We start from the raw sequence: 44,607 nt of genomic DNA on the forward strand, positions 1-44,607 counted from the left end.
AAGAAAGCAATCATGCGCGGAACTGGAGAGATGGAGGGTGTCAGCTACGAGGAGACCACGTACGAAGGTTATGGTCCCAATGGCACCGCATTCATCATCCAGGCCTCGACTGACAACAAGAACCGCACGACTTCGGAAATCAGAAGAATCCTCTCGCAGCACGGTGGCGCTATGGGAGAGAACGGATCTGTCAGCTGGGGCTTCGAGCGGAAGGGTTCGCTGGAAATCGATCCGGCTGACAAGGGATACGACGATCTGTTCATGATTGCAGTGGACAGTGGCGCAGAGGACCTCAAGCAGGACGAGGAGACGACGACTGTCGTCACTGGACCTGAGGATGTCTATAAGGTGCGCCAGGCTCTCGAGGCTGCCGGGATTGTCGTAAAGTCAGCATCTCTCACCATGATTCCCAAGACCCTTGTTGCAGTCGCCATTGATGATGCGCGAAAAATCGCGCGGCTGGAGGAAGCGCTTGACGAGCACGATGACGTCAGCGACTATTTCTCCAACTATGAAATGAGCGACGAGATCATTAAACTGCTGGAGCAGGAAAGCTAGAGACTGTATGCTTACTCTGGGAATCGATCCCGGACTGGCACGCATCGGCTACGGTGTCGTCTCATCAGACGGCGACACCGTAGCCCTTCTTGACTATGGGTGTCTGGAGACCCATCCTGGCACGCCATATCCGGACAGGCTCAAGTACATCTACGACGGCGTCCGCCGACTCGTCCGCAGGTACAAGCCGGATGCAGTGGCGCTCGAGTCTCTGTTTTTCTTTCGAAACGCCCGTACGGTCATGAAGGTCAGTGAGGCGCGTGGAGTCATTGTCCTTGCCATCGGTACATGTCACGTTCCTGCGTTCGAGTACACCCCTCAGCAGGTGAAGCAGGCCGTCTCATCATATGGCATGGAGAGCAAGAAGAACGTGGAGATTGCTGTGCGCCAGATTCTTGGTGTCGAGGAGCATATTACGCCTGACGATACAGCGGACGCAATTGCCATCGCCCTCTGCCATACGTTCACGGGGGCCTATCGCGAGGCAGTTCTGGCGGAGGAGACCGATGATTGCTCTGATTAGGGGGACCGTATATCGCAGATTGGATTCCGCCGTCATCGTTCTTGTCGGCGACATCGGGTATGAGGTAAGAGTAGTGGATCCCACCATGTTCGAGGTGGGGGAAGAAGTCGAACTGCGGACATACCATGTCGTCAAGGAAGACCGGCAGGAGCTCTACGGTTTCGTCGAACAGTTGGACTATGAAGTTTTCGCCGACCTGGTCGAGCATGTTCCAGGCGTTGGCGCTAAGACCGCCCTGAGTCTTCTACGTGCTGTACCTGCGTCTCGTCTCATCGAGGCAGTGCGGGAACAGAGTGTTGGGTTACTCACTTCCGCGCCTGGCATAGGGAAGAAAAATGCCGAGCGCATCCTCATCGAACTGCGCCCAATCGTCAACCGCAAGTACGCTGAACTTCTATCCGCAGAGGGCATGACGGGGACGGAACCCACCGTCCTGGCAGAGGTGGAGATGGCGCTCCGGTCTCTCGGATATTCACAGCGAGAGATCAGTGGCTCTCTCCGGGAGCTTGGTGCTACGAAGGACCGTTCGGCCGAGGAACTCGTGAGTGATGCCTTGCAGCATCTTTCGAGGAAATAGGATATGGCTGCCGGCGAAGAGAAGCGTGTACGTCGGAAAGTACCTGTTGCTCAAGCTCCACTCTTGTCGGGGAAACCTGAGGGTGATGCGGTGGGCTCGACGTTGCGGCCGCGACGCCTTGAGGATTTCATCGGACAGGAGCAGCTGCGGCGCAACTTGGCCATTTTCATCAGGGCCGCGCTCAGCCGCAAGGAGCCTTTGGACCACTGCTTGCTCTACGGGCCTCCTGGTCTGGGCAAGACAACGCTCGCACAAATCATTGCCGTGGAACTTGGTGTGCGGTTCAAGTACACGAGCGGACCGGCACTCACACGGGCAGGTGATCTTGCCAGCATTCTGGCATCGCTCAGGGAGCGGGACGTGCTGTTCATCGACGAGATTCATCGTCTGCCTCCCGCGGTGGAAGAAGGGCTCTATGCTGCAATGGAGGATTTTCAACTGCCCATCATTCTCGGGAAGGGGCCGAGCGCCAAGACACTTACGATACGCCTCAAGCCGTTCACTCTCATAGGAGCGACCACCCGGTTTGGCATGTTGTCCGCCCCTCTTCGCGACAGATTCGGTATCGTCATGCGCATGGATCCATACAATGAGGAGGAACTGGCCCAGATTATCTCCAATGCCGCGTGCCGGCTTGATACGGTTGTGGAGCCGACTGCTGCCAGACGCATTGCTGGTCGCTCACGTGGCATTCCTCGCATAGCGCTTCGGAACCTGAAACGCATCAGAGACTACCTGGCATACGCGGGGGGACCCGTCGTCGATGTCAAGCTGGTCGACGAGGCTTTCTCACGGCTCAACATCGATAAATATGGCTTGCTGGACATCGATCGGCGGCTCCTGGGGGCTATCGATGAAAAGTTCAGAGGCGGTCCTGTGGGTCTCGACAGCCTGGCTTCTGCAATCAGTGAAGACCCCGAGACGGTGTCCGTCGTCATCGAGCCGTATCTGGTGCAGTTGAATTTCATCGCGCGGACATCGCAGGGACGCGTAATAACGGACCTGGGCCGGCGATATCTGAAGGGTCATGATAGCATTTCCGGCGGCGGGGAAGATGTGCTATTCTGACGTCTGCGAAGGCTCTGACCCTTGATAATGTGCGGGAAGCCAGTATAATTAGCCAGAGCCCGTGCAATAATGCGGGTTTGTCAGTTTCCAAAGCACGGAGAGATGGCCGAGTGGCTGAAGGCACTCGCCTGCTAAGCGAGTGGGTGGCTAATACCGCCTCCCGGGTCCAAATCCCGGTCTCTCCGCCATTCTGGTTTTGAAGGCGCGCCACCATGCTTCTTGCCATTGATGTCGGGAACACCAACATAGTCTGTGGCCTCTTTGACGGTACTGTCCTGCGCGATAGTTGGCGTCTGACGACCGACAGGGGCAAGACTGCCGATGAATACAGCGTGTTCATCCGCAGTCTGTTTCAGTTTTCCGATGTCCAGCTGAGGGACGTAGAGTCTGTCGTTCTGGCTTCTGTTGTCCCGCCACTTACGCCAATCATGCGCCGCCTCGTCGATCGCATGTTTCATCTCCAACCGCTCGTGATCTCGACAGCACTCAACACTGGCATCACATGGGAGGTCGAGTCTCCATCAGAGATGGGGGCCGACCGTATTGCTGATTGTGTCGGCGGGTATATGAAATACGGGGGACCTTGTATTATCATCGACCTTGGGACTGCGACGACGTTCAACTTTGTGAGTGGTGATGGAAGATACCTTGGGGGGTCCATAGCACCCGGCCTTCTCAACTCGAGCGAATCCCTGTTTACCAAGACGGCCAAGTTGCCTCGTATCGAGCTTGAACGCCCTGCAACGAGCCTCGGAATCGACACGATCACGCAGATGCAGGTTGGCGTTGTCTGGGGTGAGATCTACATGGTCGATGGCATGATCCAGCGTATCCGCCAGGACACGAGTTGTCCAGATGCCAGAGTGATTCTGACGGGTGGGCTGTCAGGTGTGGTGGTTCCTGGCTTGCAGGCAAAGTGTGTGCATGACCCCAATCTCACGCTCGATGGCTTGCGCATCCTCTTTGAGTTGAACAGGGGCGGGACCGAGTGAACATAGGGCCGTTGAAGCTGGAGGGGCGTGCCTTCCTTGCGCCTCTTGCGGGGTATGGCGATTCCCCCTTTCGCATTCTGTGCAGGCACTATGGTGCAGCCATGGTATACACAGAGATGGTTTCGTCCCTTGGCATCAAATTCAGTAACACCAAGACATTCGGGATGCTGGTGTTCGATCCTGTTGAGCACCCAGTTGACTTCCAGATGTTTGGAGCTCGACCTGATGCAATGGCACAAGCTGCAGAGGTTCTGGCGAAGGCAGGGGTCGATGCCATCGACATCAATATGGGATGTCCCGAGCCAAAAATCGTGAAAACCGGTGCCGGATCGGCGCTGCTGAGGGATCTTCCTCTTATCGATGCAATTACGTCCGCCGTTGTGCAAGCGACGCGGCTGCCGGTGACAGTGAAAATACGCAAGGGATTTTTGTTCGACGATAATGTCGCCGAGGAAATCCTGGGCATTTGCGAGAAGAACGGTGTGGCAGCCCTTACGATTCATGGCAGTACAGCCGTGCAGGGCCGCTCGGGCTCGAAGGACTGGGATGTCATCGCTGCAATAAAAGCGAAGGCAACCATACCAATCATCGCGAACGGAGGCGTCAAAAAGGCGGAGGACGCGAAGAAATTCCTCGACTACACTGGCGCCGACTATGTGATGGTAGGACGGGCAGCTCTCGGGAATCCGTGGGTCTTCGAGCAGATAAACGACGTTCTGGGTGGCAGGAGCCCTCGGGAGCCCGGAGTTGACGAGCGGTTCAGGGTTATGCAGGAACATGTCGACCGCGAGGTCGCTCTCAAGGGTGAGGTCATTGGAGTCAAGGAGATGCGCAAGCACCTTGCTTTCTATTTCAGGGGCCTCCCTGAGGCAACGACGTATCGAGGACGCATTAACCAGGTGAAGAAAGCAGACCAGCTGAAGAAGCTGCTGAATGAGTACCGTGCACTGTGCACAGGTGCCAGCGAGGAGGTTCGCCATGATACATGATGAAGAAGAGCATTCCGACGAAGGGATTGAAATGACTAATGTGCGTGAAGATGAGGAGGAGAAACTATATATCAGCCCCTCTCAGCACAGGAAGATGCTTGAAGAGCTCGACAGGCTGAAGACCAAGGAGCGCCTTCGCATCGCAGAGCGCATCAAGGAAGCCAAAGGATTCGGTGATCTCTCGGAGAATGCCGAGTACGAAGAGGCCAAGAAGGAGCAAGCGTTCATCGAGGGAACCATCATGGACGTCGAGCGCCAACTCGAGCACTCCGTGGTCGTCGAACCAGGCGATACGGGCACAGGCGAAGTTCACATGGGTTGCAAGGTCCAGGTACTCGATGTGGAGACTACCAAGACTCGCTGGTTCACTATTGTCGGCAATCTCGAAGCCGATCCAATGGAAGGTCACATTTCCATTGATAGTCCGGTGGGCAAGGCTCTCGTGGGGAAACGCGAGAAGGAGACCGTTGCTGTGCGTATTCCTAAGGGTCGAGTCTCATACAAGATTCTCTCTATCGAGAAGGTATAGTCGTGCTGGAACTCAACGAGGTTGAGCAGAGCCGCAAAGACAAGATCGGGGAGCTTCGCGAACAGGGAATCGACCCGTTCGGACACAGTTTTGGGGACGCACTTGCGGCAGCCTACATCGCGGAGCACTTTGATGAGCTGGGAGACGGGACGGTTCGTGCCAGAGGGCGCGTCATGGCTGTTCGTGGCCACGGGAAGGCGTGTTTCCTGGTGTTGGCAGACATGTCCGGGAGGATCCAGCTGTATGTGCGCTCTGACGACCTCAAAGAGCCTGCCTATGACTGGTTCAAGAAGTATGTCGATTCTGGTGACATCATTGGTGTCGAGGGAACACTGTTCATAACGAAGACCGGAGAGAAGACCATCGCTGTCGCACGACTGTGGGTTCTGTCGAAGGCGATCCGTACGTTGCCCGAGAAGTTTCATGGTCTCACGGATGTTGAAATCCGCTATCGCCAGCGCTACGTCGATCTCATCGTCAACCCCGAGGTTCGAGACGCTTTTGAGAAGAGGTCTCGTATGGTTTCGCATATCCGGACATATCTGACGGAGCGAGGGTATCTTGAGGTCGAGACGCCGATGCTTCAACCAATTGCAGGCGGTGCAACTGCGCGTCCGTTTGTGACTCATCACAATGCACTTGATCAGGATCTGTTCTTGCGCATTGCCCCGGAATTGTACCTGAAGAGGCTTCTGGTCGGCGGTTTCGAGAAAGTCTTCGAGATCAACCGGAGTTTCAGGAACGAGGGCATTGACACGATTCACAATCCAGAATTCACGATGATGGAACTGTACGAAGCCTATTCAGACCTTGATGGCATGATGAGCCTGACCGAGAACCTCATCCTTGATCTGGTCGACAAGGTCACGGGTATGCCGCAGGTGCATATGGGCGAGCGACTGATCAACTTCACCCGTCCATTTGCACGGACTACGTTCGACGAGGCCATGCAGAAGTACGCGGGCGTTGGTCTGGAAGAGTTGCGTGATGAGGGGCTGGCGCGTCGTAAGATCGCAGAATTCGGTATTCATATGGACAAGTCATTCGAATATGCCAACGTCGTGAATGAAGTGTTCGACAAGATGGTTGAGCCCAACTTCATCGACCCGACGTTTGTGCATGACTATCCCGTGGAAATATCTCCGCTTGCCAAGCGCATGGCGGAACAGCCGCAGAGAGTCCAGCGCTTTGAGCTTTTTGCCGGCGGGATGGAGCTTGCCAATGCCTTCACCGAACTCAATGACCCCATGGACCAGGAAGAAAGGTTTACGCAGCAGGTTGCCGCGAAAGCCAGGGGCGATGACGAAAGCCAATCCATGGATTTCGACTACGTGCGTGCTCTGCAGTACGGCATGCCGCCTGCGGGTGGACTAGGTATTGGTATCGACAGGCTGGTCATGCTTCTGCTCGGTGTGGAGTCTATCCGTGAGGTTATTCTGTTCCCTCAGCTGAAGCGAAGGGAGCCACAGGACTGACGTTCTTGTCTCAACATAGGAGGGCATGATGGCGAAGCCCCAAGTTCAGTACAGGTGCAGCGAGTGTGGACATATCAGTGTCTCGAAACTCGGAAAGTGCTCCGAGTGCGGGGCTTGGGGCTCCTTTGTTGAGGATGTCCCCGAAATCGAGGTCACGGCACGACCGGCATCGAGAGTGCCGATTTCCGGGATACTGCCCGCTGAGGCGGAGCTGGAAGTCGCAGTGGAGAATGTTCAGCCTGAGCAGCGAATGGTGACTGACATTGAACCGTGGGACGAAGTACTGGGAGGAGGTCTGGTGGTCGGTTCTGCCGTCCTTGTGGGAGGGGAGCCTGGCATCGGGAAGTCGACTCTTGTCCTTCAGGCGGCAACGGCTCTAGGGCGACATGGAAAGGTACTATACGTGAGCGGTGAGGAGTCTCGCTCCCAAATCCTCGGGCGCGTTCGGCGACTGGGACTGGACCCAAAGAACCTTCTCCTGGCTACCACCAATTCGCTTGCTGATGCGCTGGCCATGGCTGATCGAGCTAGGCCGGTTGCGCTGGTCATGGACTCGCTGCAGTCGTTCTCGACGGAGGAGGATTTCTTCGGATCCGGTACACCGGCTCAACTGAAGATCACCGCTGCCGCTATTGCCGGGTTCTCCAAGAAGTCTGGAGTGGCAGCGCTGATCATTGGGCACGTGACCAAGGACGGGACGATTGCGGGTCCCAAGTACGTCGAGCATCTGGTCGACGCCGTCCTCTACATGGAGGGAGACCGATTTGGTGCTTACAGACTGCTAAGGTCAGGGAAGAATCGCTATGGGAAGAGTGGGGAGACCGGGTTCTTCGAGATGACCTCGACAGGGCTCGTACCCATTTCCGATCCGTCGAGCGCGTTCGTGACCGACGTGCACAACCTTCAGCCAGGGTCTGTGGTAGTCCCTGCAGCTCAGGGGAGTTTTGCAGTACTCGTGGAGGTGCAGTCTCTGGCCGCTACCAGCTACCTGCCGTCCCCGCGCCGCATTGCGACCGGACTGGACTATGGCAGGCTCATGATCGCGCTGGCGATAATCGAACGCAGAGCGGGCACGAGCGCCGGAGGCAGAGACGTGTACGTCAATATCTCAGGTGATTTTTCGGTTGAGGATCGAGGTATCGACCTCGGCGTCGGCCTGTCGCTGTACAGTGCGATACGTAACGTGGCAATGCGTGACGGGGTCATGCCAATCGCGGAGGTCGGTCTCGCAGGAGACCTGCGCCCCGTGTTCAACTTGCACCGGCGCATCGAGCTGGGGGCACGTATGGGGTTCAGGGAGTTCATCGTGAGTGATAAGGCTCGCGATGACCTTTCGGACCTCCACGGTCTGACGATTCATCGAAAACGCTATGTGAGTGAGGCAATTGCTGCCAGTTTTCCGCGAGTCTCCGATGCCGGAGGCGAGTCGCAGTGAAGGCTGTCAGAGCCCATCGACCGAGTCTTGCCGCCATTGTCGTGGCGGCTGGAAGCAGTACCCGGTTTGGAGGGAACAAGCTTTTCGCTCCGTTCGCGGGGAAACCGCTCATCTGCACTACCTTGGAGTCAGTATGCCAGGCTCCCGTGTGCCGGCTGGTTCTGGTCTGCAGACCGGAGGATCGTGCGAAGATGGAGAAATGCGTCACCCGGGCAGCCCTTTCACGCCGCGTGCAGGTGGTTCTGGCGAGCGGAGGCCCAACGCGAGCCGAAAGCGTTCTCAACGGCCTCAAGACACTCGCAGACAATGGTGCTTCCGATCAGGACTGGGTTCTGGTCCATGACGGGGCTCGTCCCCTGGTCTGCAGAGTGCTTCTCAAGAGACTGGTCGCGGCCAGGGATACGGGAGACATTGTCGTACCCGTGATTCCAGTGGTCGACTCATTGCGGCGAACGTCGGAAGGCAGGACAGAAATACTGGACAGGAGAGGAGTCGTTGCCGTACAGACACCTCAGTTCTGCCGAGTGGCGACTCTGCGGTCTGCGTATCTCAACTGTGCAGATAGTGCATCGTTTGGTGACGAGGCGGCGCTCATCGAGTCAAGTGGTGGGCAGGTCGTGACTGTTGAAGGCGACGTTCAGAACATGAAGGTGACGGTGCCGGGCGATGCTGAGTTTCTTGAAGCGGCATTCAGCGCAAGAGCCAGGACCGTGGTCGGGTTCGGTTACGACGTCCATCGGTTCGTTTCCGGGCGACCGTTGATCCTTGGCGGTATCAGGATCGCCTCGGAACTGGGGCTTGACGGGACATCAGACGCCGACGCTGTCCTGCATGCGGTCATGGACGCTGTCCTCGGGTGCGCTGGGGCGGGAGACATCGGCGGCATGTTTCCATCATCAGACGAGCAGTACGTGGGAATCGACAGCACCGTGCTTCTGGGACGCGTCATGGCGGATAGAAGGATTCGCAGACTGAGGATCGTTTCGGCGGACATCACTATTGTCGCTGAGAGGCCGAGACTGCGGGATTACCAGGTTCCCATGCAGAGGAGGCTCGCGCGCCTCCTTGGACTTAGGTCGACTGATGTCGACGTCAAGGTGACGGGTAACGATGCGATAGGCTGGATCGGCAGGGGTGAGGGCATAGCCGTTCTCTGTGTTATGACTGCTCTCCATCCAAGGTAGGAGGAAGAAAAGGCCGTACGCTGAGCACTTGTTGCGCAGACCTCCGGCGTGGTCGACTGTCTCCGGCTCCAGTTGCATCGGGCCACGGCACATGTTCTACTCAGTACTGTTGCTTCCTTCCGGACCTGGCAGAGTTCAGAGCTTCCCATTGCATGGTTTGCAGCCTTCAACGCCTTCAACAGGGACTGTTTCGGAAACGTGCGCCCCGCATGCTCAGCATGGACCCCGGTGAGCGGATTCCGGGCAACAGGGCACCGCTGTCTCCCCGTCCTGTACGGCTTCAGTAGTATATGCGCTGAGATGTTCCCAGTCAACCTGTCGCTACTGCAACTTTGTGAGGGCGATGGAGAGGCGACTCGTCTGTCCTTTGGACACTGTTGCCTCACCCGACCATGGAAGATACCCCGGCAGTTCCAGGTCAACCTCATGCGTGCCCTCCTTCAGCTTGCTGAAGGTGAAGGGCGTGATCTGACCTGTAGCCTGACCGTCGATTGTAATGGACGCTCCAGCAGGATCAGTGGAGATGGCAAGCTCACCGAGCTCAAGGTCGAACTTGTATTGCTTTGCCAGAAGGACCCCTGCTTTAATCGAGAGCGTGTCGGTGATGTCCGTGCTCCCATCCAGTTTCAGTGTCAGAGCATAGTCACCGACAGGGAGGGAGTCGATCTTCAACGGTGTCACCCCGCGCGACTTGCCGTCCATGATGACTTGAGCTCCGGTGGGGTCTGATACGATGCTTAGCTTGCCAAAGGCCTGTTTTAGAGCGAAATCCTGCGTGCCCTGTGTTGCATCGGAAAGGTCGACAGTGCGCGAGATTGCCGCGTAGCCCTTGAGGGAAATCACTAGCCCATAGTTGCGTGGTTTGAGGCCTATCAACGTCAAAGGCGTGATGCCTTTGTTCGCTCCATCGAGTGTCACTGTTGCACCGGGCGGGGTAGACGTGATGATCAGTGAGTAGGCAGCGTGCGTCATGTTTGCAATGACTTGCGTGGTGGATCCCCTTGCTGCTGTTGTGGTGCCGTTCCAGGTGTCCCAGCCAGACATGCGGATCTGTATTGCATGGGTCCCCGGGGTCACGTGGGGCAGCACTAGTGGCGTCGTCCCGACCTGCAGTTCGTCGAGGAACACGGTCGCTCCTGATGGAAATGATCGGATATTCAGGCTGGCTGCTCTTCCCTGGAGAAGAAAGAAGACCGCCGCAGCCGCGACTGCAGCGATCAGTACAAACATGATCCAGATCCTGCTTCTGCGAGGGCGCCGTGGAGCTGGTGCGGGCACACTGGTTTCAACAGGAGTTTGTACCGTGCGTGACTCATGAAGGCTTCCGAGAAGTTCGTCGATGCGGTCAGGTTCCTGAGAATGCCGTTCGGACATGTTCATACCTCCCTTATTCCAGTCGCTTCAACACTGCCTTGAGCACGTCGCTGAAGACATCATCCACAGGACGAGCCGCGTCGATGGTCACCCATCGTTCCGGCTGGCTTGTGGCCATGTCCAGAAAGGCGCGGCGCACGACGTCGAGGAATGGGCCTCGTTGTTCGATCCGGTCGAGGTCAGTCTTCCGAGCCAGGGCAACACGCGGATCGATATCCAGAAGCAGCGTCAGGTCAGGGACCATGCCCGAGGTGACGATATCCATGAGTCGCTCGACTCGTTCTTTGCCGACGTTTCCTGCAATCCCCTGATAGGCAATAGATGAATCTGAAAATCTTTCGCCAATGACGATTTCACCGCGTTCGAGTGCAGGGATTATGACCTCATCAATGTCCTGTCTGCGGTCGGCCGCGAACAGCAGTACTTCAGAGAACAGGGACAGGTTGAGTTCATCATGCACGAGGATCGTTCGGAGCTTACGTCCGAGCATAGTTCCTCCCGGCTCGAATGTGTGCGTGACAAGAAATCGTCGCTCGGTCAGGGCCCGCTTGAGCCGTTCAGCTTGCGTGCTCTTGCCGCATCCATCGATTCCCTCGAAGGTCAGAAAGAAGGCGCGTCGCATCACACTGCTCCTGGTGGCCCTTGAGTCGGCTTCATCGCCGGAGAGTACACGACCACGCGCCGGAATGGCTCGATGCCTTCGCTCTCACTGAACAACCCAAGTCGTTCTGCCAGTCTGTGTTGCATCCGTCGCTCGAAGGCACCGGAATACGGCAGTTCACGCGAGGTCGAGGAAACGACGGCTTCGCGCATGAGATGAATCCAGGAAGCATACTGGTCTTTGTCCACGGACATCGAGTGGATGCGTCTGAGGAGGTCCTTGATGGCAGCCAGACTGTTCTTGCTGGTTGTATACAACGGCAATCCGAGTGCCTCGGCTCGTTCTACAAGAAATGGCTTCTTGGCTGCGAGTGTGTCACTGAGCAGCACGATGTCTGCATCCTCCATCGTGCGGGCGACCCGTACGTCGGCATGCAGACTGTGAGAAGCTCGCTCGATGTAGCTCTGGCTGACTCCCTGGATGTAGAGTCTGACGCTGGAATCCTGCGTCCATAGCTGCTCGGTGCCAGGTTGTGAAGTGGGAGCCTCTCCCTGATGAGGAGGTTCGATCATAAACTCCTTGCCGGCTGTCCTCCTGCGTATCTCGGGTTGCACGTCGAAGCCGCGCAGAACTCTGTCGACGACGTCTGCCAGGTCACGATATACAGCCAGAACATCGCGTTCACGCAGTTCTACGAGGACGTCAAATGTGGGAGCAGACTTGCGTTCGAGAACGCTCTTCTGTGTCCCGCGGCGCTGTGCTTCTTCATCACCCAGCGTAACCGTCTGGATACCTCCGAGCAAGTCGATGAGGGTCGGGTTGGTGATAAGGTTGCCCAGATCGTTGCCATGTGCCGTTCCAATGAGTTCGACGCCGCGCTCAGCGATTGTCCGGCATGCTTGCGCCTCTTCGATGCGGCCGATTTCATCTATGACGATGACTTCGGGATTGTGGTTTTCCACTGCTTCGATCATAATGTCGTGCTGCTCTTTGTTGAGCGGTACCTGCATGCGACGAGAAGATCCGACACCGGGATGGGGGACGTCACCATCCCCACCGATCTCATTGCTGGTATCCACGATGATGACGCGTTTATTCAGCGTATCGCTCATGTACCGGGAAGCTTCGCGCAACAGCGTTGTCTTGCCTATGCCCGGTCGGCCCAGTATCAGGATGCTCGAGCCTTTCTTGACGAGGTCTTCGATGATTTCGATCTTGCCGTATAGGGCACGCCCGACCCGGCACGTCAGCCCGACCACATCGTTGTGCCTGTTCCGGATGGCGGAAATGCGATGCAGTGTCTGTTCGATTCCGCCCCGGTTGTCACGGTCGAATTCTCCGACTTTCTGGACGATGAAGTCGATGTCCCCCTTCGTGACCGTGCTCTCGCTCAGGGGAACGAAGTCGAATTCGAACCGAGCTTCAGGGACACGTCCGAGGTCCAGCACGACCTCGACGAGCTCGTCGAATCGGTCGAGCCCCTCGAGTGCCTCCTGCAGAGGTTCGGGAAAGATGCTCAGGAATGCCTGGGTATCGTAGTCGTGTGCTGCCATGTCAGTCCTTTTTGCAGAAGCGCTTCAGCAATGCGATCGGTGACCCTCTCATACTCACCGAAGAGACTGAACAGATCAAGATCGTCTGTATCGATGACAATCAGGGGGGCGCGCAAAAACGAGCTTGCCCATCCATCGTAACGTTCGTTGAGTTTTCGAAGGTAGGAAGAGGGCAGGGACTTCTCGAACGAACGTCCCCGCGACTGTATACGTCGTGAGAGTGTTCTTGTGGATGCACGGAGATAGACAACGAGGTCAGGTACCGGGAGGTTCTCCAGCAGGTACTCGTACAGTTGCAGGTAGATCTGGTATTCGACGCGCGGGAGCGCTGTACGGGCGAATATTTCTGCATCTTCATACAGAGTGCGGTCCACGATCTTGGCATGATTCAGGATGCCGGCTTCCTTAAAGAGTCTCACTCGTTGTGTGAGGAAGAAGAGCTGTGACTGTATTCCCCATCGCTTAGGATCATCGTAGTAGAGTTTGAGGAAAGGGTTCTGTTTGACCGGCTCAGGGAGCAAAGTGAGCCCCCACTTGTCGGCAAGATGACGGGTCAGGGTGGACTTTCCTACGCCGATGTTGCCGGCGATGGCAAGGAACAGGGGATGGTCGCCGCCGGCCATCGTGAGCTGAGACTCACCGCTCATGGATTCTTGAGCTGGGCCGGGTCGAACGTACCCTGCTCGAAGATATTTTGGTAGAACGAGGCCCAGGAGACTTTCTTGTTGCTGGTCCGGGAGATTCTGCGCATTTCGCGGAAGTGAGTGCGGAACATAAACCGAGCGAGAGAGACGCCAAAATCGAATGTGGCAATCGATGAGAACGACGATGCAAGATCAGGAGGCAACGGGACGCGTTCCTGAAGGAACGAGCAGGCATCATGATGGGACAGCCTGTTCTGAAGGATCTCGATATCAAGAGCAGCCGCTGCGTCCTCGATGAGGAGTTGGAGCGTCGTAAGCAGACTGTTCTGCGGTGTCAGCATGCCGTCGAGGTTTGCGATGTTCTGTAGTTCGAACAGGGAAAGTGCCGTGATGAATACCTCTCGTTGAACGTGAAATGCCAGACATGGGTCCCAGCTGCTGATTGCGGTCTGGACGTAGGCTTTGCCAGGGAAATACGTCATCATGAGAGCGATCTCGGGCGAAAGCCAGCGACGGGAAGACGTTATCGGGCAGACGGTCTGTCGGTGGTCAAGTGAGGCACCCTTCAGGGCAACCGCTTCTGGATCATCATATGCCGGACGAGCCCCGAGTTCATTCCCTAACACGGGTACGGACTTGAGTCTGTAACCAGGGAAAAACGAGTGGAGTCGGGGGAAATCCTTGTTCATCCAGTCATCGATGGTTGCTTGATCCAGGCGTCGCGCGAGAGAAGCCCGGAGAACGTCATTGACAACCTCGTCGGTGCTTCTGGAGGCATCAAGCTGGGCAGCGGTCTCGCTCAATTGACGCTTCAACGCTTCTGTCTCATGTTCCAGATGCTCCTGTGCTTCCTTCGTGCTGACCTCTTCGAGTGAAGGCAGCAGGACAGAGAGTATTGGGTCCCGGGTGGAATCGCCTGTACTGGTGGAGTGAGCCAGCCGTGGTTCGAGTCTACTCATGTACTGGCGTGCCTTAAGGATGCGCTCAGCAATAGCCTGCTTGTCATCGAAGCGGCTGGCCCTGTCTTCCGCGAAGAGGAGATATTGGTCAATGATGTGCAATTCCTCCAGAGCCAATTCCTGGTGGGAACCTGAACGCAGCTGGATTTGTTCTGCAGGCGCGGTCGGGGGTGTCGACAGTTCTTCGAGCCGGCGAACGAGAGCTTTCCCACGGACGTATGCGGGGATCTCCGTCATATACAGCAACTGGTAGAGGCCCCGCCGGGTATTGCGTAGCTGCCAGAGAGTGTCCCCGAAATACCCGGCTCCAATCAGGACGGACAAACTATCCATGTACGGACGAAGGATGAGCGCTGACCGGCGCTCGCTGTTGCTAAGCTTTTCTTGTTCGAGCTTTGTAAGCGCTTCACGTTTGTCGTCGAGAAACTGCTGCATCTGCGCAGCGTTTGCGGCCGAGAAGTCTCCCAGATGATAGAGGTATCTGTGTGTTCCTGCACTGAGCGCATCCACGGGAAGGAAGTAGCTGGTTTCATCGTGGATGTCTTGAAGCAGTTCGTTGTACTTGGTCAATGCGGGCAGAGTCTGAGGACTGTTCTGGTGGGTGTCCGTTCTGGGGCGTCTGCTGCGAGGCGGACGGTTTGACTTCGGACTAGTGTTCCTGGGGTTCTCCGGGGCGGTCGAACCAGCCGGAGCCTCTCTTCGTGGGCGTGTCACGAGCCTGCGTCGACCTTCAGTGTCTCAAATGAATCCGGGATCTGGATGTCAAACATGATGTCCCACCACCTCATGAACTGCTTGTAGCGTGTATCGCCGTTCACAAGACTGCTCTCCTTCTTGAGTAACTGCGCCCGATTCTCAAGGATCAGCTGAAACTTCTTGTTCGCCAAAGCATCTTTCGCAAGCTTTGCGCTTGTCTGCTCGAAGGTGAGCTGGCGACCGGCCGCGTCCGTATAGTTCCAGCCCCATGTAGCAAAGTACTCGCGCACTTCAGCTGACGACACCGTGGTATCCTTTGTCAGGGTCTCTTCATACGCTTTGGAAGTAGCCCAGAGCTGGATGTACGAGCGCATAGCCGGAGACCGCAGTCTCTCGGTCTCGCTCGTGTCGTCTGATGAGGAGTGGTCCTTCACATAGGCCTCGACAGCGGCGTCGATGGCCGATGGGCTCACGATGATTCCCTGTCGCAGAGCTTCGTCGGATTGAGCGCGCATAACAATGAGTCGTTGAATGGCTTCCGTCTTCAACCCTGCAGCAAGATACTGCGTCTTTGGGTCTGAGGGGTCACCGAGATCCACTCGTGTGTTGTAGTGGTCGCTGGTCTCGTCGAATGGCAGGTCGACAATCATTGCGGAGACATGTTCTTCAATAACTGGCTTGCGATTGACGTAGAAGACGACGTTGCGTGAACGTACTACCGGGACGGCAACGATTGTTGCCACAAGGGCGACCAGGAGAAGCGATGCCACAATGATGAAGGCCGTCGGGTGCGCCTGGACTGTGGTTTTTCTGGATGAATCGATGCCGTCTTTCGCAAGCATCGCTATTGCGCTGATGGAGTGGTTGGCACGTCCGTGGCTGCCGGAGTCGTCGTTGTTCCCTTGCCGGTAGCTTTGACGACCCACCGCCCAATTGCTCCGAACACCTTGCCAATGCCACGGCTATACCATCGGGTGATACGTGACCATTGACCTTCGCGAACGGGAAATTGCACCTTGAGTTTGGTCACCATGGTGGTCTTTGCGTCTGCCTTTCGTTCATCTTCCAGAGCGGTCTTGACTGTGTCATACGTAGCCTTGTCACTTAGGGTCGATTTCACAAACGGTTTTCGGTCCAGAAGCTGGACGATCTCATAAGAAGAGCCATCGACAAAGGGTTTTGAGTACTGGCCGGTTTTCAGACTGCTGAGGGCGCTGAAGCGGGTCTCATCGCCCACGCTCGAGAAATAGTCCAGGATTCCTCCCGTCTTGGCGTCGGCATCGGTAGAATATTTCGTGATCGCGGCCTTGAACGACAAACCCTTCTGGAGCTCTGCATACACTTTGTTTGCAAGGGTCTCCGCAGCCTTTGCTCCAGCTGTCTGATCTCCGGTTCCGAAGCCGAGGACGATGTGCGCGGCTTTCGCCGTCTCGGCCGTGTCATAGATTGCGCTGACAGGTTCCTGAGCGATCTTGTGAATGATATGGAAGCCGAAACTGGTCTGGATGGGTCCTACGATGTCGCCCGTCTTGGCGGCGAAGGCTGCAGTTTCGAATTCTTTGACCATCTGTCCGTTGGTAAAGAAGCCCAGAGCCTCGTAGGTAGCATATCCTGGGGTCTTCTTGTTGAGCTCGGCCGCTTTCTCCTGCGCGTACTTGGCGAAATCGAATGTGGCATTTTCAGCCTTCTGTTTCACGACCTCGTCATAGATGGCCTGAGCGACCTTCTTTTTCGCAGCGATTGTCGAAGAAGAGTCATTGTCAGCGTCTATATTGATGAGGAGATGGTCGGCGTTGACCCGTCCCTGAGAGGCAAAGTAGGTCCTGACATCGGCGTCCGAGACGGTGACGCTGGCATTGATCTCGGCAGTCACTGCGTCAGCAAGTTGCTGCCGTTCGACAAATGGCTGAATCTGAGGGCGCAGCGTGGCTTTGAACTTATCCAGCGAGCCATACTGAGCTATGACGGCGTCATTGAAGCCCTGAGTGTCCGTACCAAACTGCTGCTGTGACTGCGCGACGGCACTCTCGACTTCTGTGTCGAGAGCCGTCTTCAGCTTGGCCGGGTCGATCGTCATATTCTTGGATTTGGCATATTGGATGAACAGCTCCTGCTCGATTGAGCTGTCTATAGCGTCCTGGTGAACGGACTTGAGCGTGCTGGCATTCTCTGCAGCTGTCAGATCCATTCCGTACTGCTTATACATGTCTATATAATTCTGGACTCGCGCCGTGATATCGGACTGGAGGATTTTTCCGGTGCCGACCTGATATGCTATCGTTCCGGTAACGCTCTTGATTGCAAAGAGGGAACCCCATGTGGCGAGCGCTACGATGAGCACGAGCGCAATGACTCGCATGACAACGGGAAACCGATCCTTGTGGTACGTCCCCGGCTTCTCGACGAGTCCCTCCTTGCGTTCCTGTCTGATCCTGCTTTCTTTTCCCATCCTGTCACTCCTCGGTCGAGTCTGCCTCTGTGGACAGACGACTCAGATAATAATCATAGAACTATACCATGATTCCTCTCATCTTAAAGCGTTCCAGTCTTCTCTGCCGTATTTCCGAGCGACAATGCCGGCGGCGTTGACTACCTCTCGCTGAGTAAGAGAATCGGCAAGGAGACGGACACCTTCGGCAGCCGAGAAGGCTGCAACGAGTGCATTTGCCATTTCGCCGAATGAGACAGCTCGGTGAGTCTCGTCGCTGACGCTGGTCATAAGACGAGCGGCCCGCCGTGCGGCATCGTGCACGTTTGGCTGGGATGTTCGGACTATGGCAAAGAGCTTTTCCAGGTCGTTCTTCAGGATGATTGAGCCGTGCTGGAGGAACCCGTCCCGCGTTCGCATCTGTGCCGAACCGACAATTTTCCTTTGAGAAGCAACGATGTCGGTGGTCCCCGGCGCGGTGAAGCACGATGCGGACACAAAGCCAGTGGAGCCATGTGGGGCAAGTGTGGCTGATACTCCAACAGCCAGGAGAGCCGCGACAATCGGCCCGCATATCCACTCGTATGACGCCTCCAGCCCCAGAGCATAGAGAGGATCCGAGTGCGGTATCGATACTGAGTAGGTGACTTCCATGTCGTGGAGCACTGCTCTGCCTCCTGTAGGACGTCGGACCCACGCAACATGTCTCCTGTCCATTTCGGTGAAGTCCAGAGCCTCTGAAGCTCGCTGAGCGAAGCCAAGGGATGCGGTGGCAGGTGTCCACCCATAGAAACGGAGAACTGGAACGCCCGACGTGCAGGCAGTGTCAAACAGTGCCTCGTCTGTGGCCATGTTCTCATATGGAGTGCCGATGCCGGACATGATGCATCGCCAAGTTCTCATGCCAATATGCTAAGGGTATGGACGCCACTGTCAAGGAAGAGCTGAGTGAAGACAAGTCCAAGAGCTGCTTTCGTGTTGCATTTTGGCCGTGATGCCTTAATATTTATGACATATGATGAGCACAGACTGGACACAGGAGTACTTTGACGATACATACAGACGCCTCTTTCTGGACACGGTAGAACCGGCCAGAACAAGGTACCAGGTGCAGCAGCTCCTGAGGCTGTGCGCAGTGCTCCCTGGAGCCGCCGTTCTCGATGTTGGATGCGGTGTTGGACGACATAGCATCGAGCTTGCGAGACTTGGGTTCAGGGTAACGGGCGTGGACATGAATGCAGATTACATCGCTGCGTGTCGCGAGCGTACTGCGCAGCTGGGCTTGAAAGCCGAGTTCTATGCAATGGACAGTCGTGTCATGAAACTTCACGTGAGAGCAGATCTGTCCATCTCTCTCTGGAGCTCATTCGGCTACTATGGTGAGATCGGTGACCTGCAGATACTTCAGAGAGTCTCGGAGCACACGAGACGGGGCGGGCATGTCGTCGTAGACGTCGAGAACCGTGACTACATCGTGAAGCACTTCGTACCCGAAGAATGGCATGAAAATGAGCAGGGGCTTGTCTGTGAGAAGCGTCGATTCGATGCGGTGGGCGGCACTGTTTCCACGAGACGCATTGTCCTGAGCGGGGGAGAGCGTTGCGAGTACCGTCGCGTGCTGCGTATGTATACTGTAGCGGAGATGGCAGCGCTGTTTGAGGCAGCGGGACTGCAGCCCGAACGCTGGTGCGGTGACTATGATGGATCACGGTTTGGACCTGAGTCCAAACGCATGATCGCTATTGCTGAGAGGTGATATGGTTTTCCTGCAGAGGTTTTTTGCTGACCTGTTCGTGAATCTTACGCTAGGACGAGGCATTTCTATCGTCATCGACGTCGCTCTGACATCCCTTCTCTTCTACGCTGTCCTGAGACTCATCTCAAACACGCGTGCACTGCAGTTGGCTCAAGGTCTCGTGATCTACTATCTGCTCGTGTTCGGAGTCGAGTGGCTTAGTCTCAAAGCTGGGCTGCTGGCTCTCAACAGTGTATTCAGTTGGTTGCGCAGTTTCTCGACGTCGTTCCTTCCGCTGCTGCTTGTCATGGTCTTCCAGCCAGAACTGCGACGGATGCTCGGTCGACTTGGCAGCAGCAAGCTGGTGTCATCTGACACGCACACCCAGTTCACGGACGTCCATGACTGGGAAGAGTCTGTTGACGAGATTGTGAAGAGTGTCAAGTACCTGTCGATGAACCGGATCGGGGCACTCATCTGCCTGCAAAGACAAACGGGTCTCGAAGACTATGTCGAAACGGGAGTCCGGCTTGACGCTCTGGTGAGAGCCGAAACACTGTCCACGCTTTTCTACCCCAACAGCGCGCTCCATGATGGTGGTGTCATCATAGCGAGCAATCGTGTCGTTGCTGCGAGGTGTCTATTCCCGTTGACTGCAAGCGCGGACCTGGAACGTGGACTTGGAACAAGGCACCGTGCTGCCATCGGTATTACGGAGGAGACTGACTCCATTGTTGTCGTCGTATCTGAGCAGACGGGAGTCATTTCTCTTGCAGTACGCGGTAAATTGACACGCTATCTGAGCCCACTTGAACTCAGAGGAATGCTGCTGGTCATGACAAAGCCCATAGCCAGCGAGCACAGGTTCAACTTGGCCGGATTCTTCCGTAGACGGAAGTCCAACGAACAACAGGGAGGTGGAGATGGCCAAGCGTAATATCGGCGCTATGTTGTTCAACTCCAAGATCATCTCTGTGCTCCTGGCCGTTCTGCTCTGGGTCTACGTCGTTGGCATCCGGGGTCCCAACACGACGAAATCCGTAGAGGCCCAGTTGATGGCAGTGAATGTACCTCAGGGATACGTACTGGCGGGCACGCTCCCGACGGTTACTGTTACGCTGAGTGGTCCCATGAATACGCTCTGGAACATCACGGGTGGCTATGTGACACCTACGGTCGATTTACGGGGAAGAAGCGAGGGCTCCTTCATTACATCGGTTCAAGCCCAGGTTGTTGGGCTTACTGGCGTGACAGTGGAGACCGTTGCTCCCAACGAAGTCAATGTCCAGCTTGAGCGCCTTGAGACGATCACTGTCCCTGTCCACGCAGAAGTGAGCGGCACCCTACCCCTGAGTCTGGTCCTCGGGACCCTCCGGATTGAGCCTGGGTCCATCGAGGTATCGGGTCCCGGTTCGCTCGTGAGTCAAGTGAAGGATGCAGCGCTGGTCGTTGCATTGGACAAACTAGGAGCGGCCACAGGCGGCAATCTCACGATTGCTGGGGACGTCGTTGCCTATGATGCTAGCGGTAATGTAGTTGAGGGCGTGCTGTTGTCTCCGCGGTCGGCAGTTGCTATTCTGCCGATTCTTGATGCTGCAACCGTGAAGACGGTGCCGGTCATTCCGACTGTCATCGGGCATCCGATGAGTGGATACGCCGTGGCAAGCGGCTCATGCACCCCAGCAATAGTCATGGTCACGGGAACGGCAGCGGTGCTCAGTCGGGTTCAGGCGGTTTCAACGGTTGCGGTTGACGTCTCAGGCGAATCGGTATCTCTCACGAAACAAGTCAACTTGGTCCTTCCGCAGGGAGTCTCGCTTTTGGGTGGAAGCAAGGCCGTGTCAAGTCATGTCGTCATCGAGCAGGTTGTCGTTCTTGCTATCCCGGACGTGCCGATCGAGGTTCGAGGAGCTGGGTCGGGATGGCAGGTGTCCCTTAGTACAACGTCCGCATCAGTCCTCATCAGCGGGACGAATTCCGTCGTCATGGCTCTTCATTCTTCCCAGATCAAGACATATGTCGATGTTAGCCAGCCTGCGCTCGCTGATGGTAGCTACGCAGTCTCAGTGGACGGGCTGACACAGGGAGTTGTTTCTGCTATGGTGACGCCGTCTTCGGTTGATGCTATTGTGCAGAAGGGACCGTAGCGGACGCATGGCTGCCATGATGAGTCCAACCTGGGGCACAACAGGCATCCACGCTTGCGACTTGGCGTCCGACCTGTGAGTACCTCACATCCTGAAGGCTTCTTTGCGCTGTTCAAACCCAGCGGCTTGAGCAGTGCTGGCGCTCTGCGCGTCGTCAAGGGGATTCTGAGCGCGGACAAGGCCGGCTTTCTGGGAACGCTGGATGTGCCCGCAATGGGAGTGCTTCCTGTTGCTGTTGGCTCTGCAACGAAGCTCATCTCCTTTCTTCCGCCGAGCGAAAAGGAGTATGTCGGCGAGCTCGTTCTGGGGATCACCACGATCACCGACGACATGGAGGGGGAAGTTATTGAGCGCAGGGGTGCCACGGGTCTCGAGGATGTGGTCGTGAAGGAAGCTATCGAAAGCGTGACAGCACAGACGGAGCAGGTTCCCCCGCACGTTTCAGCCAAGCACCAGGATGGCGTACGAGGATACAAGGCAATGCGAGGTCAGGGCCGCCTCATCGATTTTGCTCCGGTCCCGGTAACGGTGCGGCGGTTCAGTGTGCTTCAGGAGCGGCAGGACGCTGATCTTCGTCGTATCGTATTTCGCATGACGGTGACCCCGGGCTTTTATGTGCGTGGATTCTGTCGGGATGTGGGAGCTATCCTGGGGTGTGGTGGATGCATGGGGCGACTCCTGCGTACTGGAGCTCACGGGTTTGGCGTTAGTGACACACTGTCACTGGCAACGCTGCGGCGCAGGGTGCAGGCGGGTGACCTGTCATTTCTCACGTGGGGCGAGACAGACGCTGGTCTTCTGTCGACACTGCCACAGATATCTCTTAACGATGTGCAGTGGAGCGCATTTGTGCATGGGCTGGCCGTGGACTGCGACATGGGGGACGGAACCACCGCTATGGTGAAGTGTCCCGATGGTCGACTGGGTGGTGTGGCGGCAGGCAGGACCGGGAAGGCATGGCCGCTGAAAGTGTTCAGCGAGTGAGCAGTATCTATCTGTCGTCTTCGGAGTTTCCTGGGATCGCTTCCGCTATCGCGGTAGGGGCCTTCGACGGTTTTCACGTCGGTCACCAGCGGATTGTCCGGGAGCTTGTCGATTGCGGTCATGAAGCATCTCTTGCCACTGTTATCTATACCTTCCGACGGAACCCGAAACTAACGACTCGGGGTATCCAGGGTCTCCTGACGACGAACAGCGAGCGTGTTGAATTTGCTGAGAAGACCGGGGTCGACTCCATTGTCCTCGAGGATTTCTCGGCTCGTTTCCAGGGATTGCCTGCTGAGGCCTTCGTAAGTGAGATCCTTATCAGCCGCCTGAATGCACGTGTTGTTGTCGTAGGTCGGGACTTCCATTTCGGCAAGGGCCGCGTCGGCGACGCGGAGATGATGTCCCGAATCCTCGACAACGCGGGGCGCAGACTTATCATCGTTGCCCCAGTGATGGTCGACGGGGAACCGTGCTCCAGCTCGATTATCCGCACGTCCATCGCGGAGGGTGACGTGGAACGCGCAGCAAGGCTCCTCGGTCGTTCTTACTCCATTGAGGGAGTTATCGTCACCGGAAACCAGATGGGCGGGCGCCTTGGTTTCCCGACAGCAAATGTCGAGGTGCCCGATCCGGTGAAATTGCTCCCCGGCAATGGTGTATATGCGGTACGAGCTGTGGTAGATGGGGTAATTGTGAATGGCGTCTGCAATATTGGCGTTCGTCCGACGATCGTTGCCGCATCGAGGCGAACCGTCGAAGTACATCTGTTCGACTTTGACCGGCAAGTATATGGGCATCTGGTGTCTGTACAGTTTGCGGCCCACCTTCGCGAGGAGGTGCATTTTGCCTCGCCGGCCGCGCTAGTGAAACAGATTTCGCGCGACGTACTCAGGGCGCGTGCCATCCTTGGGTCTGTCGACGGCCGCCAGGGAATGGCAAAGTGAAGCCTTTTGTTGACCGGTTTTCCTTTACTTGTTCTGCGTTTCTGGTACAATTCTAGTACATTTCTCCCGCACTCGGTCCCTCGTTCCGGCTGGACGTGAGACTGGGTCATGGGACACCTTGGAGGTACAACATGCTTACAGCCGAAGAGAAGTCAAAGATTATCGGTGAGTTCAAACTCAGTGAAGACGATACCGGCTCGTTTGAAGTTCAGGTAGCGATGCTATCGAAGCGCATTCTTGCGCTTACAGAGCATCTTCAGAGCCATCGGAAGGATTTCAGTTCCAAGCGTGGGCTCTACAAGCTGGTCGGAGAGCGCCGGAGACTCCTCAGCAGTCTAAGACGCGTCGACGAGGACCGTTATGCTTCATTGATCAAGCGGCTGGGAATCCGCAAGTAGGAGCCAATGTTGGAGAATAATGAGATAAAGACCGTTCGCGGTAGTATTGCAGGCAAGCCTGTCACGTATGAAACTGGACGTCTGGCTAAGCAGGCCGGCGGAGCTGTTCTGGCGACCATGGGTGGCACTGTCGTGCTCGCCGCAGTTACTGTCAGCAATAGTGCGAAGGAAGGACTCGACTTCTTTCCCCTGACTGTTGACTATTTTGAGAAAATGTATGCAGCCGGGAAGATCCCGGGTGGATTCTACAAGAGAGAAGGACGTCCCAGTGAGCGCGAGATTCTTCGTTCGCGACTCATCGACCGGTCGATTCGTCCTCTGTTTCCCAAACACTTCCGTCGGGAAGTGCAGGTCATCGTCTACGTACTGTCTGCCGATGGAGAGAATTCGCCGGACGTGTTGGCCATCAACGCGGTATCGGCGGCGGCGCTTATCAGCAATGCCCCGTTCGTTGACGCAGTCGCGGCAGTGAGGGTCGGCAAGATCAATGGTGAACTTGTTTTCAACCCTTCCTCTTCTGCGATCGACGAAAGCATACTCGATCTTATCGTGTCTGGAACGGCCAATGGCATTCTCATGGTCGAATCCGGGGCTCGCGAGATTAGTGAAGCAGAGATGGTTGAGGCCTTGGTACTGGCACAGGAACCGATCAAAGAGACATGCCGCATGGAGGAAGAGCTTCGCGTTCAGGCTGGCAAGGAGAAGATCGTCGTCCCCGAGCTGAAGTTTGATGCAGCTATCCAGAACGAAGCTCGTTCCATGGTTATGGAGCGTCTTCCTCTGGTACTTAAAGACAAGGAGAAGCTGAAGAAGGAGAAGATCCTTGATGAGTTCAAGGGCGAACTTGCCACCGAATTGCTGGCGAAGTACCCTGAAAGTGGTCTGGCCATCGGCGAGGTTCTTGACGCGGAGATCAAGCATTTCATCCGTCATCGTGTCGTGACTGAAGGCGTGCGTATCGATGGTCGCGCTCCTGAAGAGATTCGGCCCATTGGGGTCGATGTTGGTGTTCTTCCGATGAGCCATGGCTCGGGGTTGTTTTCCCGAGGTCAGACGCAGGTTCTTTCGATTGTCACCCTCGGAGGAAAGAAAGAGGGTCAGTTGGTCGAGAGCCTCGAGGAAGAGGTTACAAAGCACTACATGCACTATTACAACTTCCCTCCCTTCTCGGTGGGCGAGACCCGTCCCATGCGAGGGCCTGGGCGTCGCGAGATTGGCCACGGTGCACTGGGAGAGAGAGCGCTGTTGCCCGTTATTCCTGATGAGAGCGAGTTCCCATACTCGATTCGCGTTGTCTCTGAGGTGCTTGAGTCGAATGGCTCGACGTCACAGGCTTCCATTTGTGGCAGTACCTTGGCTCTTATGGATGCTGGAGTGCCGATCACGGCGCCGGTTGCCGGCATTGCGATGGGCCTGATGAAAGAGGGCGACAAGAGTGTCATCCTGACCGATATCCAGGGAGCTGAGGATGCCAATGGCGACATGGACTTCAAGGTCGCGGGCACTGCGAAGGGTATCACGGCATTGCAGATGGACATCAAGATTCACAGTGTCGACAGCGATCTGCTGTCTGCAGCGCTGGATCATGCCCGCACTGCGCGCCTCTTCATTCTGGACAAGATGCTGTCGGTTCTTCCTGCTCCTCGTGGTGAAGTCAATCCGCTGGCTCCGCGCATCTTCACGATGCATATTCCCGGAGACAAGATCGGGGCTCTCATCGGCCCTGGTGGCAAGGTCATCAAGAAGATCATTGCCGACACCGGGTGTGACATCGACATTGAGGATGATGGCTCAGTGTTTGTGACTGCACCAGACGGAGCCAAGGGTCAGATTGCAATGGATGCGATCAACGCGATTACCGAGGATATTGTTGTGGGTAAGGTCTACATGGGCAAGGTCACCGAGTTGCGCGACTTTGGCGCTTTCGTAGAAATCGCACCCGGCAAGTCTGGCCTGCTGCACGTCTCACAGATATCGGACTCATATGTCAAGGACATCCATTCCGTGCTCAAGGTCGGCGAACAGATTCTTGTAAAAACCCTGCCTCTCAAGGATGATGGCAAGATTTCTCTGACCCGTAAGGGCCTAGCTGCTGGGAATGCCGACAAGGCTTCCACTGAGTCTGGCGATGACCACCACCATGGTGATCAATAGCGGAGAGCGCAAACCGGAAGTCATAACGCTCAGCAACGGCATTCGCGTCGTTTTTGACGTTGACAAAGGGCACCCGACCGCTGCGGTCGGGGCCCTTGTTGCTAGTGGCTCCCGGTTTGAGGACGAACATACGCGTGGGTTGAGTCACTTCATGGAGCATATCTTGTTCAAAGGCACAGAGCATCGAAGTTCACTTGAGATTTCGTCAGCTATCGAGAATGTGGGCGGTGAGCTGAATGCATTCACCGACACCCAGTACACGATGTTCTATATGCGTGTTCCGGCAATCCACACATCTCTCGCTCTCGATGTGCTGTCCGACATCCTCCTGCATCCTTTGTTCGACCCTGCTGCCATCGAGCTTGAGCGCAGAGTCATCGAACAGGAGATCTACTCATTTGAGGACAGTCCCGACGACGTCGTCACGGATGAACTTCTCAAAGGGGTCTATGGAAGCGACCCTGTTGCGTCGAATCCGCTGGGAACCGTAGAGTCAGTGCGTTCGTTCAGGCGGAGCGACTTTGTCGACTATTTCCACAGGCATTTTGTTGCCCCCGACATCGTTCTTTCCCTTGCGGGAGACGTCGATGTCGAGACATCGGCACGTTTCCTCGAGGATTCCTTTGGGCGGCTTGCGAAGGGACCAGGCAGGGCCGAGTGGGGAATCCCCGTCCGGGCTGCTGTCTGCAGAGAGACAGAGCGCCCCACGGAGCAGGTATATATGGCGATGGCGCTCCCCGGCTTCGCCCAATATTCGAAGCAGGGATCCATTCTGAATCTCGTCTCCAGTATCTTCGGGGGCAACATGTCGAGTCGCCTGTTCCAGAGGGCCCGCGAGAAGGAGGCTCTTGTCTACAGCATTGGTTCTTTTCCCATGAGTTTCAGCAATACTGGATTGCTTGGCGTCTCGGCCGAAAGTTCGCCCGAGAACGCTTCGCGTGTCCAGCAGGTCATCCGCGAGGAGATCGAGAACATGCGGCAGGACAAGATTAGCATGGCTGAGCTTCAGCATGCCAAGGAGACTGTTCTCGGCGGATTTCTGCTGTCGCTGGAATCCTTCTTCCGTCGCATGCACCGAAACGCCTCCGAGCTCTATATGAGAGACCGGATACGGACGGTCGCGGACGTCACCGAACAGGTCAACTCGATCACGCTCGGCGAAGCATTGGGCGTCATCGATGACGTTTTTGACACCTCCCAGCTGGCAGTGTCGATTGTTCATGGACCCGAAAAACTCTGAGTTGCGTGTAGGCGTTAGCAGGCTGGTTCCACGCGCAGGACAGCTGGCGCGCGCAACGCCAGGGTCATCAGGCTATGATCTTGCAAGTGCAGAAGACGGGGAGCTGACTATCCTGCCTGGCGCCGTTGCGCTCGTGCGGACGGGGTTGGCACTTGAGTTGCCTCCTGGCCTCGAAGGACAGGTTCGCAGTCGCTCCGGCCTGGCAGCCAGAAGCGGTGTTTTTGTCCTCAATTCGCCAGGCACCATTGACAGCGACTACCGTGGCGAAGTGAAGGTTGTACTGGCGAACTTTGGCGACGCCCCGTTTTCGGTGTTCCCGGGAGATCGCATCGCGCAGTTGGTGTTCATAGAGGTTCCGAACGTTTGTCTTGTGGCCGTCGACGAAATGACGCCGACCGAGAGGGGGGCCGGTGGCTTTGGGTCCTCAGGTGTCTAACTTGAAAGAGACTCTCCTGGCTTCAATTGCCGAAGAGGTAATGTCCTGTCAGAACTGCAAGCTAGGGGCCACCCGGACGAAGGCTGTCCCAGGCGTCGGATCAGCCCATGCCCACATCTGTTTTGTGGGTGAAGGTCCGGGGCGTGAGGAGGACTTGTCGGGGATTCCATTTGTCGGGCAGGCGGGACGTTTGCTGGACAGGATGTTGATAGCCGAGGGGCTGAGTCGCAGAGACTGCTACATATGCAATATCGTGAAGTGCAGGCCCCCGAACAACCGAGTGCCGGAGCCTTCTGAGGTAGCTGCCTGCTCGCTCTACCTCTATGCCCAGTTGGCCATTGTGGAGCCAGAGATCATCTGCCTCCTTGGCAATACGGCGCTGCGCTTCTTCTTTGGCGAACAATACTCCATCGGGCAGGTGCGCGGCACGATTCTGGTCAAGGATGAACAGCGTTTCATGCCCATATATCACCCAGCCGCGGCCCTAAGGAATCCTCAGTACGTGCAGGTCATCCAGAGCGACCTGCGAAAACTTGCCGCCTTGATTCAGCGGACGGTGGACTAGGTTCAACCAGATCCGGGGGATAGTGGACGCAGTATTACTTGCACGACTCCACGAATTCGGTCAGCATGGCCACAAGGGAGTTGGCTGACCCGGGCTTCATATTCTTCGTTACCTCCTGCACGCTCTGGATACGCTGCCGGATGACTTTCCGGATGATCGAGGCTCCCTGCTTCGTGCACTTCAGGACGACCTGCCTCTTGTCCAGTATGTTCTGTGTCTTGGTGACATAGGCGAGTTCGACGAGGCGATCGACCATCTCTGAGACCGTGGACGCAGCGAGGCCCGTGAGATGTGTGAGGTCTTTGACGTTGACGGCCTCACCAAAGTAGACAAGCTGGAGGACCTGAAACTGGGGCAGCGTGATTTTCACGCTTGACAGTGCATCGCGCCCCTTCTTCTTGATCCAGTATGAGATGTCGCGTAGCAGGGATTCTAGTTCAGTAGCTGTCTCCCTCATGGTTTCCGTACCCCTCTCTGGTTGATTTTTGATTCCAGGCATCTATTCGTGTTCAGTGCCGAGAGTCGCATGAGAGCTCCCAAAGACAAGCACCAACTCTCGTTCTGCATCGCTTGAGGATGCGGACGCATGTACTACATTCTCGGTCAGTTGAGTGGAGAAGTCTGCTCGAATCGTTCCGGGCAGTCGGTCTTCGGGTCGGGTTGCCCCGATCGTTGTTCGAACAAGCGCTATTGCGTTGGGCGACTCGATTTGAAGGGCAACGACGGGGCCGGATGTCATGAACGAAAGCAGGACGGGAAAGAAGTCACGGCCATCGTGTTCAGCATAGAAGGTCCGCGCGAATGCATCGTCCATGCGAAACATCCGCATGTTCGAGATCACAAGGCCTTTCTGCTCGATGCGCGCTATGACCAAACCGATGAGACCGCGGCGTACGCCGTCCGGTTTCACCATCAGGAGTGTTCGCTCGCTAGTCACTTCGATTTCCTCCAGGAAGAGCTATTCGTGCAGGATTGCGGGTAAAAGTGCTTCGCTTCCCGTCCAATTGTAGCCGTTTCTCGCTGCTGCGCAACGTTTTTCTGACATGGCAAACAAACGCCCCACTTGCCAGACGCTGTCGGCCTGATATCATCTAAGGATGTCAGGAAAAGGGACTAAGTGGTTCACTGTACTTATCGCGGCACTGCTGGCGGCCGCATTAGGGCTCGGCTGGATGGGTTTTCGAGACGCCGCGCCTGCTTCTGTTACTCCGGTCGTATCTCTGGGTGCCGAGGCCCTTTGTGTCGTGACACCTAGTGAACAGGTGCGGAGCCTTGTCGTGGATGACATTCTGAACGCACGAAAGTCGGTTCTGGTGGAGTGCTATCTCATCTCTGACCCTTCGATTGTTCAGGCGTTGCAGACTGCCAAGCTGCATGGATGCGATGTACGAGTCCTCATGGAGGAAGCGCCGTTCGGGGGGTTCTCCATGAACCAGACCGTTCGCAACGAGCTGAGAAGCGCCGGCATCGACGCCAACTGGGGTAACAGGGTCTACTCGTTCACGCACGCCAAGTACATCGTCATTGACGAGGCCACTGCCTGGGTCATGACGGCTAATCTCAGTAAGAGCGCCTTTGACAACAACCGCGAAATTCTTATCAGGACTTCCAGTCAGAGCGTGGTGGAAGACCTGGTGCGCATTTTCTCGGCAGATCGACAGCGAAATCCGTGTGCTGCCGGGTCTCTTGTCGTCAGCCCTGTGAATGCTCGACAACGTCTTCTTGGCTTGCTGGGAGGAGCGTTCCACAGCGTGGACATCGCAAGCGAGGTACTCGATGACCCGGAGACGTGCAAGCTCTTGCAGGATCTCGCCGGGCGGGGAGTCATAGTGCACGTTCTGGTTGCAGCACCGGAGAGCATTGCCAGCAACGCTGTGACAAGATCGGAGCTGGAAGGGACAGGTGTCATCATCCGGTATCTCGAGACTCCGTATCTTCACGCGAAGTATGTCGTGGTGGACGGGCACCTGGCGTATGTCGGGTCGCATAATCTCAGCGCCGGCTCACTCGATGAGAACCGTGAAGTTGGAATCGTGACGGACGACAGCATGGTTGTCTCGACTCTCGAGACGACCTTCTCGGGCGATTGGGACTCAGGGATATAGAGACGCGCCCCGCAGTGGTGCGAGGCGCGTGTGAGGTCATTTGTTGCTCAGTCGCGGGCCAATGCTACATGCCGGCGAAATCCCAGTCAGGGTCAGTCAGTCGGTCCTGAAACGCCGTGAGATCTGTATGCGATCTTAGCGCCTGTTGTAGCTGGCGCGCTCCGTTCGTCGTTCCGTAGAGGATAATGCCGACGATGATGCCATTCTCCAGGACGATCTTGCGATAGACCTGTTGCGCCTGCGCCTGGATCACTTGGACGTGTTGTTCCAGGGTCGGATTGATGTTGCCCATGCTGAGGACGTCGATCCCGCAAGTCTTGAGCGAACTCGACATAATGCTTCCCTCGTACGTAGCTGTGCCGGGTGAAACCATGTTCTGAGCTGCAACCCTGGCTTGCTCCAGGCAGGGAGGGATGATACCGTAGACACGTCCGCGGTGCTCAACGACGTCGCCGGCGGCATAGACGTCAGGTGCAGATGTTTGCATCGAATCATCCACCTGAACGCCGCGTCCTGTGGCGATATCTGCTTCTCGAGCGACGGTGACGTTGGGACGGACTCCGGTTGAGAACAAAACGAACTCGCCTTGGGCGAGGCGACCGTCCTTGAGGAGGACGCCTGCCGTGCCGTGTTCCCCGGAGAGAATCTGCTGAGACTCGGCACCGAGCAGAGCAGTGACGCCTAACCCCTGGAGGTGTTCCACGAGCATTTCAGCCGAGCGTTCGTCGAGCTGGTTGGGCAATAGTCGGCTGGCGAACTCGATGACGGATGGTCTCATTCCTCGCTCTGCCAAAGCCCTCGCTGCTTCAAGGCCCAGCAGGCCCCCGCCCACGACAACCACGTTCGCATCTGGAACGATGCGCGCCAGCAAGGCATCTGCATCATCGAGTGTCCTGAGGGTGAAGACACCGACCTGGTCGGCGCCGGGCACGGACGGCACAAAGGGTGATGCTCCGTTTGCCAGCAACAGCTTGTCGTAGGAGATCGCAGTCCCGTCATCGAGCGTCACTTCGTGCTCTATGGCGTGCACGTGCATGATGCGGCGCCCACTGATGAGAGTTATCCTGTTTTCGCCATACCAGCTCGCCCCGTGCACACTAAGCTGGTCTTTGGACTTGCGACCGGCCAGGTACTCGATCAGGTCAGGGCGAGGATAATAGGCTACAGACTCAGCGTCGACGACCGTGATCTCCGAGGACAGATCAAGCTTTCGCAGGTGTTGTGCTGCGGTTGTGCCGGCAGCCCAGCCTCCTGCAATAAGGTACTTCATTGTGACGGTTGGCCGTCAGGCTTTTTCGAAAAGGTCCTTGGCGGCACCGCAGTCCGGGCAGATCCAGCTCGCTGGGAGATCCTCAAACTTGACGCCGGGGTTGATTTCCTGCGTGCTGTCACCGATGGCAGGGTCGTACACGTATCCACACACAGTGCAAATCCACTTCTCCATGACAGTTCCTCCTTGTGTCGAACGGTTGAGAAGAGGAAACCTCTTCTATATTTTTAGTGTATGGTGAAAGGCTCTTTCCTGCAAGTTGACAACCACATACGGGGCAATCGCTCTTTGACAGCTGAAGGGGGTGCGGTATGCTATAAAAAGAGCGTCTCAAAGAGGTCAGGAGGTGACATGAAATATCAAGCGTTAGTTGACGGTAAGACAGGGGATCACGAGCTGCTGCTTGGCAACGAAGCTGCTGTCCGTGGTGTTCTGGAAGCCGGCATCGGTGTAGCGGCCAGCTATCCTGGGACCCCGTCGTCAGAGATCGGGGACGTGTTCAGCATCGTGGCGAAAGCCTCAGGAGTGTACTTCGAGTACTCCGCGAACGAGAAGATAGCCCTTGAGGTCGCAGCAGCCGCTGCAGCAAGTGGTGTCCGATCCTTCACGTTTATGAAGCACGTTGGACTGAATGTTGCATCAGATTCCTTCATGACGACGGCATACGTAGGGACCAGGGCGGGATTCGTCGTCCTTTCCGCGGATGATCCATCGACGCACTCGTCACAGAATGAACAGGACAATAGATACTACGCGCGCCTCGCGAACGTGCCCATGCTGGAGCCCTCGAGTCCTCAGGAAACCAAGGACTACATGGTGGAGGCCTATAACATCTCGGAGAAACTGGAGCTTCCGGTTCTGTTTCGAACAACTACTCGTGTGGCTCATATGCGTGGCGACGTCGTTTTCGGCGATCGGAGGCCCGTCGTGAGGAGAGGGGTCTTTGAGAAGGACCCTGCAAGGTTTGTACCGGTGCCCGCCAACTCCTCGAAGATGCACGTTAAGCTGCTGGGTAAACTCGCCGAGGCTCGGCATCTCAGCGAAACGTCTTCGCTGAACCACGTTGTTGACGTAGGTGTCGGGGGACGGGCGGGGGTCGTTACAGTGGGCAGCGCGTTCAACTATGTCGTTGATGCCCTGAAGGAGCTTGGGCTTTCTGCTCGAGTGTTCAAGATAGGTTTCTCCTATCCGCTGCCGCTCGACAGGATCCGGGAGTTTGCTGCGGGCGTCAAAGAGCTGCTTGTCGTTGAAGAGCTGGAGCCTCTCATGGAAAACGATATCAAGGCCGATTTCCTGTCGCATGGCATCAGGACACCGGTATGTGGCAAGGAGGAACTCCTCGTGCCGCGCGTGCACGAACTCAATGTTGACGTTGTGGCAAAGGCATTGGCCAGTCACTTCGGGGTACCATTGCATGTGCCTGCTTCGGGCAAGGTGCAGCCCTGGTCGTCGCCCCTTCCGTCACGGCCGCCGGTCCTGTGTCCCGGGTGTCCTCATCGCGGATCGTACCTCGCTGTGCGCGGAGCTATACGTGAACGGGGGATTCCGGAACCTGTTTTTGCCTCCGACATCGGCTGCTACACGCTCGGTATGGCGGCTCCATTCAGCGCAGCGGACTATCTCCTGTCCATGGGATCGAGCGTTGGGACTGCTGGTGGCTTCGACGTGGCAACGGACCAGAGGGTCTTCTCGTTTATCGGTGACAGCACCTTTTTCCATGCCGGGCTGTCCGCTCTCGCAAGCGCCATTCACAACAAACATCGGTTTGTCCTGACTGTCTTGGACAACCGGACGACCGCGATGACGGGACATCAGCCCAATCCGTCCATGTTGACAGATGCTGTGGGTGATCCGGCACCAGCTATCAGCATTGAAGCGGTGGCAAAAGCAATGGGCGTTCCATTCGTGAAGGTTATCAACCCGTACAGGGTGGCCGAGGCTACCGAGGCCTACAAGGAAGCCATGCAGGTGGACGGCGTCGCCGTCATCGTGTCCAAGCAGGTTTGCAGCCTCCTCCTCGACCGTGCGAAGCGTGCAAAGGGGATCTGGCAGACGTTTCAGGTCGACTGCGATGTCTGTACGGGCTGTCTGACATGTGTACATGATGTTGCTTGCCCTGCTATCTTTGTGTCTGAAGGAAAAGCTGAGATCAACCAGGAGCTGTGCGACGCATGCGGCGTGTGCTCGCAGGTTTGTCCAGTGCATGCGATCGGGGTGAAGAAATGAGTTCACTGAATGTGTTCTTTGCCGGAGTCGGAGGTCAAGGGATTATCACTGGGGCCAGTATCATCGCACGGGCTGCCATTGCTGCTGGCGTGGATGCTGTCATGAGTGAGGTTCACGGCATGGCACAGCGAGGGGGCTCGGTTGTGTGTGAGCTTCGATTGGGAGACGTACACAGCCCGATGATCCCGGAGGGCGAGGCAGACCTCATCATTGGGTTTGAGCCAGTCGAGACGGTCCGGTCACTCACAAAGGGCAACCACCATACCGTTGTCATTACCGAGGTACGCCCGATCATTCCAGTGAGCGTCTCGCTGGGAGGTATAGCTTACCCTGCGGTGGAGGATCTCCTGGCCTATCTTCGCTCGCAGGTTGCGGCGGTCTACGCTGTACCTGCCGCTGCTATGGCCGAGGAAATCGGGTTGCCGCAGGCCGCGAACGTTGTCTTGCTGGGAGCAGCCATGGGAACCGGCCTGATTCCTCTGGAGCTTGGGACAATCCGGGATACGCTATCTCGTACAGTTCCGACAAAGGCCTTGGAGGCCAACTTCCGAGCACTGCAGGGGGGATTCGAGCTGACCCGGAAGGCTTAGAAAGGTCGCGAGGGAATCGAGCTAGGCGAGGTGGCAGGTCGAGTCGATGACTCTGGCCTGCCACTTGCTGGTCTTGGTCTCGAAGACCGAAATGCAGGCGTTTGGTTGGGTGAAGCTGTTATAGCTGCTGAGGGGAAGGTCCAGCAGAACGGACATGAGGACACGATTGAACCCTCCGTGGGCGACGACGAGCAATAGTTCTCCGGAATTGGATTCGACCATCGAACGCACCTTTTCGGCGCGGTGACCTACATCAGCCAGGGACTCGCCGCCATCTGGCCGGGCTTCCAGCGACTTGAGCTCCCATGCTGCCAGCGTTGTCGGGTACATGGCCCCTATTTCGTTCCACGTATGTCCCTCCCAGCCTCCGAACTCGATCTCCCGAAGCTCGGGCATGACAATGGGTGAGATGCCCAAATTGACACCCACGGGTTCCGCGATGGCGCGGGCCCGAGTCAGTGGACTCGTGAAGATCGTATCGAATTGAAGAGCCGAGAGAAATGCCACAGTCTTCACTGTTTGGGCAAGGCCATCGATGGACAACGGCGTATCGCGACTGCCCTGGACTTTGCCCTCCAGATTCCAGGTTGTTTCGGCGTGACGTACGAGATAGATGGTTTTCATGCTGGACCTCTTGACTTATGGCTGCTTATCGTTGATATTATGTGGACAAAATCTTGATTTGAGAAGGGAGTAACACTGTGAAGTTCATCAAGGTAGTAGCAACAAAGACCATTGACATCGACGATAAGTTTGCGAAGGCGTGTCGTGAGTGCCAGACTCCCTGCAAGTCCGCTTGTAAGACGTCCTCGACGGTGGGTAACCAAGTCTGCGAAACCAGGAAGAAGCCCGAGCGGTTCATCTGGTAGCTTGTGGCGCTCTCACGTATTCTACCCGCCTCGGCCCATCTCTTCGAGAGAGGCGGTTTTTTTGTGCTCCTGGACGTTCCCTCAGGGTCGATCTTCTCGCTTGACGAGCGAGTGTACGATTATCTTCAGGTGGTTCTCGCGGACCCTTCGACGGAAGGAGAGTCGGTCCAACGGTTGACAGGTCTGAACGCGCAGACAATCACCGAAATCGAAGGTGAACTCGAGCAACTTGTCGCTGCAGGATGTCTGTTCACGCAGGCAACACAGCCTACAGAGGACGGATCGGTGTTGACACTGAAGTCGCTGTGCCTTAACGTCGCGCATGAGTGCAATTTTTCATGCGTGTATTGTTTCGCTCATGGGGGTGACTACCATGGCGATACAACGTTAATGACACGGGAAGTTGCCCGCGCAGGAATCGATTTCCTTGTGCACGAGAGCGGTGTCCACCACAACGTCGAGGTCGACTTCTTCGGTGGTGAGCCGCTCATGAATTGGAACGTTGTCGTTGACACCATGGCGTACGCGCGATCTGCATATCCCCTGAAGAAATGGCGGTTCACGCTGACGACCAACGGCTCATTGCTTCGGGACGACATGTTCCCGGTGCTCGAGGCGAATGATGTGTCTGTTGTCCTCAGCCTGGACGGCGGCCGGAGGGCCAACGATGCCAACCGTGTCTTCAAGGACGGGCGTGGCACCTTCGATACCATCGTTGAACGGATACGGCACTTCACGCGAACGCGCGATGAAGGTGGCTACTTCGTGCGGGGAACGTATGCACGCAACACGCTGGCATTTGCCCAGAGCGTTCGAGAACTCCATAGCCTGGGGTTCAAGTACATCTCGATGGAGCCTGTCGTGCTTTCCGCAGACTCGGCTCTTGCCCTTCAGACAAGTGACCTGCCGGCAATTCGTGTCCAGTATGAGGAACTCATCGCGTACTTCCTGAGTGAACTGGGCTCAGGTGCGGGGTTTGATTTCTTTCACTTCAAGCTGGATCTCGAAGCAGGGCCATGCCTCAGCAAGCGCATCTATGGATGTGGCGCTGGTGTCGAATACATGGCTGTTGCTCCGAATGGGGACGTGTTCCCCTGCCATCAGTTTGACGGCGTTCAGGAGTACAGGATGGGCAATGTCCTCGTGAGGCCGGTCCTGAACCGCCCTGAACGGGTGACAGAGTTCGCTCACGCCAACTTTCTCTTTGCCAAAGAGGAGTGCGGCAGCTGCTGGGCGCGTTTCTACTGCAGCGGCGGGTGTCTTGCCAACAACTACGCGACCACTGGTACCCTCCTGAAACCGTATGCGCTCGGCTGCGCTGTCCAGAAGGAGCGGATCGAGGCTGCACTGGCGGTGAAAGCGGCGGAGTCTCCAGAGAACAAACCATAGCTAGTGCGTGGCTTGACAGCTTGAGGAAAGACCTGTTGCCGCCCGGTGCACAGAGCATTGTGGCGGCGATGGCTTTTCCGAACGTGGCAGACTGGGGAATGGTTTCATGGATCGAGACGATCGACCCTGGATATAAAAATGGTGCCGAGAGGCGGAATTGAACCGTCGACACGGGGATTTTCAGTCCCCTGCTCTACCAACTGAGCTATCTCGGCACTCTACTTCAAAGAAACCGCTCATCGCGCATTTCGCCCGATGAGCGGTCCCACCATCAAGCAACAATATCGCACTGCTGGTGGGCGAAACAGGATTCGAACCTGCGACTTCTTGCTTGTAAGGCAAGCGTTCTACCGCTGAACTATCCGCCCCTGGATTGTGGTATACATACTAGTGGTGCCGAGGGTGGGAATTGAACCCACACGGATTGCTCCATGCGCCCCTTAAACGCACGCGTCTGCCAATTCCGCCACCCCGGCACGAGGCTTGGTGCTTCCCTAGAACTTGAAGACTACCAGTGCCAGGGACAATACCACAAATGCGATGGATAGAACAACTGCAAGCCGGTCAAGGACAGCATCCTTGGGCTTGCGTGAGTGGAATATGGTTGCACTGCCTGAAATCGCGCCCAGTCCGCTGCCCTTGGGTTCCATGAACAGGATCGCAAGGATATCGCCGACTGCAACCAAAGCCATGACTATTTCCAAAACGGTTTTTAGCAACGTGAACCTCCGGTAACAAGAGGTATTATACGGAAAGCCGCTTCGATTTCAAGTGCCAAAGCGCACTAGTCCGCTGAATCGATGGCTTCGATGCCGGGAAGCTGCTTCCCTTCAAGGTATTCCAGGAACGCGCCGCCACCGGTGGATACATGCTTGAAATCATTCTGGAGGTTCAATGCGTCAATGACCGAGGCGGTCTCACCTCCGCCAGCAACGGTCAGAGCGTCTGATCTGGCCGCAATGACCCGTGCGAGAGACTTGGTGCCTTCTGCGAATTCGGCGATCTCGATGACTCCCATCGGTCCGTTCCAGATAATGGTATTGGCCTTCGCGATCTCTGCCTCGAATGCCTCGATAGTCTTTGGACCGATGTCCACACCGATCTGATCCGCGGGAATCTCTTCGATATCGACGATGTGGTGCGAACTTCCGGCCTTGATCTCGTTTGTGACAATGACGTCCACCGGGAGGAGGAGACGGGTGCCCTTTGCCTTGGCCGCTTCGATGATCTCGTCGGCGACCTTGAGGTAGTCTTCTTCCACAAGGGAGAACCCAATGGCGTATCCCATAGCCTTCAGGAAGGTGAACGCCATGCCGCCACCAATGAGGATCGCGTCGGTCTTGGTGAGCAGGTTCTTGATGAGGCCGATTTTGTCGGAGACCTTTGCGCCGCCCAGGATGGCAATGAACGGTTTCTTGGCAGATGTTGTGACCGTCTCAAGAACATCAATCTCCTTCTCGAGCAGGAAACCGGCTGCCGATGGAAGAAACTGTGGTACGCCGGCAACCGAGGTATCGGGCCGATGAGCAGTGGCAAACGCATCATCCACGTAGACGTCCGCGAGGGCGGCAAGCTTTTTTGCGAGTTCCTCGGAGCCGTTCTTCTCCTCTTTGAGGAACCGCACGTTTTCGAGCATGATGATGTCGCCTGGCTTGGCATTTGCAACAGCTTCCGTGACGTCGGGGCCGACAACAGAATTGAGCTTGTTGACCGGCTTGCCCAGCAGAGCGGATAGCCTCTGTGCTATCTTGTCCAACCGCAGCGATTCCACGATTTTTCCATCGGGACGACCCATGTGTGTCACGAGGATGATAGTGGCGTTCTTGTCGAGCAGGTACCGAATGGTCGGCAGTGTCTCGAGAATGCGCTTGTCATCGGTAATCGCTCCGTCCTTCGACATAGGGACGTTGTAGTCGACTCTCAGAAGCACTCTCTTGTTCTGAACGTCGAGATCCCTGATACTCCGCTTCGTCATCACGATACCTCCTAGTAGGATGCCTTCGTGACGATGAGCTTCGTAAGGTCAGCGACCCTTGCGCTATAACCCCACTCATTATCATACCAGCTCAGAACTTGCACGAGCGTGCCGCTCGATTTGGTGGAAAGGCCATCGACAATGCCCGAGTAGATCGTGCCACGGTAGTCGGAAGAGACAAGAGGTAGTTCATTGTACCCGAGGAAACCCTTCATCCTCTTCTCAGAAGCCTCTTTGAGGGCCGCGTTGATTTCTTCCCTGGTGGCTGGCTTGGTGAGAATGGCATCGAACACGGTGATGGAGACAGTTGATGTAGGAACGCGCAACGAGATACCATCCAGTTTGCCCTTCATCTCTGGAATGACCAGTGCGACGGCCTTGCTTGCGCCTGTCGTTGTGGGGATGATGTTAGTAGCAGCATTGCGGGCTCGGCGCAGGTCCTTATGCGGAGCATCGAGAATTCGCTGATCCAGCGTATAACTGTGGACGGTGGTCATGTAGCCCTTCTCGACACCCCAGTTGTCATTGAGTACTTTGACCACGGGAGCCAGCGAGTTTGTCGTGCAAGAGGCATTGGAGATGATACTGTGCTTGGATACATCGAGAAGGTCCTCGTTGACGCCCAGGACGATCGTAATATCTTCGCCCTTCGCAGGAGCGGTGATCAGGACTTTCTTGGCGCCAGCGGTTATATGTCCGCGAGCCTTATCAGCATCTGTGAACATTCCAGTCGATTCAATGACGATATCGATACCCAATTTTCCCCACGGCAGAGCAGCAGGATCTTTCTCACGAAAGATCTTGACTTCGCGGCCACCGATGACGATTGCGCCTTCCTTGCCCTCGATATCGATGTCCCAGGTACCGTAGTTCGAGTCATATTTGAGAAGGTGCGCCAGCGTCTGCTCATCCGCGATGTCATTGGCGGCAACAATCTCGAGCTCCGGGTAACGCGTGATGAGATGCTTCAATACTTGGCGGCCCACTCTGCCGAGTCCGTTGATCGCAATCTTTGCCATAGTCTACCTCCATGAGAAATTGGCCGCACCGGTTGAACCGGAACGGTAATGCATACACATGATACGCAAATGCTGCCAAAAGAAAATAGAAGGAAATTAATTGTTCCTGAAGTATCGAGCAGGGATTCCAAGTGAGAGACGATATTTGGCAACCGTTCGTCGACTGATGTGGATATCCTGGCTCGCAAGATGCTCCGCTATCTCCCGGTCGCTCATCGCTTTCGAGTCCGTGCCGGACTGGAGCAGCAGTGCCACTGCCTCTTTGGCCGGGGCCGCTGCGGTCTGCCATCGGTCCATCACCATTGAACGGAGTCTGAAGGTTCCACGCGGAGTCTTCACATACTTGCGACAAAGTGCGCGGACCATAACCGTTCTCGACATCCCGGTTGCCTGCATCAGGTGTTCCACCGGGACACGCGATGGGTGGTTCGACTGGTTGGCGAGGTACGGAGCAAGCAAAGCAATGAGAGTATCCCCCAGTTTCGCAAGTATCGCCGTGCGTTCCGCGATGGCATCGTCGATCCACCGGACTCTGGCGACCTCTGTGAGGACCTGCTTTCTCGCTTCAGGGTCCTTGCGGGCCGATGACACCACTACGGGGTCGACAGCGAGGTTCCAGGCAGGTCCGGGTACTGAGCACACGAGGGCTCCAGTCAGCGAATCCTGCTCGATAATGATGTCAGGCGCAATGATACGTGTTGGTCCAGATGTCATCCGCTTGGCGGGTTCAGGGTCCAGCATGGTGAGGATGCGCTGCAACGTGGCCGGATCACATTCCATCTCAAGTTTCCTGAGGCACGCGCGAATGACGCCTGGAGACACGGAGCGCTGACGCGTGCGCAGGAACTGCGCACAGGCAGCCACCGGAAGATCGGGGAGCACACGCGACATCTGCAGGGCAAAGGCATGGGCGACGTCTGTGGTGCCGAGTCCCGCAGGCTCCAGGGTCCGAATGGCGGCCAAGACCCGTCGAACCTCCGCAGTGGTAACATTGATCGAGAAGGCATAACGCGAAATCTGCTTCGTGAAGAAGCCGTGTTCGTCCAGATCCGAGGCGACGAATCGTGCACACTCCACCTGAGAATCGTCAATGAGATTCCTGTCCAGGAGCTCGTCGACTATCAACTCTGCAGGAGTGGAATCTACGAGGTCTGCAAAGCTGTCGAGGTCGCCATTCCATGTGTCATCGGATGTATTGGCCCGGGCATGCTTCTCGGCAACGATGCTGCCGGCAGCGAACCGATCCATGAGAGTTTCGAAATCGCTCAGGGGCTGCTCGAGAACCAGACCACGCGTGGCCAGATAGGATTTCTGGCGAAGGCTCAATTGCTGTCGCTGTTTCTGGCTACCGCGCATTTTGAAGAACCTTGGCGATGTGATAGTGGATGGTGCTCTTGGAGATACACCCGGGGATCTTGTCGGCGAGCTTTGACAGCGGGAGGTCGGGGTACCTCAGTCGTGCCTGCACGACTTCGATCGTGCGGGGTGAGAGACAGGTACGGTCAGTCCGATCGAAGGCCGCCCGCAATTCGTCGACAGCCCTCGTCTCACGCTGCAGATTGCCCAACTCCGCATTGACCGACCGGTTGACCTGATTGTCCATTTCCCTCTCCAGCTGCAGTTCTTCCAGGGACACCAGTGAGTTTGATGCTCCCCAGGCTGCGAGGAGAGACATGATGTCCTGGCGCGATTTGAGATAGGTGATCTCAGAAGCGCGACGGATCTGTGAGCCATGCGTCATACGGAGAGAAGTCAGCGAGCGTTCGACGAGCCGGCGCCCCACAGGCAGGGAGCAGCTGAATTCCAGATGTGTCCCTTGCACAGCGGCATACCCGGAGATGAGGAAGAAGCCCCTGGTGAATGCCGCCGCCGCGCGTTTCCCCCGAAGACGCCGCTCAAGCTGAGCGGGCTCCAGTGGATTGAGTCCAGAGAACAGTTGCTGTGCCTGAACGGGAGTAAGGTCGACGCTGAAACTGAGTTTATGACCGGCTCTCGAGAGAAGTGCCTGCCTAGGTTGCCAATTGGCCAGTGCACGGGAGGATAGAGAAAGCACGTAGCGCATGATAAAGGGACTCTTCGACGTAAAGGAGATCGACAGCGCTCCCCCATGGCGCAGAACTAGAGAGCTTCCACCATAGAGGGCTCCGGACAGTTCAAGCAGAGGATCGGTCGAAGGCAGCCCTGCCAGTTCCTGTTTGAGGAACTCGATCGTTGCCATTCGCTTCTACAGCCCGAGGAGCGACCTCAGTACGATGCGAAGCTTGTCTGGGTCGTGGCGAACGAGGCCATCGGCGGTTGAGCAGATATCGGCCTCGACGATCCATGGATGCTGACTCCTTGGGAGATCATTCAAGACGGGATTGACTCCGGCGGAAGCGTACCGCTCCAGCGTCTCGGCAGGGATAGGGGTGCTGCTCAGCAGGATCATGTCGATGCAAGACCGTCCAAGGACCTCTTCAACCTTGTGAAGGTGCATCCCCACGGTGTAGCCCTCTGTTTCTCCTCGTTCGGTCATCGCGTTCACGACCAGCACCTTTGTGGCTGAAGAGCGCACGATCGTGTCGGCGGTCGCCTCGATGGACAGCGGTGGTATCAGGCTTGTGAAGAGAGAACCAGGGCCGATGATGATGTAATCCGCCTGAGACAGCGCCTCGAGTGCGGGGACAAAGGGCTTGGCATGAGGTGGCAGTACTTCGATGGTGTCAATTGTCTTGCCTTGGAGGGGGACCTGGTCTTCGCCATCGATCGTCGTACCATCGGTGAAGTGTGCCCGCAATGAGATATTGTCCAGAGACATCGGCAGAACCCGGCCGGGCAACTGCATGAGTTCCGACAGCTCCTGCACTGCATCGCCGAAATTTCCCTTGATGTCGCTCAGAGCAGCGATCATGAGATTCCCGACGTTGTGGCCACCGATTCCTTCGAGCTGCTCTGGAAAACGATAGGCGAGGAGGCGGGCACTGCGTGTCGACTCACCTGCCATGGCGATGAGAGCGTTCCGGAAATCACCCGGAGGCAGCATTCCAGTGGTCTCACGCAGGCGTCCGGTACTTCCCCCACTGTCTGCCATCGTGACAATAGTAGTGAGCTTGACGTTCTCCGTTCGGAGTGACTCGATGATTGGCTTGATGCCGGTTCCCCCACCGATCACGACGACACGGGGAAGAGACTCGGCCTTGCGGTAGCGGTAGATCGTGCGCGCGAAAGATTCCCGGGGAATGGACCCAGTTACTGCAATCAGCAGAGAACGGGCGAGGAGGGTCGCCGCTAGAACCATGAGCCAGGCAGACGCCATCACGGCGATGCCGCACAGGACCGCGAAAACTGGAGAGACCGCGCCGGAAGGGAGGAAACGGCGAAGCACGTGCTGAACGGACGGCCGCAGGTTCAGCAGCCATGACGTGCCCGGCGTCTGAAGCAATCCGTCGATTGCGAGAACAAGAAGCGCTGTTCCCGCAACAAACAGCAAGAGGTACCTCTTGACGCGAATGCCGGGAACGAGCCAGTACCAGAGTGTCTGCCTGTGTCCCTTCACTTTTGGAGGTCCCGATGGAACACGTGTACCACTTTCGCCCGTGGCTTGAGGTGGTGGTAGAGCATGTTTGCGATCACAACAGAGCGATGTCTGCCACCTGTGCAGCCGATGCCGACTGTAAGGTAACTCTTTCCTTCTTCCTGGTAACGTGGAAGCACAAAGTCGACGAAGTCGGCCAGGCGAGTGAAAAACTGCCGGGCGTAGGGCTCGTGAAGGACATAGAGAATGACCCCCTTGTCGAAGCCTGTGCGATGTACGAGGTCTCCATTGTAGTATGGGTTGGGCAGGAAGCGAACGTCGAAGAGTAGATCCAGGTCGATCGGCAGGCCGTTCTTGTAGCCAAAGGAGACAATATTGACGGTGAGAGTCTGCGATTGCCGCGATCCAAGAATCGCCTCGCGAACGCGGTCCTTCAGTTCGCCAACGGTGAGATCGGTGGTGTCAATGATGACGCTCGACAGTCCCCGCACCTCTGCAAGCAGTTCTATCTCGTTCCTGATACTTTCGGAGACAGTGCTTCCAGGAAGTGGATGGCGCCTGCGTGTCTCGGAGAAGCGGTTCACCAGAACTCGGGATGACGCTTCCAGGAAGATGACACGAGGATGAATATCGCGCGCTCCGAGCCGCTGGAGCATAGAATGAAACTGGGTCTTGAACCCTGAGCTGCGTACATCAAGAGCCACCGCTATCTTGCTGATTCTACCATCAGTCTGTGAGGCGAGGTCCAGGAACTGGCTCATGAGAGAAATCGGGAGATTGTCCATGGCGTAGTACCCAAGGTCCTCAAGGTATCCCATGGTCTTCGTCTTGCCGGCACCACTCAGGCCGGTCACAATGACAAGGTCCAGACTAGAGACTAGTCCCACGCACGCCTCCCGTTTGTACTGTCGGTATGCCCGACAGGGCACTTCTGGGTAAATACAATGGCGGAGGGGAGAGGGTTTGAACCTCCGAAGGCGTTAACCTTGCCGCATTTCAAGTGCGGTGCCATCAACCGCTCGGCCACCCCTCCACACTCTGAAACAAGTCTACAGAACAATCCCCGGTTGTCAAAACGAGCCAGAAGGCTCGTATTGACAACCGGGGATTTCGCACTTGGCGGAACCTCGTCAGCGGATAACGTCGGTTCCCATGTATGGAATCAGTACATCTGGCACTCTAACGCTACCGTCTTCCTGCTGGTAGTTCTCCAGAATTGCAGCCATCGTTCTGCCAACAGCGAGTCCTGAGCCGTTAAGGGTGTGGACGAAGGCGATCTTGCCATCTTTGGTACGGTACCGGATGTTTGCCCTTCGTGCCTGAAAGTCTTCGAAGTTGCTGCAGGAGCTTATCTCGACATATCGATCCTGGCCGGGCATCCAGACCTCGGGGTCAAACTTCATTGCCGCCGCGAAGCCAAGGTCACCGGTGCACATCTTGCTGCGATGATACGGAAGGT

General features: G+C 56.5%; 46 protein-coding genes, 5 tRNA genes and 1 other RNA gene (1 of these 52 cut by a window edge). 26 read left to right on the top strand and 26 right to left on the bottom strand.

What is annotated here, in order from left to right:
* From SMC3_RS02910 to ispF, 11 genes are all read left to right on the top strand, one after another.
* On the top strand, positions 1-558 hold the 3' portion of the coding sequence (locus tag SMC3_RS02910; protein WP_119089804.1) for a YebC/PmpR family DNA-binding transcriptional regulator. It extends 198 nt beyond the left edge of the window; 558 of the gene's 756 nt are visible here — the last part of the coding sequence; the start codon falls outside the window, past its left edge; its stop codon occupies positions 556-558.
* Positions 559-565: 7 nt separating this feature from the next.
* Positions 566-1,081 carry a crossover junction endodeoxyribonuclease RuvC gene (ruvC, locus tag SMC3_RS02915; RefSeq protein ID WP_119089805.1) on the top strand — a complete coding sequence of 172 codons (516 nt, stop codon included), beginning with the start codon at positions 566-568 and terminating at the stop codon, positions 1,079-1,081.
* Positions 1,065-1,658, top strand: coding sequence for a Holliday junction branch migration protein RuvA (gene ruvA, locus SMC3_RS02920; RefSeq protein WP_119089806.1), 594 nt, complete (start codon positions 1,065-1,067; stop codon positions 1,656-1,658). The genes ruvC and ruvA overlap by 17 nt, the downstream gene beginning before the upstream one ends.
* 3 nt (positions 1,659-1,661) lie before the next feature.
* The gene (ruvB, locus tag SMC3_RS02925) at positions 1,662-2,726 is read left to right on the top strand and encodes a Holliday junction branch migration DNA helicase RuvB (protein WP_119089807.1); all 1,065 of its coding nucleotides are present in this window, start codon (positions 1,662-1,664) and stop codon (positions 2,724-2,726) included.
* A 96-nt stretch (positions 2,727-2,822) separates the two neighbouring features.
* Positions 2,823-2,914, top strand: a tRNA-Ser gene (locus SMC3_RS02930).
* A gap of 24 nt (positions 2,915-2,938) precedes the next feature.
* The gene (locus tag SMC3_RS02935) at positions 2,939-3,718 is read left to right on the top strand and encodes a type III pantothenate kinase (RefSeq protein ID WP_119089808.1); all 780 of its coding nucleotides are present in this window, start codon (positions 2,939-2,941) and stop codon (positions 3,716-3,718) included.
* Positions 3,715-4,707: a tRNA dihydrouridine synthase DusB gene (gene dusB, locus SMC3_RS02940; RefSeq protein WP_119089809.1), complete on the top strand. Its 993-nt coding sequence runs from the start codon at positions 3,715-3,717 to the stop codon at positions 4,705-4,707. The genes SMC3_RS02935 and dusB overlap by 4 nt, the downstream gene beginning before the upstream one ends.
* Complete coding sequence (greA, locus tag SMC3_RS02945) at positions 4,697-5,236, top strand: transcription elongation factor GreA (RefSeq protein ID WP_165846530.1); 540 nt, start codon at positions 4,697-4,699, stop codon at positions 5,234-5,236. The genes dusB and greA overlap by 11 nt, the downstream gene beginning before the upstream one ends.
* 2 nt (positions 5,237-5,238) lie before the next feature.
* Positions 5,239-6,711, top strand: coding sequence for a lysine--tRNA ligase (gene lysS, locus SMC3_RS02950; RefSeq protein ID WP_207799645.1), 1,473 nt, complete (start codon positions 5,239-5,241; stop codon positions 6,709-6,711).
* Between the two features lie 25 nt (positions 6,712-6,736).
* The gene (locus SMC3_RS02955; protein ID WP_119086876.1) at positions 6,737-8,146 is read left to right on the top strand and encodes an AAA family ATPase; all 1,410 of its coding nucleotides are present in this window, start codon (positions 6,737-6,739) and stop codon (positions 8,144-8,146) included.
* Positions 8,143-9,330 (top strand): 2-C-methyl-D-erythritol 2,4-cyclodiphosphate synthase, encoded by a 1,188-nt coding sequence (gene ispF / locus SMC3_RS02960; RefSeq protein ID WP_119086877.1) that lies wholly within the window; start codon positions 8,143-8,145, stop codon positions 9,328-9,330. Before SMC3_RS02955 ends, ispF begins: the two co-directional genes overlap by 4 nt.
* Positions 9,331-9,343: 13 nt before the next feature.
* On the opposite strand, the gene ffs is transcribed toward ispF, so the two are convergent.
* From ffs to SMC3_RS03005, 9 genes are all read right to left on the bottom strand, one after another.
* An RNA gene (gene ffs, locus SMC3_RS02965) (signal recognition particle sRNA large type) lies at positions 9,344-9,608 on the bottom strand.
* A 43-nt stretch (positions 9,609-9,651) separates the two neighbouring features.
* Entirely contained in the window at positions 9,652-10,704 is a 1,053-nt protein-coding gene (locus SMC3_RS02970; protein ID WP_165846531.1) for a PEGA domain-containing protein, read from the bottom strand.
* Positions 10,705-10,717: 13 nt separating this feature from the next.
* Positions 10,718-11,326 carry a dTMP kinase gene (gene tmk / locus SMC3_RS02975; protein WP_119086879.1) on the bottom strand — a complete coding sequence of 203 codons (609 nt, stop codon included), beginning with the start codon at positions 11,324-11,326 and terminating at the stop codon, positions 10,718-10,720.
* Positions 11,326-12,858: a R3H domain-containing nucleic acid-binding protein gene (locus SMC3_RS02980; RefSeq protein WP_119086880.1), complete on the bottom strand. Its 1,533-nt coding sequence runs from the start codon at positions 12,856-12,858 to the stop codon at positions 11,326-11,328. The genes tmk and SMC3_RS02980 overlap by 1 nt, the downstream gene beginning before the upstream one ends.
* Positions 12,822-13,505, bottom strand: a complete 684-nt coding sequence (locus SMC3_RS02985; protein WP_119089810.1) for a deoxynucleoside kinase — start codon at positions 13,503-13,505, stop codon at positions 12,822-12,824. The genes SMC3_RS02980 and SMC3_RS02985 overlap by 37 nt, the downstream gene beginning before the upstream one ends.
* A complete protein-coding gene (locus SMC3_RS02990; protein WP_119086882.1) occupies positions 13,502-15,031 on the bottom strand; it encodes a hypothetical protein in 1,530 nt (509 codons plus the stop codon). The genes SMC3_RS02985 and SMC3_RS02990 overlap by 4 nt, the downstream gene beginning before the upstream one ends.
* Positions 15,032-15,171: 140 nt before the next feature.
* A complete protein-coding gene (locus SMC3_RS02995; RefSeq protein ID WP_126851534.1) occupies positions 15,172-16,083 on the bottom strand; it encodes a hypothetical protein in 912 nt (303 codons plus the stop codon).
* A complete protein-coding gene (locus tag SMC3_RS03000; RefSeq protein ID WP_119089811.1) occupies positions 16,002-17,606 on the bottom strand; it encodes a peptidylprolyl isomerase in 1,605 nt (534 codons plus the stop codon). Before SMC3_RS03000 ends, SMC3_RS02995 begins: the two co-directional genes overlap by 82 nt.
* Positions 17,607-17,684: 78 nt before the next feature.
* Positions 17,685-18,488: a biotin/lipoate A/B protein ligase family protein gene (locus SMC3_RS03005; protein ID WP_119086885.1), complete on the bottom strand. Its 804-nt coding sequence runs from the start codon at positions 18,486-18,488 to the stop codon at positions 17,685-17,687.
* Between the two features lie 115 nt (positions 18,489-18,603).
* On the opposite strand from SMC3_RS03005, the gene SMC3_RS03010 reads away from it, so the two are divergent.
* The 10 genes from SMC3_RS03010 to SMC3_RS03055 all read left to right on the top strand — a co-directional run bounded on the left by SMC3_RS03010 (position 18,604) and on the right by SMC3_RS03055 (position 28,191).
* Complete coding sequence (locus SMC3_RS03010; RefSeq protein ID WP_207799646.1) at positions 18,604-19,341, top strand: class I SAM-dependent methyltransferase; 738 nt, start codon at positions 18,604-18,606, stop codon at positions 19,339-19,341.
* 1 nt (position 19,342) lies between these two features.
* Positions 19,343-20,257, top strand: coding sequence for a diadenylate cyclase CdaA (gene cdaA / locus SMC3_RS03015; RefSeq protein WP_119086887.1), 915 nt, complete (start codon positions 19,343-19,345; stop codon positions 20,255-20,257).
* The gene (locus tag SMC3_RS03020; protein WP_119086888.1) at positions 20,244-21,467 is read left to right on the top strand and encodes a YbbR-like domain-containing protein; all 1,224 of its coding nucleotides are present in this window, start codon (positions 20,244-20,246) and stop codon (positions 21,465-21,467) included. The genes cdaA and SMC3_RS03020 overlap by 14 nt, the downstream gene beginning before the upstream one ends.
* Positions 21,468-21,542: 75 nt before the next feature.
* Positions 21,543-22,451, top strand: a complete 909-nt coding sequence (locus SMC3_RS03025; RefSeq protein ID WP_126850779.1) for a tRNA pseudouridine synthase B — start codon at positions 21,543-21,545, stop codon at positions 22,449-22,451.
* Positions 22,424-23,398 (top strand): bifunctional riboflavin kinase/FAD synthetase, encoded by a 975-nt coding sequence (locus tag SMC3_RS03030; protein ID WP_119086890.1) that lies wholly within the window; start codon positions 22,424-22,426, stop codon positions 23,396-23,398. Before SMC3_RS03025 ends, SMC3_RS03030 begins: the two co-directional genes overlap by 28 nt.
* A 131-nt stretch (positions 23,399-23,529) precedes the next feature.
* Positions 23,530-23,796: a 30S ribosomal protein S15 gene (rpsO, locus tag SMC3_RS03035; protein ID WP_119085079.1), complete on the top strand. Its 267-nt coding sequence runs from the start codon at positions 23,530-23,532 to the stop codon at positions 23,794-23,796.
* A 6-nt stretch (positions 23,797-23,802) separates the two neighbouring features.
* Positions 23,803-25,950, top strand: coding sequence for a polyribonucleotide nucleotidyltransferase (locus SMC3_RS03040; RefSeq protein ID WP_119086891.1), 2,148 nt, complete (start codon positions 23,803-23,805; stop codon positions 25,948-25,950).
* Positions 25,925-27,190 carry a M16 family metallopeptidase gene (locus tag SMC3_RS03045; protein WP_165846532.1) on the top strand — a complete coding sequence of 422 codons (1,266 nt, stop codon included), beginning with the start codon at positions 25,925-25,927 and terminating at the stop codon, positions 27,188-27,190. The genes SMC3_RS03040 and SMC3_RS03045 overlap by 26 nt, the downstream gene beginning before the upstream one ends.
* A complete protein-coding gene (gene dut, locus SMC3_RS03050; protein ID WP_119086893.1) occupies positions 27,171-27,626 on the top strand; it encodes a dUTP diphosphatase in 456 nt (151 codons plus the stop codon). The genes SMC3_RS03045 and dut overlap by 20 nt, the downstream gene beginning before the upstream one ends.
* Before the next feature lies 1 nt (position 27,627).
* Complete coding sequence (locus SMC3_RS03055; RefSeq protein WP_207799647.1) at positions 27,628-28,191, top strand: uracil-DNA glycosylase; 564 nt, start codon at positions 27,628-27,630, stop codon at positions 28,189-28,191.
* A gap of 34 nt (positions 28,192-28,225) precedes the next feature.
* Here the strand turns inward: SMC3_RS03055 and SMC3_RS03060 are convergent, their stop codons facing one another.
* Together SMC3_RS03060 and ndk are read right to left on the bottom strand one after the other, a co-directional pair.
* Positions 28,226-28,648 carry a MarR family winged helix-turn-helix transcriptional regulator gene (locus SMC3_RS03060; RefSeq protein ID WP_165846533.1) on the bottom strand — a complete coding sequence of 141 codons (423 nt, stop codon included), beginning with the start codon at positions 28,646-28,648 and terminating at the stop codon, positions 28,226-28,228.
* A gap of 42 nt (positions 28,649-28,690) precedes the next feature.
* Entirely contained in the window at positions 28,691-29,128 is a 438-nt protein-coding gene (gene ndk, locus SMC3_RS03065; RefSeq protein WP_119086895.1) for a nucleoside-diphosphate kinase, read from the bottom strand.
* Positions 29,129-29,468: 340 nt separating this feature from the next.
* Here ndk and SMC3_RS03070 point away from each other — a divergent pair, with 340 nt between their 5' ends.
* Entirely contained in the window at positions 29,469-30,296 is an 828-nt protein-coding gene (locus SMC3_RS03070; RefSeq protein WP_207799648.1) for a phospholipase D-like domain-containing protein, read from the top strand.
* A 64-nt stretch (positions 30,297-30,360) separates the two neighbouring features.
* On the opposite strand, the gene SMC3_RS03075 is transcribed toward SMC3_RS03070, so the two are convergent.
* Together SMC3_RS03075 and SMC3_RS03080 are read right to left on the bottom strand one after the other, a co-directional pair.
* Positions 30,361-31,566, bottom strand: coding sequence for an NAD(P)/FAD-dependent oxidoreductase (locus SMC3_RS03075; protein ID WP_119086897.1), 1,206 nt, complete (start codon positions 31,564-31,566; stop codon positions 30,361-30,363).
* A gap of 15 nt (positions 31,567-31,581) precedes the next feature.
* Positions 31,582-31,740 (bottom strand): rubredoxin, encoded by a 159-nt coding sequence (locus SMC3_RS03080; protein WP_119086898.1) that lies wholly within the window; start codon positions 31,738-31,740, stop codon positions 31,582-31,584.
* 177 nt (positions 31,741-31,917) lie between these two features.
* Here SMC3_RS03080 and iorA point away from each other — a divergent pair, with 177 nt between their 5' ends.
* Together iorA and SMC3_RS03090 are read left to right on the top strand one after the other, a co-directional pair.
* Positions 31,918-33,792, top strand: a complete 1,875-nt coding sequence (gene iorA / locus SMC3_RS03085) for an indolepyruvate ferredoxin oxidoreductase subunit alpha (protein ID WP_119089812.1) — start codon at positions 31,918-31,920, stop codon at positions 33,790-33,792.
* Positions 33,789-34,382, top strand: coding sequence for an indolepyruvate oxidoreductase subunit beta (locus SMC3_RS03090; RefSeq protein ID WP_165846534.1), 594 nt, complete (start codon positions 33,789-33,791; stop codon positions 34,380-34,382). The genes iorA and SMC3_RS03090 overlap by 4 nt, the downstream gene beginning before the upstream one ends.
* A gap of 21 nt (positions 34,383-34,403) precedes the next feature.
* Here the strand turns inward: SMC3_RS03090 and SMC3_RS03095 are convergent, their stop codons facing one another.
* A complete protein-coding gene (locus tag SMC3_RS03095; RefSeq protein ID WP_119086899.1) occupies positions 34,404-35,006 on the bottom strand; it encodes a histidine phosphatase family protein in 603 nt (200 codons plus the stop codon).
* Positions 35,007-35,083: 77 nt separating this feature from the next.
* On the opposite strand from SMC3_RS03095, the gene scfA reads away from it, so the two are divergent.
* Both scfA and scfB read left to right on the top strand, forming a co-directional pair.
* On the top strand, positions 35,084-35,251 hold the full coding sequence (scfA, locus tag SMC3_RS03100; protein ID WP_119086900.1) for a six-cysteine ranthipeptide SCIFF: 168 nt from the start codon (positions 35,084-35,086) through the stop codon (positions 35,249-35,251).
* A gap of 3 nt (positions 35,252-35,254) precedes the next feature.
* Positions 35,255-36,640: a thioether cross-link-forming SCIFF peptide maturase gene (gene scfB / locus SMC3_RS03105; protein ID WP_119086901.1), complete on the top strand. Its 1,386-nt coding sequence runs from the start codon at positions 35,255-35,257 to the stop codon at positions 36,638-36,640.
* Between the two features lie 139 nt (positions 36,641-36,779).
* On the opposite strand, the gene SMC3_RS03110 is transcribed toward scfB, so the two are convergent.
* From SMC3_RS03110 to SMC3_RS09695, 12 genes are all read right to left on the bottom strand, one after another.
* Positions 36,780-36,855: transfer RNA gene (locus tag SMC3_RS03110), tRNA-Phe, on the bottom strand.
* Between the two features lie 78 nt (positions 36,856-36,933).
* A tRNA-Val gene (locus SMC3_RS03115) sits at positions 36,934-37,008 on the bottom strand.
* 23 nt (positions 37,009-37,031) lie between these two features.
* Positions 37,032-37,116, bottom strand: a tRNA-Leu gene (locus tag SMC3_RS03120).
* Positions 37,117-37,134: 18 nt separating this feature from the next.
* Entirely contained in the window at positions 37,135-37,359 is a 225-nt protein-coding gene (secG, locus tag SMC3_RS03125) for a preprotein translocase subunit SecG (RefSeq protein ID WP_126850780.1), read from the bottom strand.
* A gap of 65 nt (positions 37,360-37,424) precedes the next feature.
* Positions 37,425-38,615: a phosphoglycerate kinase gene (locus SMC3_RS03130; protein ID WP_119087315.1), complete on the bottom strand. Its 1,191-nt coding sequence runs from the start codon at positions 38,613-38,615 to the stop codon at positions 37,425-37,427.
* Between the two features lie 11 nt (positions 38,616-38,626).
* Complete coding sequence (gap, locus tag SMC3_RS03135; RefSeq protein WP_119087316.1) at positions 38,627-39,634, bottom strand: type I glyceraldehyde-3-phosphate dehydrogenase; 1,008 nt, start codon at positions 39,632-39,634, stop codon at positions 38,627-38,629.
* 96 nt (positions 39,635-39,730) lie between these two features.
* A complete protein-coding gene (locus SMC3_RS03140; protein ID WP_119087317.1) occupies positions 39,731-40,990 on the bottom strand; it encodes a hypothetical protein in 1,260 nt (419 codons plus the stop codon).
* Positions 40,980-41,852: a DNA-binding protein WhiA gene (gene whiA / locus SMC3_RS03145; RefSeq protein ID WP_119087318.1), complete on the bottom strand. Its 873-nt coding sequence runs from the start codon at positions 41,850-41,852 to the stop codon at positions 40,980-40,982. Before whiA ends, SMC3_RS03140 begins: the two co-directional genes overlap by 11 nt.
* Before the next feature lie 6 nt (positions 41,853-41,858).
* A complete protein-coding gene (locus SMC3_RS03150) occupies positions 41,859-43,169 on the bottom strand; it encodes a gluconeogenesis factor YvcK family protein (protein ID WP_119087319.1) in 1,311 nt (436 codons plus the stop codon).
* On the bottom strand, positions 43,166-44,035 hold the full coding sequence (gene rapZ / locus SMC3_RS03155) for an RNase adapter RapZ (RefSeq protein ID WP_165846536.1): 870 nt from the start codon (positions 44,033-44,035) through the stop codon (positions 43,166-43,168). Before rapZ ends, SMC3_RS03150 begins: the two co-directional genes overlap by 4 nt.
* A gap of 58 nt (positions 44,036-44,093) precedes the next feature.
* Positions 44,094-44,181 (bottom strand) — tRNA-Ser (locus SMC3_RS03160).
* 97 nt (positions 44,182-44,278) lie between these two features.
* The coding region (locus tag SMC3_RS09695; protein ID WP_320409441.1) for an aminoacyl--tRNA ligase-related protein at positions 44,279-44,607 on the bottom strand (329 nt) is incomplete at its 5' end.

The organism is Candidatus Cryosericum hinesii, assembly GCF_003570985.1.
In the GTDB taxonomy this organism is placed as follows: Bacteria; Caldisericota; Caldisericia; order Cryosericales; family Cryosericaceae; genus Cryosericum; species Cryosericum hinesii.

Excerpts from the sequence above, each read along its gene's own strand:
- SMC3_RS02970 (WP_165846531.1), bottom strand. The coding sequence starts at position 10,704 with ATGTCCGAACGGCATTCTCAGGAACCTGACCGCATCGACGAACTTCTC.
- ruvB (WP_119089807.1), top strand. The coding sequence starts at position 1,662 with ATGGCTGCCGGCGAAGAGAAGCGTGTACGTCGGAAAGTACCTGTTGCT.
- ruvC (WP_119089805.1), top strand. The coding sequence starts at position 566 with ATGCTTACTCTGGGAATCGATCCCGGACTGGCACGCATCGGCTACGGT.
- SMC3_RS02980 (WP_119086880.1), bottom strand. The coding sequence starts at position 12,858 with ATGGCAGCACACGACTACGATACCCAGGCATTCCTGAGCATCTTTCCC.
- SMC3_RS03000 (WP_119089811.1), bottom strand. The coding sequence starts at position 17,606 with ATGGGAAAAGAAAGCAGGATCAGACAGGAACGCAAGGAGGGACTCGTC.
- SMC3_RS03060 (WP_165846533.1), bottom strand. The coding sequence starts at position 28,648 with ATGAGGGAGACAGCTACTGAACTAGAATCCCTGCTACGCGACATCTCA.
- SMC3_RS03140 (WP_119087317.1), bottom strand. The coding sequence starts at position 40,990 with ATGCGCGGTAGCCAGAAACAGCGACAGCAATTGAGCCTTCGCCAGAAA.
- dut (WP_119086893.1), top strand. The coding sequence starts at position 27,171 with ATGGACCCGAAAAACTCTGAGTTGCGTGTAGGCGTTAGCAGGCTGGTT.
- rpsO (WP_119085079.1), top strand. The coding sequence starts at position 23,530 with ATGCTTACAGCCGAAGAGAAGTCAAAGATTATCGGTGAGTTCAAACTC.
- SMC3_RS02935 (WP_119089808.1), top strand. The coding sequence starts at position 2,939 with ATGCTTCTTGCCATTGATGTCGGGAACACCAACATAGTCTGTGGCCTC.
- SMC3_RS03030 (WP_119086890.1), top strand. The coding sequence starts at position 22,424 with ATGGCCGCTGAAAGTGTTCAGCGAGTGAGCAGTATCTATCTGTCGTCT.
- whiA (WP_119087318.1), bottom strand. The coding sequence starts at position 41,852 with ATGGCAACGATCGAGTTCCTCAAACAGGAACTGGCAGGGCTGCCTTCG.
- SMC3_RS03010 (WP_207799646.1), top strand. The coding sequence starts at position 18,604 with ATGAGCACAGACTGGACACAGGAGTACTTTGACGATACATACAGACGC.
- SMC3_RS03080 (WP_119086898.1), bottom strand. The coding sequence starts at position 31,740 with ATGGAGAAGTGGATTTGCACTGTGTGTGGATACGTGTACGACCCTGCC.
- cdaA (WP_119086887.1), top strand. The coding sequence starts at position 19,343 with ATGGTTTTCCTGCAGAGGTTTTTTGCTGACCTGTTCGTGAATCTTACG.
- SMC3_RS03005 (WP_119086885.1), bottom strand. The coding sequence starts at position 18,488 with ATGAGAACTTGGCGATGCATCATGTCCGGCATCGGCACTCCATATGAG.
- ruvA (WP_119089806.1), top strand. The coding sequence starts at position 1,065 with ATGATTGCTCTGATTAGGGGGACCGTATATCGCAGATTGGATTCCGCC.
- iorA (WP_119089812.1), top strand. The coding sequence starts at position 31,918 with ATGAAATATCAAGCGTTAGTTGACGGTAAGACAGGGGATCACGAGCTG.
- SMC3_RS02955 (WP_119086876.1), top strand. The coding sequence starts at position 6,737 with ATGATGGCGAAGCCCCAAGTTCAGTACAGGTGCAGCGAGTGTGGACAT.
- greA (WP_165846530.1), top strand. The coding sequence starts at position 4,697 with ATGATACATGATGAAGAAGAGCATTCCGACGAAGGGATTGAAATGACT.
- SMC3_RS03045 (WP_165846532.1), top strand. The coding sequence starts at position 25,925 with ATGACCACCACCATGGTGATCAATAGCGGAGAGCGCAAACCGGAAGTC.
- SMC3_RS02985 (WP_119089810.1), bottom strand. The coding sequence starts at position 13,505 with ATGAGCGGTGAGTCTCAGCTCACGATGGCCGGCGGCGACCATCCCCTG.
- SMC3_RS03095 (WP_119086899.1), bottom strand. The coding sequence starts at position 35,006 with ATGAAAACCATCTATCTCGTACGTCACGCCGAAACAACCTGGAATCTG.
- SMC3_RS03130 (WP_119087315.1), bottom strand. The coding sequence starts at position 38,615 with ATGACGAAGCGGAGTATCAGGGATCTCGACGTTCAGAACAAGAGAGTG.
- gap (WP_119087316.1), bottom strand. The coding sequence starts at position 39,634 with ATGGCAAAGATTGCGATCAACGGACTCGGCAGAGTGGGCCGCCAAGTA.
- SMC3_RS03040 (WP_119086891.1), top strand. The coding sequence starts at position 23,803 with ATGTTGGAGAATAATGAGATAAAGACCGTTCGCGGTAGTATTGCAGGC.
- SMC3_RS03075 (WP_119086897.1), bottom strand. The coding sequence starts at position 31,566 with ATGAAGTACCTTATTGCAGGAGGCTGGGCTGCCGGCACAACCGCAGCA.
- tmk (WP_119086879.1), bottom strand. The coding sequence starts at position 11,326 with ATGCGACGCGCCTTCTTTCTGACCTTCGAGGGAATCGATGGATGCGGC.
- SMC3_RS03090 (WP_165846534.1), top strand. The coding sequence starts at position 33,789 with ATGAGTTCACTGAATGTGTTCTTTGCCGGAGTCGGAGGTCAAGGGATT.
- SMC3_RS03020 (WP_119086888.1), top strand. The coding sequence starts at position 20,244 with ATGGCCAAGCGTAATATCGGCGCTATGTTGTTCAACTCCAAGATCATC.